Raw genomic sequence first — 56952 nt, 5'->3', positions numbered from 1 at the left:
CCCTTCGCGCGACAGCTGCCGCAAGCAGGAAAGCACACCTGGATATCGCCAGTCGCGGGGCAACCCGCCGGCGCAGACGAAGGCCGTTCCGAGCCCCGCGCCCCTGACGGGCAGAGGTTCGGCGGGGACGCTGACGCCCGAGGAGGAGAGCGCCGGTGCGCCATCCGGCGAGAAGATCTGCAGCCGATAGATCTCGCGTCCGGCCAGAAGATTTGCCGCCCGCAGCGGTTCGGTCGCCGAGGCATAGGACATCAGCGCAAATCCCGGGATAAGGATGAAGCCGATCGTCTGGACATTTCTGCTATCAAGCGAGGACATGTCTCTTTCTTAGCGATTTATGTCCCTAACGTGCAAGTCTGTCCGCTTCTTTCTGACATCATGCAGCTGTTCATTTCGGATTGACCCATGCGCTATTCCGCTCTTTCGATTTTCCTGAACGGCCTTCGCGGCAACAAAGGCTGGGCGCCGGCCTGGCGCGATCCGGCGCCGAAGCCACATTACGACGTCATCATCGTCGGTGGCGGCGGTCATGGTCTTGCCACCGCCTATTATCTTGCCAAGGAATTCGGCGTCACCAATGTCGCCGTCCTCGAAAAGGGTTATCTCGGCTCAGGCAATATCGGCAGGAACACGACGATCATCCGCTCGAACTACCTGCTGCCGGGCAACAATCCCTTCTACGAGTTGTCGATGAAGCTGTGGGAAGGGCTGGAGCAGGATTTCAACTTCAACGCCATGGTCTCGCAGCGCGGCGTGCTCAACCTCTTCCATTCCGACGCGCAGCGCGACGCCTATACGCGGCGCGGCAACGCCATGCGGCTGCACGGGGTCGACGCCGAGCTTCTCGACCGCCAGGCGGTGCGCCAGAAATTGCCCTTCCTCGATTTCGATAATGCCCGGTTCCCGATCCTGGGCGGGTTGTTCCAGCCGCGCGGCGGCACGGTGCGCCATGATGCGGTCGCCTGGGGTTATGCGCGCGGCGCAGATAGCCGCGGCGTCGACATCATCACCCAGTGCGAGGTGACCGGCATCCGCCGTGAAAACGGTGAGGTGACCGGCGTCGAGACCAGCAAGGGCTTCATCGGCTGCGGTAAGCTGGCGCTTGCCGCGGCCGGCAATTCCACCGTCGTCGCCGATATGGCCGGCCTTCGCCTGCCGATCGAAAGCCATGTGCTGCAGGCCTTCGTTTCGGAAGGGCTGAAACCGTTCATCGACACGGTCGTCACCTTCGGCGCCGGGCATTTCTACGCGTCCCAGTCGGATAAGGGCGGCCTCGTCTTCGGCGGCGATATCGATGGCTACAATTCCTATGCCCAGCGCGGCAATCTCGCTTGCGTCGAGCATGTCGCCGAAGCCGGGCTGGCGTTGATTCCGTCGCTGTCGCGCGTGCGGTATCTGCGCTCCTGGGGTGGCGTCATGGATATGAGCATGGACGGCTCGCCGATCATCGACCGCACCCATATCGACAATCTCTATCTCAACACTGGCTGGTGTTACGGCGGCTTCAAGGCCACGCCCGCCTCCGGCTTCTGCTACGCCCATCTGATCGCCCGCAACGCACCGCATCAGACCGCCCGCGCGTTCCGGCTCGACCGCTTCGCGCGCGGCTACCCGATCGACGAAAAGGGCGTCGGCGCCCAGCCCAACCTGCACTGAGGACATTTAAGATGGCGAGCCTGATTTCCTGTCCCCATTGCGGCGCCCGACCGAAGGAGGAATTTTCGATCCGCGGCGATGCCGGTCTTGTCAGGCCGGCGCCGGATGCCGGTGCGGATGCCTGGTTCGATTATGTCTATCTGCGCGACAATCCGCGGGGCCGGCACAGCGAATACTGGCACCATTCGTCAGGATGCCGCCGCTGGCTGATCGTCGAACGCGATACCGTCACCCATGCGGTCCATGGCGTCAGGGATGCTGCCCTCTCGAAGCTCGGCGGAGAACCGGCATGACGAGCTTCCGTCTTTCCTCCGGCGGCCGGATCGACCGCGCCACCTCGCTCGGCTTCACCTTCGACGGCAGGGCGCTCGAAGGCCATCCGGGCGACACACTCGCCTCGGCGCTGCTTGCGAACGGCCTCCAGCTCGTCGGCCGCAGCTTCAAATATCACCGCCCGCGCGGCATCCTGACGGCGGGGGCTGCCGAACCGAACGCACTGGTGACGACTGGCAGCGGCGGGCGCACCGAACCGAATACGCGCGCCACGATGATCGAGCTTTATCAGGGGCTGACGGCAAAGAGCCAGAACCGCTGGCCCTCGCTCGGATTCGATGTCGGCGCGGTCAACGGGCTGCTGTCGCCCTTTCTCAGCGCCGGCTTTTACTACAAGACCTTCATGTGGCCGGCTGGCCTCTGGGAAAAGCTCTACGAGCCGGTGATCCGCAAGGCGGCCGGCCTCGGCAGGGCCTCCTACGAAGCCGATCCCGATTCCTACGAGAAATGCTGGGCGCATTGCGACCTGCTGGTGATCGGCGCCGGCCCTGCCGGTCTTGCCGCAGCACTCACCGCCGGCCGCGCCGGCGCGCGCGTCATCCTTGCAGATGAGGGACCCGAACTCGGCGGCAGCCTGCTTTCCGAGACCGGCGCCGTCGACGGAAAACCGGCAAACACCCTTCTCGGCGAGCTGCTTGCCGAGCTGGAGGGCCTGGAGAACGTGCGCCGCCTGGCGCGCATGACGGTGTTCGGCTGGTATGACGACAATGTCTTCGGCGCGGTCGAACGGGTGCAGAAGCATGTGGCGATGCCCGATCCGGATCGTCCGGTCGAACGATTGTGGCGCATCGTCGCCGGCCAAGCGATCCTTGCGACGGGCGCCGAAGAGCGGCCGCTCGTCTTCGGCGGCAACGATATTCCCGGTGTGATGATGGCAGGCGCCATGCGCAGCTATCTCAACCGGCAGGCGGTCGCACCCGGCAGAAGCACCGTCATTTTCACCACCAACGATGCCGGTTACCGCACCGCCGCCGACCTTGAAGCGGCCGGCCTCGCCGTCGGGGCGATCGTCGACAGCCGCGCGGATGCGGCCGAGAGCTGGCAGGGCCGCGCCGACGTGCTGAAGGGCGCCCGGATCATCGATGCGTTTGGCGGCAAGCGCCTGCGCGGTGTCAGCGTCGAAACCGCAACCGGCACCCGTCGGATCGAAGCGGACGCACTTGCCATGTCCGGCGGCTGGAGTCCGATCATCCACCTTGCCTGCCATCGCGGTGCCAAACCGCAATGGTCGGACCAGGCCTCGGCGTTTCTGGCGCCTGTCCAGCAGGACGGTCTGACCGTTGCCGGCTCTGCTGCCGGCCTTGCGCAAACGACGACCTGCCTCGGTGATGGCGCCGCAAAGGCAGCGGCCGCGTTGAAGGCGATCGGGTTCGCAGCGGCGGAGCCGGCCTTTGCCCCGGCTTCCGAGACGGCTGCACGGGCCAAGCCGCTCTGGTCGGTCAAGGGCTCGAAGGGCAAGGCTTTCGTCGATTACCAGAACGACGTGCATCTCAAGGATCTGGGCCTCGCCGTTCGCGAGGGCTACGGCCATGTCGAACTCGCCAAGCGTTACACGACATCAGGCATGGCGACCGACCAGGGCAAGCTTTCCAACATCAACGCCATCGGCATTCTCGCCGAGGCGCGCGGTGTGTCGCCGGCCGAGGTGGGAACGACGACCTTCCGGCCCTTCTATACGCCGGTCTCCTTCGGCGCTTTGACCGGGGCATCGCGCGGCAAACATTTCCAGCCGGCGCGCAAATCGCCGCTGCATGGCTGGGCCGAGAAGAATGGGGCGGTCTTCGTCGAAACCGGCCTCTGGTACCGTTCCTCCTGGTTCCCGCGCGCCGGCGAGGCGACGTGGCGCGAAAGCGTCGACCGCGAGGTGCTGAACATCCGGAAGAATGCCGGCCTCTGCGACGTCTCGACCCTCGGCAAGATCGAAATATCAGGCAAGGATGCCGCGACCTTCCTCGATCGCATCTACTGCAACGGCTTCGCCAAGCTTGCCGTCGGCAAGGCGCGTTACGGCATCATGCTGCGCGAGGATGGTTTCATCTATGATGACGGCACCACCAGCCGGTTCAGCGACGATCATTTCTTCATGACGACGACGACGGCGCTCGCCGCCGGCGTGCTCACCCATCTCGAATTCTGCGCCCAGACGCTGTGGCCGGAACTCGACGTCTGCTTTGCCTCCTCGACCGATCAATGGGCGCAGATGACTGTCGCCGGGCCGAAGTCACGCGCCATTCTCCAGGAGATCGTCGACGAGGATCTGTCGGATGCGGCCTTCCCCTTCATGAGCGCCCGCAAGGTCTCTCTCTTCGGCGGCCGCCTCGAAGGCCGGCTCTTCCGGATTTCCTTCTCCGGTGAACTTGCCTACGAGCTCGCGGTGCCGGCCGGCTACGGCGAAGGTGTCGCCGATGCGGTCATGGCGGCGGGCGAGAAACATGGCATCTGCGCCTATGGCGCCGAAGCGCTCGGCGTCATGCGCATCGAAAAGGGCCATGTCACCCATGCCGAAATCAACGGCACGGTGACGCCTGGCGACCTCGGTTTCGGCCGCATGGTTTCATCAACCAAGCCGGATTTCATCGGCAAGGCAATGCTTGCCCGTGAAGGACTGCATGACCCCGAGCGGCCGCGCCTAGTCGGCGTCAAGCCGCTTAATCCGGCGACCGGCTTCCGCACCGGCTCGCATATTCTTGCCGACGGCGTTGCGGCGACGCTCGAAAACGACCAGGGTTACGTCACCTCAAGCGCCTTTTCGCCGGGGCTCGGCCATACGATCGGCCTGGCCCTCGTCAGGCGTGGGCCGGAGCGCATCGGTGAAAAGGTGACGGTCTGGAACGGCCTGCGCAACGAATTCACCGATGCGGTGCTCTGCCATCCCGTCTTCATCGATCCCGAAAACGAGAAGCTCCATGCGTGATCTTCCGCAACACAAACCGGTTCTGGCCGGCACGGCTTATAATGGCATCTCGGAGGCAGGCATCCGGCTCGAAGCCTTGCCGGAGGGCCATCTCCTGCATGTGCTCGGCGCAATCGAGCCAACCGCGCTCGCCGCGGAATTGGTGAAAGCAGGCTTTGTAAAAAGCTCGATCCGCAAGGCGGGCTTCCGCCAATGGTTCGTTGCCGGCGACGAGCCGCTTGTCCCCGCCGGCCTCGATGCCCTCGCAGCAGCGCTTGCGGGAAAAGCCTTCGTCATGGATCAGAGCCATGGGCGTGTGCGTATCGGCGTTTCCGGTCGTTCTTCGCGGGCGCTTCTCTCAAGGGGGACTGCCGTCGATCTCGATCCTTCCGTTTTTCCGGAAGGCCATTCGGCCATGACGATGGTCGGTCATCTCTCCGTGCAGTTCGTCCGCACCGGCGATGACAGCTTCGAACTCACGGTCCTGCGCAGCTTTGCCGAAAGCCTCTGGGACGATCTCGTGCACATGGCGGCGAGCGCCGAAAAGGACGGCGTCTGAGAGAGACGGTTTCGATCGTTCTTAAGCTGTATGCAGCGCGGCGGCACCGACCCATTCGGGGCGCTCGGCGCCTTGCAGCTCTTCCACCGCATCGGCGGCAAAGCTCGGCACGACACCGGTCCACAACAGTGCGCCATCGGGATTGGAATGGCCGTCGCCCTCGAGCTTGTAGATGCTTTCGACGATATACTGGCCGTCATTGTTCAGGCCCTTGATCTCGGAAATCTCGATCACCCGGCGCCGGCCGGTGCGCTTGAAGCGGGCGATCTGCACGACGACGTCGACCGCCGAGGCGATCTGGGCGCGCAGCGGCCGAAGCGGCATGTCGATATCCGACATCAGCGCCAACGTTTCCAGCCGGTGCAGGGAATCATAGGGCGTGTTCGCATGCACCGTCGAAAGGCTGCCGCTGTGACCCGAGGTCATCGCCTGGATCATATCGAGCGCCTCGCCGCCGCGGCACTCGCCGACGATGATCCGGTCGGGCCGCATGCGCAGCGACGAGCGGAACAGGTCGCGGATGCTGGCGCCGCCGCGGCCGAAACGGTCGGGCTTGGTCACTTCGAGATAGACCACGTGTTCCTTGCGGATTTGCAGTTCCGACGTGTCCTCGATGACGATGACGCGCTCGTGGTCGGCAAAGGCTTCCGACAGCGCGTTCAGCATCGTCGTCTTGCCGGTGCCGGTGCCGCCGGAGATGATGACGTTCTTCTGCAGCCCGACGGCCGCCTGCAGCAGTGACAGCGATTGCTCGGTCAGGCTGCCCTGGGTGACGAGATCGTGGATGCTGCGATGTTCTTTCAGAAAGCGGCGGATGGAGATGCAAAGCCCGGTGCGGGACGCGGGCGGCTGGATCATCTGCACGCGCGAACCATCCGGTAGCCGCGCCTCGACGCTCGGTTCCTCCGGCGTCAGCCGCTTGCCTGAGAACTGTGCGATGCTGCGCGCGGCCGATTCCAAATCCTCACGACTGGCGAAACGCGTATCGGCGCGTTCGAGCTTGCCTCGCCTTTCGACGAAGATGTCGGATGTGCCGTTGATCAGGATTTCGGACACGCTCGGATCATCGAGGAGAAAACGGATCGGCCCGAGCAGCTTGTCCAGCGCCCGGGTCAGGACCTGGAAGGTCGCCTGTTCGGCAGCGTCGTCGGAAACGGCCTTCATTAGAGCGGCATCCCGACCAGGACCGTGCTCATGCCGAACAGCGTCGCCATCATCTGAACCGCGGTCGGAAAGAACATCATCAATGGAATGAGGACCAATCCAAGTATTAAGATGCTGCTCATCGTTTCCATCGTTCTCTCTCCGGATCGACTGGCGGGCGATACCCACCATTTGACGAAAGCTTAATCCAGATCGCCAAATAACGCCATGGCCGGCCCCCGCGGAGGCAGTCATTATGATCGCCACGCGCCGTTTCTTCTATCGCTTTGAAAGAATTGACCAATTATGGAGCAGTAGACGAGGCCTCGCTGGGTCGTCAAAAACTTCGTATCCGCAGGTAAAAATGCAGCCGCTTCAAAAGCTTAGTTAAAATAATTGGGCGTCAACTGCGATTTTGCAGCCGATGCCTCCAAGACAATTGGAACCCTTCGTTTCGTTTGCTTGACGGAGGGCTGGCCTTAGGCGCACTCTTGGGTCTTAATGGTGTTGCTCAACAAACGTTGGCCGCCGGGGAAGAAAAGCTGAAGCAGAAAATATCATTGGATCGAGCAACATGCTCGTTCGGATCGATAGCGTATGCTTGGTTCATCTTCACCACGGCTTCGAACCGAAACAAACCTGGGAATGAGGAGTAATCACATGTTTGGTAAACTCAAGACTCTCGCAATTGCACTTCACAAGGACGAACGCGGCGACATGGCCCAGATCGTCCTGGCCGTCGCCCTGATCGTCATTCCGCTGATGCTGATCCTGCTCGCATTCGGCAAACAGATCGGCGAATGGTTCAACGAAAAGAACACGGCGCTCTCGGATGCCGAGAGAATTCCTGAGCCGGGTCAATAAGCGGGTCGGGATCATGGATACGACCTATGATCTGACCCTGATGCCTGCGGCGGCGGCTCTTGCCGTCGCCTGCGCCATGACCGCGGCGGTGCTCGACCATCGCCACGGTCATATCCCGAACGCCGTCACCTATCCCTGCCTGCTTGGCGGGTTCATGTTGGCGGCAGTCAGCGGCGGTCTCGCAGGGATAGGGCTTGCCTTCGCGGGCCTCCTTGCAGCCGGCCTGATCTTCATCATCGCCTTCGCAGCCGGAAGCTGCGGCGGCGGCGACGTCAAGCTGATGGCGGCGCTCGGCGCCATTCTTGGCCTCTGGCCCGCCATCGACGTCACACTTGCATCGCTGATGGCCGGCGGCGTGATCGCCGTTTTCTCCATGGCGCGGCGTGTTCAGTGGGGCGTGCTGGCCCGAACGGTCGGACTGTTTGCGCTTCTCCTGCCTGCCGGTTTCCGCGATGCCGCTTCGGTGCTGAAGCCGCGTGAAACCCATCATACCGTCCGCTTCGGCGTTGCGGCTGCTCTCGGACTTCTCTGGTGCCTTTTCATGCCCGATTTCACCCCTCTTTCACTCGTGAGGTAACGGCAATGCGCGCGGAACTCGAACGCCCCATCTTCGACGGTGCCTTCTGGAGTTCGATCCTGCACTCGCGGACCTTCTGGGTCCCTCAGGATCACGGCGCGCTCCTCGGTACCTTTACGATCGCCATGATGCTGCTTGCCTCGATGCTGCTACTGCCGCGGCTTTCCGCCCGCCGGCGCCGGATATCGGAGCTGCACGGCGATATCTCCGGCAGCACGACGATGATGGATTTCGTGCTTGTGACACCGGTCTTCGTCTTCTTCATGTTCGTGGTCTTCCAGTTCACGATCCTGGCCAAGAACCACCTCTTCACCCATTATGCCGCCTATGCGGCGGCCCGCAGCGCCCGCGTCTATTTCTGCCCGGCTTTTCCGATCACGCTTAGAAGCATCATCGACGTCAAGACCTGCGATGACGACGCTGCCGCCGGCAAGGCCGATCTTGCCGCCCGCCTGGCGCTGATCCCGGCTGCCCCTTACGACCAGCTGAGATGCGTCGGCGCCTGCCAGCCGCCCGAAGACGCGCTGAAGAGCCTTGCCGATGCCTCGGGCCTTTCGAAGAACTGGCGGGCGATGCGCAACCAGGCCCGCTACATGTTCGATCCGCAGAACGTCACGGTGACCGTCGACCGCGCGCCGATGGCGCTCTATGCCGCCATCAACCGCTCGCCGCATGTGCCGGTCACCGCCAAGGTGGAAGCGCGCTTCCTGCTGCTTGAATATGCCGGCTGGGTCTTTGCCCGCGGCCAGAGGAAGGACGGCCGCTACTACACGATCTCGACGGCGGAGGTGAACCTGCTATGACACCGACCCTTATCAAGCGCCTGCACCGCGACGAACGCGGCTTCCTGTCACCGATCATTCTCTACATGACGATCGCGCTCGCCCTGATGATCGTCTGGATCCTGAATACGGGACAGATGATCTACGACAAGCAGCGCACGCAAGACACGGCCGACGCTGCTGCTCTCGTCCATGCCGACTGGGAAGCCCGCTATCTCAACATCATGGCGATGAACAACGTCGCCTCGTCGCAGGCAACGGTCGTCATGGCGACGTCAGTGGCCTTCCAGCTGACGACGGCGGAGCTGGCCCTGCGCTCTACCGCCATTCTGGCAAAACTCGCCCAATATTCTTTCACCGAAGGCTTGGGCCCGGCGTCGCTGCTGCCGCCGATGCCGCCGATGCCCCATTGCCCGGGCTGGCAGAAGGTCCCGATCGTCGGCGGCATCATCTACGGTGCTTGCCTGGCGTTCCAGGGGGTCCGGGCGATAGGAGCCACCAAAGCGCTTGCGTATACGGTAAAAGCACAGCTCGATTATGATCCATGGGGCCTTATCGAAAAGTCCAGCGACATCATCGACGCGATGAACGACCTCAACGACTACCTTGTCGAGAGCTTTCCGCAGCGGGTCGGCAACGAAGCCCTGCATCTGGTGCGCCTGAACAAGTCGGATCATGTCGTCTTCCATCCGCCGTGCGAGTCCTGCAACAACGCCGGAGAGGGCGCCGGGGGCAACCTGCCGGTCGATCGCGACGGCATCAATCCCGCCTCGGCCTATGCTGAAATGTGCCTCGCCATGACCTATGGCACCCAGGGGCAGGACCCGTTCCTCATGCGCGGCGAGTTTGCCAATCGCGGCTTCCCCAACGGCAAAGGTCCGTTGACCGCAGGTGGGGTCGACGGCAGCCATATCCGCGACTGGGTCAATCACGAGAGCGGCATCGACGATGCTTTAGTGGACTTCTACATCTTTTATGAAGCCTTCGGCCCGGCCTATCTGAGCAAGATCCCGTTCAAGGCGATCATCGAGCAATTTGGCGATCTCAGCTGGTGGCAGGAACTGCTGCTCGATGGCAGCTTCTTTATCGCCGAGGAATTCTTCGGCATCGAATTCGGCATCGTGAACCCCTTTCAGCTGCCGATCGACAAGCCACCGCGCTATTCCGACAAGCAGACAAAGGACGAGAACGATTTCACCCGCAAGTTCGACACGATCTGGAATGGGGTCTGCAGCCCGGCGGGCGCTGCGATTTCGATGGCAGGCGCACTGCCCGTCGTGTCCTTCCCGAAGCCTTACTGGCTGAAGGGACGCACACCTTTCAACTTCACGCCCTTTGGTGGCGAGCAGCTCGACGATTACCAGACGCTGGCGATCGTTTCCCGCGCCCCGCGCGCCCGGCTGCAGATCCGCATCTTCAAGGATAAGACGCCGTCCGCCTATGCGCTCGCGCAGAGCTGGGTCCACAATTACACGGCCTTCGACCTCTACACCCAGGACTGGCTCGCATCGCTTGCGCCTGCCACGCTTGCCGACGATATCGGCGAGGTTTCGAACACCATCAAGCAGAGCCCGGCGGCCGATAGTTTCACCGGCCTGACCCGCGTCTTCGACCGAGGAGGAGCCAATGCCTGGGCTGCCGTCAACACACACTGAGCCAATGAGCGGTCCTCCCGGCCGCGGGCTGCTGATGCGGCTGCACCGCGACAGGCGCGGGCTCGCCTCGATTGAATTCGTGCTCGCCGCGCCGGTCATCCTGCTGATCGTGATTTTCGTCATCCACGCGAACAAGATTTCCACCAAGAAGGTCGGAACAATGGTGGCGATGCGCAACGCCGCCTTCGCCGAGGCGAATGGGCTGGACTGCACGTCGGATTTCTCGAACGCCTTCCCGATCCCGGCTTTGCCGGCACTGCCCGGACGCGACGCCATGAGCTGCTCGCGCACGCCATCGCATGAAGGCGGCGGCGACCCTCAGCGCAGCTTTGTCTGGGACGACGTGCAGAATACCCTCGAGAGCGATGGCCGCCAGTTCGGCGATATGGTCGGCGACCTCGCCAATGAAAAGCCGCAGCTCGTCACAGCGACGGCCGACCGGGTCTACAAGTTCAGGGATTCCGACGATCTCGATACGATCAGGAGCATCCGCTGGAAGGACGCGTTCACGGTCGACGATTCCACGCTGTTTGCCTCGCACAACAACGATACCACGCGCCGCGGCTACGATCCGACGCTGCGCCGGGAGATTCGCGGCGTGGCTAGCGATTCCGGCGATCTCTTCGATGGCGTCTTTCCGGGAGCGAAATAAGATGAGACAGGGTTCACGCATCTCCTTTCGTCTCGTCGGCCATCTCGCTGGTTTGGTGCTCGTCTTCGGGCTCGCCGCCGCCATGGCCACACCTGTTCGCGCCGAGATCTACAAGGATTTGAGGGTGACGCTAAATTCGATGCTGGCCAGTATCGTCGGCGCGCCGGAGCGGGCGCCGCGCGATCTCGTCATCAACGGCCAACCGCTGGAGTTCACGCCCTACCAGAGCGATCGCAGCATTTCCGATATTACCGACGAGTGGCTGCGGGTGCTGGCCGTCAATACAAGGCCTGCCCTGCCGAAAAGCAACGACAAGGAAGAGCTGACTGCCGTGATCGCCGCCAACATGCTGATCGTCCCGAAGACGAGCCGCATCCGCGACGATCTCGCCGTGGTGGTGCGGTTCTTCGATGGCGACGGCGAGGCAGCCCTCGACTATCTCCGCCGGCAGGACCCTGAAAATCCTTCGGCAAGAGCGCCGATCCCAGGCGTCTCGATCATGATCCGCCGTCCCGCCGATGCGCCGAGGACCGAGGTGCTGATGAGCCGCTTCGAGGATGTCGCCTCGACGTTGCCGGCCTTCGCGGCTCCGGCCGATATCAACAAGCTGCCGATGTCGCTGCGTCCGCCGGCCGGTGTCGAGGTGCTGAGCGATATCGGCGATCGCGACAAGGGCCACACGTCGCGCACGGTCGTGTCGAAAGGCACGCTGTCGGCCTCGCGCTGGTCCGATCAGCGCGCCGATCTGCTTGCCCGCGACGGCTTCACCATCGAGACGCCGCCGGCGCAGCGCGGCGGGGTCACTGCCCTTTATGGTCGGCGCGGCAGCGTCGAGGCCAATGTTCTCTACACGCGCAGCAAGACCGACGGCCGGACCGTCGAAGTCATTCAAATCAGGCAACCCTTCGTAGGGGGAATAACACCATGAACTGGAAGCTCATCGCGGCTGTCATCGTCGGGCTCATCACCGGCGTTCTGCTCTATTTCTGGACCGAGAGCGTCAAGAACGAGCAGACGGCCTATGCCTTCATGCGGCTCCAGCCCGACAGGAAGGTCACACGAGGACAGGCGATTACGCCCGACATGCTCGCCGAACCGGTGATGCTGCCGGAAAGCTTCGGGGCGCTCGCCAAGCTCGCGGTTCCCGCTGCCAGCGCCTATCAGGAATGGCTGAAGGACAGGACGGCTGCGAGCGACATTCCGGCCGGTTCGGTGCTGCTCTTCCAGTATTTCGACGATACCGACGGTGGACGCCTGACGACGATGATCGCGCCGGGTAAACGGGCGCTGACCCTCCCCGTCAACGCAGCCGCGGCCGTCGGCCATTTCGTCGAGCCGGGCAGCTATGTCGATATCCTCGGCACGGTCGACGAACCGGTCGAGCCCGTGGCGCCGGCCGCCTCGACCCAGCCGGGAGCGCCCGGCCAGCCCGCTGCCGTGCCAGGTCAGCCCGCCGTCCCGGGTCAGGCGCCGGCCACAGCCGGACAGCCGCAGGCTCCAGCCCAGCCGCAGTCGCCGGTCGAGCAGATGCTGAAGAACTATCTCACCCAATATCCAGGCGCCGACGAGAACGACGTCAACGCCTACCGCAAGCAGGCGCAGGACTACAAACTCGGCATAAGCTCGCGCACCCGTGTCGTCACCCGCACCTTCCTGCAGAATGTCAAGGTTCTGGCCGTCGGCGCGGCGACGACGGCGGAGGGCGCGGTCACCAAGGCCAACAGCACCTACAACAATGTGACCGTCGAAGTGACGCCGTCGGAAGCCGAAATGCTGATTTTTGCCATGGGCCAGTCGAACGGCAGCCTGAACCTCGTGCTGCGCAATCCGGCCGACAATACCGTCGAGGACCTGCCGAGCATCAACTGGACGCGCATGTGACCGCCGCGGGGGAATGAGCCATGCTGTTGAAGATTTCCTATGAGGACGGCAGCGGTCGGGAGGTCATCCCGCTCTCGGCGAACGAGACCTATTTCGTTGGCGAAAGCAGCACGCTGACGCTGCCCGCCGGAGCGGGTGTCGTGCGCCTGCGCGGCAGCCACGTCTCCTCGCCGCAATTCGTGCTGCGGAAGTCGGGCCAGGGTTGGTCGGTGCAGCATCACGGCCGCAACCCGACGCGCGTCGACGATCAGCCGCTTCGGGCCGGCATGCCGGTTGCGGTCTCGGCCGGCATGTCGATCTGGGTGCCGAACGTCACCATTGAGCTTGTTGAACCAGCCGCGGCCGCCGAAGTGGTCACGCAATTTCCCGATCAGGAACGTGTGCTCGCCCTGCAGATGGAAATTCACGAACGCCTGCTGAAGGACACGCAATATGACCGGCTGGTGAAATCCGCCGATTTCGGCCGCGAGGAGACGCGCGGCCGCATCCGCGAACGCCTCGACATGTTCATTAAGGAGGCGCTCGACGCTGCACCGCAGGATCTCGTCATCCTTGTCATCAAGAACGCCGTCTATCGATGGCTGGCCAAACGCATTGCCCGCACGGGGCGGCGCGACGCCTCGTCGAATGCCGCAAGCCTGTCGCGCGAGGAGCAGGACAATCGCCGCCTCTTCGACGTCGGCAAGGCGCTGATTTCGGCGCTGCAGCTCAAGCTGAACTTCGAATCCACCCGCTCGGACTTCGCCCAGCTCGACACCCGTTTCAGCGCCGCCTTCCAGTCCCGGCAGGCTCTTTTCAACGCCGGCGACCGCTATGAGATCGCCCATATGCACCTGCGCTCCAGCATCGAGGAGCTGATGTATCGCTGGGGGACGATCTCCGAGCTGATGGATCTCGACGTCATCTCGGAAATCATGGTGACGCGCTATGACGAGATCTACGTCGAAAAATTCGGCCTGCTGGAGCGTTATCCTTTTGCCTTCGCCAATGAACGGCAGCTGATGAAGGTGATCGAGCGCATCGCCGTCGATTCCAACCGCTCGATCAACGAGAGCGAGGCGATGGCCGACTTCCGCATGCCGGATGGTTCGCGCGTCAACGCCGTCATTCCGCCGCTGGCAGTCAAGGGCGCCTGCCTGACCATCCGCAAGTTCGGCGGCAAGTCGCGGCTCGACATCAGCAAGCTGGTGACCGCCGGCGCGCTCAGCGAGCCGATGCGCGCCTTCCTCGAGGCGGCCGTCCGCTCCCGCAAGAACATCGTCGTCTCCGGCGGCACCGGCTCCGGCAAGACGACGCTCTTGAACAGCCTGTCGCAATTCATCCCGATCGGCGAGCGCGTCGTTGCCGTCGAGGACACGTCGGAACTGCAGCTTGACGGCATCCATGTCGTCTATCTGCAATCGCGGCCGAAGACGGCGGAATCCGAGACCAGCGTCACCATCCGCGACCTCGTGCGCAACGCGCTGCGCATGCGTCCCGACCGCATCATCGTCGGCGAGTGCCGCGGCGCCGAGGCGATCGACATGCTGCAGGCGATGAACACCGGCCATGCCGGCTCGATGACGACGGCGCATGCCAACACGCCGCAGGACATGATGACCCGCCTGGAGGTGATGGTGCTGCAGGGCCAGAGTTCGCTGCCTGTCATGGCGATCCGCCAGCAGATCGTTGCCGCCGTCGAGCTCGTCGTGCAGTTGAACCGCCTGGCGAACGGGCGGCGCGCCGTGACCGAAATATCGGAGGTGATCGGCATCGATCCGGATACCGGCCTCATCATCGTCGAGCCGATCTTCAATCTCGTCGGCCGCGCCGGTGGCCAGGCCGTGCATGCCTTCACCGGCTACCTGCCGAGCTTCGTCGCCGAGCTCGTCGAGTTCAACGACGACGGCGAGATCGAGAAACTGGATATGTTCGTCTGAGGGGGAAGCGATGAATATCAGCATTCTGCAGATTTTTACGGTCGCCCTCGGCGCTGTGACGGCGGGACTGCTCGTCTGGGGCGCGCCGGTGCGCTGGCCGGCGCCGCTGCTGCGCGCCACGGAGCGTGACATTGCGCTCGCCAGCGAGGCGGCGCAGGTCTTCGGGCGCGATGCCGTTCCGCCCTATACGATGATCCTCGCCTACGGCATCACGGCGATCGTCGTCTTCATCGTGATCTCGCTGATCTTCGGGCCGATCTTCGGTTTCGTCGTCGCCATCCCGGTCGCCTTCTTCCTGCCCAAGGGCTTGATCCGTTATTTCCTGCAGCGGCGCTGGCTGCAGATCGAATCGCAGCTTCCCTATGCCGTCGACCAGATCGTCTCGGCGGTGCGCACCGGCAAGCCGCTTGCCGTCGCCGTCAATGCGGTGGCCGATACCGGCCAGATGCCCGCTTCGCGCGAATTCGAGCGCATCGCCCGCGAACAGAAGCTTGGCATCGGCCTGGTCGAGGCGCTCGACCGCCACGGCCGCACTGTGCCGAGCCTGCACTTCAAGATGGTGGATGCGGCCCTCGGTCTCTTTGCCCGCCAGGGCGGCGACATTTCCGAGCCGCTGACGGAAATGTCGAAATCCTTCAAGGAAATCTGGAAGCTCGATCAGAAGATCACCACCTCGTCGTCGCAGGCGCGGATGAATTTCCGCGTCGTCAATGGCGGCGCGCTGTTCATGATCCTGCTGATCTTCTTCGGCCAGCCGGAACTGATCGACAAGGTGTTCGGCAACGCCATCGGCATCGTCATCGCGATCGTCGGCGCCATCCTCTATGCCACCGGTTTCTTCTGGATGCGCTCGATGATGAAGGTGTCGGTATGATGTCTCAGATACCCCTCGCCCCGATCGCCGTCGTCTTTGCCGGGATCACCGCTGCGCTGCTCGTCTGGTGGATCGGCGATCTGCTCGGCAGCATTCAGGTGGTGCGCCGGTCCGCCGGCGGCGATGGTCCGCCCCCGAACATTGTCGACAGCATCGGCATGCGCACGCCGGTCGAATTCGTGCTGACGCATTTCGAGCCGCTGCTGGCCGATTACGGCGCGCAGCTCGAGCAGAAGCTGATCTATGCCGGCCGGCCCTTCGGCGGCGTGACGGGACGGGAATATATCGCCCTTCTCGTCGTTTTGAGCCTGTTCGGTTTCGTCGTGCTCGGCCTGCTGTTCGGCATTGCCAGCGGCAGCGTGATCGGCGGGCTCGTGGCCGGCCTGATCCTCGGCCTGATCCCCGCCATCTATTTCTGGGTCGTCGCCGACGACAAGGCGCAGGATCGCAAGGAACGCATTTCGCGCGAATTTCCCTACTTTCTCGATCTCGTCGTCATGACGCAGCAGGCGCAGGCGACCCTGCCGGAAAGCCTGAGGCTTTATGCCGAGGCGGCACCCGGCACTGTCATGAGCGAGGAGATCGAACAGACGCTGAAGGACGTGGCGCTCGGCACCGGCATGATCGAGGCGCTGCAGCGCCTGGAGCGCCGCATGACCGCCGAGGAGGTAATCCGCGTCATCCGCGCCGTGATCCAGGGCGAAGTCGAGGGCAGCAACCGTGTGGAGCTGTTGCGCGAACATGCGCGCGACCTGCGCTTCCGCCGCTGGGAAAAGGCCGATAGGGCCAGTGAAAAGTTGAAGGCCAAGATCGTCATGCCGGCGATGATGATCGTCGTATCGATCCTTCTTCTGGTGCTGGCGCCTGCAATTGTCGAGATGATGTCGAGTGGGATGTTCTGATCATGGTCTTTTCCTTCTTTCGCGGAAACAAGCCTAGCCTTCTGCAGACCGGTCCCGGCGGCCAGAGCCGCAGCCATGTGCTCGACCGGCCCGAAATGTCGATCGGCCGGGCTGGCAATGCCGATATCGTCGTCGACGATCCGTTCCTGGCGCCGATCCATGCGCGCATCGAGCGGCAGAGCGACGGCGGCTTCATCATCCGCCGCATGGGGCTGAACCCGATCATGCTGCGCGGCGAAGCCCTGTTGCAGACGGCGTCGCTGAAGGCCGGCGACAGCTTCCGTCTCGGCAAGGACGTCGAATTCCAATTCGTCGTCAAGGCCGCCGCCAAGGAAGCGCCGAAGAAGGAGGCATCCAAGGCAAGTGACGACAAGCCGAAGAAGTCGCTCCTCAAGCAGCCGGCCTTCCTCGCCGGCATGGGGGTCGTCTATCTCGCCATCGTCGGCATCATCGGCTACGTGATCCTGTCCGACAGCGGCAGCTCCGACGGTGGCCCGACGGCAGAACGCATCAATGCGGAAGCCGCCCGCATTCCGACATGCATCAAGAACGCCCGGCGCATGCGCCAGGTTTCGGAAGCAAGCTTCAACGGGGCCGTCGGCGGCCGTGTCGGCAGGGACGGCGACGCAACCTATGCCGCCCTTTCGCTGGCGACCGAACCATCGGACGATGCCGCGCTGGCAAAGGCCGCCGAGCCGATCGTCGAGGCCTACAAGCGCACGGCGCTCGCAGCCCTTGCCTCGGAGAACCGCGGCAACAATACGCTGGCCCAGAGCCTCTACCAGCAGACCTACGATCTCGTTCCCGACGTCAACTGCTCAGCCGCGCGTTTTGCGCTGCAGCGGCGGGCTGCGGTGAAGCCGCCGGCGCGGCGTTGATCGCCGGTTTGATGGGCATTTGACCGGAAGGAGTGCTTCGAACCTAATGAGACGCTCTCTCGCCAAACAATAAGCCCAGCAATAGAAGGGAGCCGAAGGATAAAGCGCAACCTGTCTGGGCGATGGCGGCTGCCTTGCGCAATGAACGAAACTCTTCAGCGACGTAGTACCTGTCGAAGCGGTTGCGCTTGCGTGCTTGCCGTTCCCGCCAGCTGAGGCCCTGATCTTCCGGCTTATCTACCAGGCAGTCGGTCTTACAGAGCACCCTGATTATCACCCAGAAAGCGACGGCGAAGCTCACGGCAAATGCAACGAAGCAGGTAAAAGATATTAACTTCACGACGAGCGGTTGAACGACCATTCCCAGCACACCCCATGCATATAAGTGCGTACACCTCGAGGATCAGCCATCAGAACAAACCTGTCAATTTTCGCTCGCCACGCACTGCGACTTTTAACCTTGGCTAATCTACAGTCTTAGAGCTCAAGGCTAAACCGCACAGCGATGTCGGTCTCGGCGGGGTTTAGCCAAACCGATCCACCAGGAAATCGATCACTGTCCGCAACATCGCTGTCGGCCGACGGTTCGGCGCATAGATGAGGTACATCGGTACAGGCTTGTAGGACCATTCCGGCAGCACCTGCTCAAGCCGTCCTTCGGCGATATCGGCGGCGAGCAGCAGTTCCGGTTGAAGCGCAATTCCCGCGCCGTGGAGCGCAGCGATGCGCAGCGCCGCCCCCTGGTTGGTCGAGAATTTTCCGGAAATCAATACATCGCGCATTTCGCCTCTCGGTCCGACCAGGTGCCAGCGATCCTGCATGCGCCAATAGGAGTGGCCGAGGCAGAGATGGTTCGTCAGAGCCTCGGGCGAGGCCGGTCGGCCATGGCGGGCAAGATAGTCCGGCGAGGCAGCGAGAATCCGCCGGTAGGGCGTGAGCGGGCGGGCGACCATGCTGCTGTCCGAGAGCGGACCGATGTGGATGCCGAGCTCGAACCCCTCGCCGACGAGGTCATGGACATTGTTGTCGAGCGATAGCTCGATGCTGACGTCGGGATAGGCGTTCTGGTAATCGATCAGCGTCGGCACCAGGACCTGCGTCCCGAAGCTGACGGGTGCCACCAACCGAAGCCGGCCGCGCGGCGCCGATTGCAGCTCGCTCGCCGAAGCCTCGGCCAGCGCCACTTCGGAAAGGGCGCGCTTGCAACGCTCGTAATAGAGCTGGCCGACCTCTGTCAGCTGATGGCGTCGCGTGGTGCGATGGATCAGCTTCGCCCCGAGCCGGGTCTCAATGGTCTTGATGTGCTTGGCAACCATGGCAGGCGACACTTGCGCGATCTCCGCGGCGGCCGCGAAACTGCCATTGTCGATGACCCTGACGAACATCGCCATGCCGGCCAGCTTGTCCACGATTGCCTACCTGTTGGTTTCGAATGACGATACCAACAGCTTATTTATCAACCGGAGAATTTACAACATGGTCATCATGCCCGCGTCAAGACGACGGACATCGCCAACCTGACCAAGGAGACACCATGCCCATTCTTCACCTGCAGATGCATCCCGGCCGCACCGACGATCAGAAGCGCGCCTTCGCGCGCGAAGTGACCAAGGCCGCAGTCGAAACCCTGGCGTGCCCGCCGGAATCGCTGGAAATCCTGATAACGGAGATCGCCAAGGATTCCTGGGCGGTCGGTGGCAAGCTGAAATCTGAAGCCTGAGAGACGACCCGCAGTGTCGAAGGCTCGAGCTGCGGGACGACGCCGCCATGGTATCGGACAGGGAGCCGGCACGCGGCTCCCGTGCTGACCGGCGCGGACGATTGGTTGACTTTACTGGCTGCTGCAACTCCACCGCCCGCAAGCCTATGGCAGCCGACTTCGCCGGGGAATTTGCCTTTTGGTGCATCTGAGCCATGGCGGAGTTCGGCCCTGAACGGTCGTTGGTGAGGAGTTTAGTTGCTTCGCTCGGGGCTGAGATTAGGTGGAATACAAAGTACGCTTACTCCATTGCTAGCTCGAAAACTCAACGATTTTTCCACCAAGCTGATTTCGATCCTCGACGCCTTGTCTAGGATGAGCGTCTCGGGGGCGCCGTCACTCCCGGAACACGCCCTGCGGACGACCTTGATGACAGGGCCGTAGACGACCAGATAGCGGCCAAGGTCGACGCAATTGGGCTCTCCTGTAGTAATCGGATTACCGCTAGCATCACATCTCTCAGCATAAGGGAAATTTTTTGCTGTCATCGAAAGCCGAATGAGGGCTGCGCTCTGGCTGAACATTTCCCAGAAAATATATACGACGATAACGACAGAGGCGAAGAGGCCACTGAGTCTGAATAGACCAAGGGACAAACTAGGACCGGCTTCATCATCCTGCATTTTGTGCTTTTCTAGCTTTGGGACTAATGTCCGCGGCTTCTGGCGCAAACATGATGTCGAAAGCCGAGTAGCCCCTCGACATTCGGACTATCTTTGCGCGCTTGAGGGAAGGTCCGGTCGACGCTCTCCCATTCCCTGCCGGACGAGTGATAGAGTGGCGATACCCGCCTCATCGGCCGCACGCAGAAGTGCTTCCCGGAATTGTTCCGGGGCAATCTTCCCGCTCAATGCGTCGACGCAGGCTTTGACGGCAGCCACATATTCCTCGCCGTCATCGCAGGGCCAGTCGTTGATCAGGAGACGCGCCGCGTCGCCCAGCGTCCATACGATCTTGCGAGATGCCGGGCCTCGCAAAGCAAACCCAACCGGCGTGAATGCTGATGATGTGTTCCAGCACATTGTCCTCGACCCCTCAAGGCACGGATACCGCAGTCCCCACGTTCAATATACGCGCGTATTCTGAAATTTGGAATTGAAAAGTGTAGAGGTGTACGGCTTGAGCGCGAGCTGCCGGATGAAGAAGAAAGGGCGCTCTAGAACCTTATGTCGGAGCGCCCTGCGCTGCGTCGACAAGTGTTGCACTGATGTACGCATTCCGGGTTCACTTGCAGATTACCCCGCCCAAGTGTAAGCACGGTTGGTCAGAGAGTGGCAGGCCCAAGACCTTTTCCACTTTCTAGGCCACCTCCTCATCGCGTTCCCTGATTGGCAAGGCATCATAGTAAAACAGGCGATTGTAGCCCGAGACATCCGCTTGAGGTCGAATTCGAACTTTTGATCGGCGAAAAATCGGCGCGAGATATTCTTGATGTAGACACTCAGGGACGCCGCATCGACGAACATGTAGTTTATAGCTGAAGGGCCCGTGGATCCTGTGCTCCGTACATGCTTTCTCACGAATGGTTGTCGCCAGCCAGCTATCGGCGAGCGGAGAAATGGGTCAAACGCGAGGCTTAATCCGTTCCGGTACATTGTAACCTTGAACGGTGATGGTGATCTCCCTGTTCGCATCATCCTTGTGCCCGAACAGATAGGTCCAACTACTTTCCGATCGCTTCCTGACCAGCTTTTTGAAGTTCGGGTGGCTCCGGCTAGCCTCGTCAATTTTCGCAAGAACGCCGCTAAAATCTTTGTTTCTATTGAAAACGAGAACGGCTGCCTTCGTGTCTCGCCAGCTTAGATAGGAAAGCACCTGATCCAAAGTTTCAAGGTAGCCCTTTTCACCAGTCCAAAACTTGCACTCGCCAATGAAAATGTTTTTTCCATCAACTTTGATGAGAATGTCGGATTTTCCCTCGTAGTTGAAAGTCTCGCCAGTCGCGTTGCCTGCAAAATGCCCGTTGAGTTGCACCAGAAAGTGGGTCCTCAAGCTTTCCTCATCGATTTCTCTGAAGGCGCCCGGACTCTGCTCCATCACACCGACCATGTTTTCCATAACCGACAGGATATGCTCGTAGTCTTCGCCGGCAAGGATTGGCTCGGGCTTATAAGGTTCGCGAGAAGCGAGAGGTTTGGCGGTGGTAGGTCGAATGTTCCTGCGAACTGACGGAGCCGCGAACGTCGGACTTGCGCCGGGACGCTCCTTCATTTTGAACCCTAATCCTGCGACCAGAGATTTGTCCTTAAGCAGTTTCTCTTTTCGACGCTCAATCGCCTGCATAGCCAAGCTTTCCAGGCTGGCATTGTAGGACTTTGCGTCGTTCGCGAGCCAACCAAGGTGCTCGTTTGACCTTGCCCCGTTGAAATAATCCATTTTGAAGTAAGCTCTGGCCCATTGAGAGGACCAGAGGATGAAGCGCAATCGTTTCACAGACGAACAGATCATCGGCATATTGAAGGAGCACGAGGCAGGCACGCCGGTCTCGGAGCTTTGCCGCAAGCATGGCGTCAGCGATGCTAGCATCTATAAATGGAAGGCCAAGTTCGGCGGCATGGAGGTGTCCGAGGCCAAGCGGCTGAAGACGCTTGAGGACGAGAACACGAAGCTGAAACGGCTTCTGGCGGATGCGATGCTCGACAATGCTGCCTTGAAAGACCTTTTGGGAAAGAAGTGGTGACGCCCGCGGCCAAGCGGAAAGCTGTTGCGCATCTGATGAGCCATCATGGGATGAGCGAACGGCGGGCGTGTAAAGCCATTGGTTTTTGCCGAATGACGGTCCGTTATGAGACCAGGCGCGACGATGATCATGAGCTTCGCGAGCGAATGAAGGCGTTGGCGCATGAACGTCGCCGCTTCGGATATCGACGCATTCATGTGCTGCTCCGGCGGGAGGGTCACCTCGTGAACCACAAGAGGCTCTTCCGGCTCTATCGGGAGGAGAAACTGACGGTGCGCAAGCGCGGCGGTCGCAAGCGAGCGATAGGCACGCGAGCGCCGATGCTGGTGCCGATGGTGGCCAATGATCGCTGGTCGCTAGACTTCGTGTCGGATCAGTTCACCGATGGGCGCAGGTTGCGGATTCTGACCGTCGTCGATGATTGCACGAGGGAGTGCCTGGCGCTCGTCGCCGATACATCGCTTTCCGGTCTTCGCGTCGCACGGGAGCTTGACCGGATTATCGAGGTGCGCGGCAAGCCGAGGATGATCGTCAGCGACAACGGCAGCGAGTTCACCAGCAACGCGATCCTGCAATGGGCGGACCGGACCAAGGTTGACTGGCATTACATCGCGCCTGGAAAACCGATCCAGAACGCTTTTATCGAAAGCTTCAACGGGCGGCTGCGAGACGAGTTCTTGAATGAAACTCTGTTCTCGTCGCTTGCTCATGCCCGGTCTGCGCTTTCAAACTGGCGTAGCGATTATAACGATCAACGCCCGCATTCAGGCCTTGGCTGGCTGACACCGGCCGAATTCGCTCAGACACTCAACCCGCGACGTGATGCGGTGCTGCGCAGCCGAAATGGCTCCGCACCGCAACCCGCCGCTACCGAACCAACAACAGCAACCAAAAACCGCTGGAGCGAACTCAAAACTGGATAAAACTTGGGGGCAAGGTCACTCTCAGAGAAGAGGTGCTCGATAAACTTCTCTTGCCTGCTTAGCAGTCCACCAATTCGGCCGCGCTAAGCCGAAGACGAATTTGCTTATTCTATGTCAGTGATATCGCTGAGTGTTTGAAGCAGCGGAAGGAAGTTCGAGCAATCGACCTTGCCCCGGTTCGCTCGGATGACTTTGGTAGCAAACTCGCCCTTACCATATTCGTCCGGACCGAGCTTCTCCCCCTTCTTCTGCATTATTTTGAAAGATTTTGTGCCCAGCTTCTCCTTCATCCATTTAGGCGGAAAGAGTTTTTCGATGTAGAAGTCTTTCTTTCCGGCACTTGGAATGGGCACAACGTAGAGGTTCTTTCCAACGTGGTAATATGGTTGAGATCCGTCGATGACCCCTTTGGATCCGATCGCCTCCTTGATATACGACCACATGCCCGCGCTCTGGTTGTCGTTATCAACGATGATGATGACCGGCTTTGTCGCCTCCACCTTGTGAAGTTTTTCAAAGCGATCTAGGTGATAAGCGGCAAACTTCGGTAGATCGCCTCCACCACCGGCGAGATCAAGCAGATCGCCTGCCATGTCAGTGTGGCGGAGGAAATCAACGTGCCAGTGGTCGCCCTTCGAGGTCTTGGTAAGCGGCGAAACATTAAGAAGTTTAGCGACCTTGGGATCCGTGATGTTCCATCGGATTGCTTCCTTCAGATATATATAATCCGTCTTTCCTTCGCAGATCACGAGGGGCTTCGGATTGGTGTGAATGCGGTGGTAATGAAAGAAGTCCCGCATTAGCCTAAGATAGTGAGGAGCCGGATGGCTCTTCGTGAAGCTTCGTATAGCCGCATGATCGGACTGGCGGCCTTTGATATCGTGAACATGACAGAGCATGCCCCATATCTGATGCGAACTAAGCTCCTTCTCCGGAAGCTTCAAAATTGCTGGCGCCTCAGCCTTGCCGGCGGTCATCATTGCGTGCGCACAGAACCGAACACCCTTGTAGTAGTGTCGGCCGACGTTGACCTTCCGGTTCACAGTCAGCCCCGTTGTCGACTGCCGCTGATCTCCGAACTGCATTCGAACTTTCTTGGCATTGAGCTTAAAGCCGCTAGACGTGACGGCTTTTTCAAGCGAGGAACCCGCAATCCAGCCACCTGCATCCGCTAATCCGATTTGTTCGGGAAACTCCGGAAGATTGGTGGAGAACGTTATGTCATCTGCATACCGCGAATAGGTGCAACGATGCTTTCTGGCGATTGCCTGAAGGCGGTAGTCCAGCGCTTGGCTTATAAGCTCCGAAATGATGGGGGAAGACGGGGCACCTTGCGGCAAAGCGTTATCAAAGCACGCGGTCTGAGCCAAAACGGTGGCCACGGTGTCGTTTAATGCGAAGTGCTTGTTCTTAACGAAATACCCTCGAACCCTGCCGAAATTGAAACTCGGAAAAAAGTCCTCCAAGTCGGCATTAAAAACATGCCGTTTCCCCGTATGACGGAAAGCATTCGTGTAAATGGATAGGTCGCGTTTTTTTTGAAACCCATGGGAAATCGCGCGTGCCGGAAACTCAGGCTTCCCGTGTATATCAAAATAGCATTGATAGAGAAGTCGGCTTAGGCGGGACTGAATAAATTTCAGGTTCTTATTGGGAGCATTGATCAAGCGGCTTGAGCCGTCTTTCTTTGGGACCTGGAAAATATGGTATTTAACGCCAGGGTCAGTTTTATAAATCTGTTTGGAAAGAAATTTCGGCTCCACATCTAAAAGAAATGCGACACCTGAAAGATCGATGCAGGATTTTAGCTCCTTCAAGCCGTAACGATAGATTTTCTTTGTCATAGATTGGCGATCCGCAAGCACTCTTTCGTCGTCACACGGTTATTAACCGTCAGTCTTAAGGTGCGTAGGGAAAATCCCTCTGTACGCTCTTTATAGCCGCCACAATGCATGGCGGAAAAATCTGCCTGCGGATCTAAGCCTTGCGTAACGAGCGTGTTCGCGATTCGCAAGTGGCTTCACAACCAGCGCGATAAAACCAAAAATAGTTACAAGGTTTCCGCACAGCAATCATCGAGAGCTGTTATAGCGGCTATGCCAATGGAAGCCTCGACAATTGGAATCTCCGAGCTTTAAAGGTAGATGACCCCGCCGAACCTAGCTTTGCGAGGGAGCCGTTAACTTTCCCTTTTCGGTTGCGACGCTTCTGTCGCTCACCGCAATTCGGCGGTGACACGGAAGATGCCGCCGGCCGAGGCGTCGGAGCAGACGACGAAGGTCGAGCCCTCCTGCGCCATGAAGGCGACATTGCCGCCGGCCTCGCAGGGGGTGGCGCTCCATTGCAGGATGATATCGCCGTTATCGGGCAACTTTTCCGGCATGATCTTCGCCGCACTTGCCATCCATTCCGTCGCCGACGGCAGGTGGACGGGCGCGTTCAGCTGCTTCGACAGCCAGGCGGTATAGTTTTGCGCCACGGCAAGCGGCACGTCGTCGGCCGGCTGCTGCGGATTGTCGGCATAGGCCTGTGCTGCGGCGGGATCGGAATTGGCGGTGTAATATTCCGCCATCTCCGCACGCGTGACCGCCTTCGTCTGCATGCAGAAGGACTTGTCGATCTTCACGGCGCCATTGGCAACGCCGAGCATGCCGCCGAGCTCCTTCATCGACGAGGTCATCAGCCGGACATTGTCCAGCGAATAACTTCCCGCCGGGACGGTCTCGAAGGCAAGGGTCTGCGAAACCGGGCAGAAGCCGCGCGCCGACAGCGCCTCGAGATCGGCCAGGATCGGCTGGTAGGCAACGACCGCGAGCTTATAGGCCTCGGCGGTGTAACGGCCGTCGGCCTCGCCGATCTTCGGAGCGAGTGCAGCAAGCGTCGGCTCGGCGGCACCGGCACGGGTTGCAATGGAGGCGCTGAGATCGGTGACTTTCTGCTTCAGCGCCGTCGCCTCATCCTTCGCCGCCATGACATCGGCGATGACGGCGTCGAACAGTTTGGCGGCGTCGCCATAGCCTGTGGTCGCGGCCGGCATCTGCCATTGTTCGGCCTTGGCCTTGGCCTCGGTCATCAGGCCGCTCGCTTTGGCGACGTCGGGGCTATCGCCGGCGCCGATGCGATTGACGGTTTCGCGCTTTGCCGCCGCGTCCTTCTCGGCGGCCGTCAGCGCGGTCAGCGCCTTGGCGAGATCGTCAAACGTCGCTTTCGACTCGTCGTAGGCGCCGACCGCAGCATGCATCTGCTTTGCGGTGGCGGCATCGGCAGCAGTCTTCATCTTGGCGTCGGCCTCGGCAAAACCTGGCGCCTTGTCGCCGCCGGCGGCCGAAGCGGCAGCCTTCGCCTTCTCGGCATTCTCCTTCGAGATGCCGATTAGCGCATTGCCGAGATTGATGGCGGCCGTCTGGAAGCCCGGAAGCGCCTTTTCGTAATCTTCATCCTTGAGCAGGGCATCGGCCGATGTGAGCGCCGAGGCGCCGGTGTCGTAGGAGAGCTTTGCCTGGTCGCTAGCCGGGCGTTCCGGCGCCTTGGCGGCGATCGCCTTCTGCTTGCGGCTTTCGGCCTCCTTCTTCCATGTGCCGACATCGGCGACGAGTTTCGGATCCGGGCGGAGCAGCTTCGGGATGGTAACGGCACCGACGCCGATGCAGATCAGCAGCAGTGCTGCGATCATCGAGATTTTGACCGGCGTCCATTTTTTCGGCTTCGGGGCGTCCTGCTGCTGCGGCATGCCGCCGCGCGGGTCCCACGACATCGGCTGGATGCCCGTCGTCACCCGGGCGAATTCGCCCAGCGCGTCGGCGCCCGTGCGCGGTCGCGCGCTCGGGTCGCGGCTCAGCATCCTTTCCACCAGGCTTGCAAGACCTTCTGTAAAGCCGGGGATCAGCACGTCGAGGCGGGGAAAGATGTTGGAAGGGTCGAGATGGATGTTCTTCCAGCTCTGCTCGCGCTGGTGCTCGTCTTCCCAGACCATGACGCTGTCAAAGACACTGGCATAGGTCTGTCGCGGCAGGAAAAGCTTGTAGGCGATCATGCCCATGGCGTAGATGTCGAGCGCAGCGGAGGCGGAAAAAGTACCGCTGGCATAGATCTCCGGCGCGCCGAATTCCGGCACATAGGGCGGGATGATGTGCTCGCCGATCTTCGAGATCAGGTGCAGGTTGCCGATCCGCACCGACAGGCCGGAATAATCCTCGGAGACGTAGATGCACTGGTCCGTCAGGGCATTGTGAGCGTAACCGGCGCCGTGCAGCGTCGCCAGGCCCTCGAGGATGTGGCGGCCGATCTCGACGGCGCGCTCGTAAGCCACCATTTCGGTTTCGTCGAGATATTGGTGCAGCGTTTTCGACGGGCGCTTCTCGACGATATAGAAATTGTCGTCTTCCGGCGATGGCGGGATGAGGTCCTCGATTTCGACGAAGCGCCGGGCCGTCAGCGATTTGGCCTCGTTGATGGAGGTCCAGACCCGCTCGAAACGAGCCTTGTCCAGTTTCAGCGCCATATCGGGCGCGACGATGAAGACCGCATGGTCCATCCGCTTGTCCTGGGCCGGATAGACGATGAACTCGTTCTCATAGACCGGCTCGCCGATCGTGTAGCGGGCGATCAGATCACTTCTCATGCACTTGTCCCCCTGCATTCATTGTATTCAGGAAACCGAATTCTATTCGCCTGCCAGTAATGGATCGCCGATCAGGCCTGCGGCGAGCAGCAGGCCAGTTCTTGTATCGCGAAGCGCGAAGGCAAAACGGGCATCGGCCACGACGCGAATAAGCTTCGGATCGATGCTGCGTTCCGTGATGACAGCCGTGGCTGCTGCCGCCTCCGTGCCGTTTTCGTCAACCTTGATCATCGTCTTCTGAAGGACGCGCGACAAGCGGATGTTTTCCTTGGTGAAACCGGGGAAACCCGCATCCTTGGCCTTCTCGGGCGCCACTCCCATCGCATTGAGTATCGGCATCAAATCACGCCCGTCGTTCAGGGAAAAGCGGGGCAGGAAGATTTCGCCCTTGGCGGCTTCGAATTTTTCCCCTTGCAGCCAGGAAGCGAGCGCCTTCAGGTCCGCGCCGGCCACACCCTTGCCGGAGCGCGCCGCCACCACGACCATGCTGTAGCTCTCGCTGGCATAGGCAAGGTCGACGGCGGTGAATTTCTCGTCGGAGCGGAATTTCTGGCCATCGCCGGCAAGATGCATCATCGGCACCGAAACCGTCGAGCCATCCGGGCGCTGAAAGGGGCTTGCCGGGCTCTCCTTGTCGAAGGATGTCTTCCAGCGCGCCTTGAAGGAAAGTGCGCCGAGGCTGACGAAGCCGCCGCCGGGCGGTGCGTCCAGGATGACAGGAATGGCGCCTCGCGTTGCCTGTTTGACCCAGCCGTTGATGTGCTCGACCGATTTCGGCCCGTCGAGATCCTCGATCGAGGGCTTGATCCGGTGGCCGGCGAGCATGGAGAGCGCATCGGGGACGAGCACCAGCCTGTCGTCGAAGACGATCGCGACCGCCGTCGCCAAAGGCGCATCCGCCGCTGCGGGCTTCTCGGGGGTCATGGCGTCGAGCACCGTCTCCAGTCCCTTCACTTCGCCGCCGAAGCCGAGGCTTTTGGCGATCGACGCCTTGCCCTCTTCGGAGGCGCCGAGGCCTGCGAGACCGAGGGCGGCGGCAAGGCTTGCCGGCGACACCATGATATTGGCGGCACCCTCCTTTGCCAGCGTACGGTCGATAAGTTCGGCGGCAAGCCCGGCTTGTGCTGCAAGCATCGCCTTGCTGTCGCCGGAGCTGCCGGCATGGGCGGCCGGGGCAAGCGCCATCAGGGAAGCGGCAAGGCCCGCCAGCAGAGTGGATTTCGGCATGGTTCGCTCCTGTTCAGCGGATGCGATAGAATTTGGAATCGAACGACCATTTGCCTTGGGCGCCGGTCTCGTCGTCGCCGACGATCCTGAGGCTTCGGGCGAGATCGTAGACATAGTTGAAGGCGGCGCGCTGGCCGACGAGCGGCGTCGGCACGTCCGGCAGGTCGAGCACTTCGATCGGCTTGTCGCTGAGGATGGCAACGACCATGCCGACACCGGCCGGTCCCTCCACCACATATTCGAAACCGGTATAGGGATTGCGCGCATCGGGCACGACCACCGGCCGGGCCGGATCGAGCCGGTTGTCGCCGCTTTTGGCAGTCGGCTTCAGGCCCATCGAGCGCTTGTTCGGGTAAAGCTGCGTCAGCTTGCCGGAGGCGTCGATATCGACCAGGATCAGGTAACCGGACTTCTTGGTGGAGACACGCATCGCGACCTTGTCGCCGATTCTGACCGCGGTGCCGGGCAGCACGTCGACGGCGACGCCGGCCTCATTGTCGCTCTTCAGCGTGTTCTCGACGGCGGCGAGCGGCGTCTTCGCCTCCTCGCCGGTGATGACATCCCGGCCGAGCGCATCCGGCTGGCCATAAAATTGCGGCACCGGCGTGAAGCGGCAGTCTCCCGCATGCGTCCGGCAATATTCGTCGGATTTGCGCCGGACGTAATCGAGCAAAGCGGCATTGCTGACATTCGGTTTGTCGGCTGCGCGCGCCACGCCATCCTGCACGCCTTCGATGAAGCGGCGGGTGAAGACGCCGAGCGGCGGCTTGGCCTCGCTATCGACGAGTGCCCACTGCCCTGCGTTGACGGCCGACCAGACCATGGCGTTTTCGCCTCCGAAGGAGAATTTCGCCTCCTTGCCCGATTTGTTCGGCGGTTCGAGCGCTGCCAGCGCCGGGCCGAGGCAACGCACGGTGCCGGATGGTGCGGCCACCGCGCTGCGGCTGCCGGGCCCGACATGGCAGGCATCGATCAGCAGCGTGACGCGGCGGTCCTTGAGGCTGTTCAGCCGGGCGGCGATCTCCGTTTCGCGGATCTGGTTGGTGACGGTCACCTTGCCGCCCTCGCGCACCAGCTTGGCATCGACTGCCACCAGCGTCGGGCTGGTCGTCGCCTCGGCGCCCATTTCTTCCGAGCCTTGGCCGCTGAAATAGAGAAAGACGCGGCTTCCGGGCGTCGACTGGCGCACCAGCCAGTCGTCGATCTCGGCAAGGATTGCCTCGCGGGTCGCCTTGCGGTTGGTCAGCGTGTGGATCTGCTCCGGGCGGTAGGCGAGCGTCTTGGCGAGGAAGACCTGCATCGCTTTCACATCGGTGGCGGAACCGGTCAGCTTCGCCTCGCGCATCTCGTAATCGTCGATGCCGATCAGCAGCGCGCGGTCGCCGGGCGAGCTTTCGATCACCGGCGTCTGGACGACGGGCGGTTGAACGGCTGGTTCGTCAGCGACGGGCTTGTCAGCCGGCGAGGTATCGCCGGCGGGCGTGTCGGCAGCAGGTGTTTCGGTCGTGCCGGCCGGCGCGGTATCGCCGGCGGGCGGAGTGGTGATGACGAGATTGGCCTCTTCCTGTCCGGACTTCCTCTGCTTCGTCCCGCCACTGGTGGTGGTGGACGCGACCTGATCGCCGGCAGCAGGCCCTTCAACATTCGGCACGTCGCCGTCGGTCTTTGCAGCGATCCAGTCGCGGAAGGCGGCCACACGGGTATAGACGCCGTAATGTTCGGCCTCGGCGCAGCCGGCGCCCCAGCTGACGACGCCGAGCTGGATCCAGCGCTTGTCGGGACGCTGGGCGACGAGCGGTCCGCCGCTGTCGCCCTGGCAGGCATCCTTGCCGCCTTCGGCATAACCGGCGCAGACATTGCGCTCGTCGATCGGGTTCATGCGCATCGAGCTGTCGCGATAGGCGGCGCGGCAGTCCTCGCGCGGCACGATCGGCAGTTCCACTTCCTGCAGCTCGGTCGGCAGATATTTGTCGTCCCAGCCGTGATCGGCCTTGGTGTAACCCCAGCCGGTGACGACGGCCGGGTGGCCCGCGGCCTCTACCTCATCATCCGAGGCCGAGGCGAGGATCGCCGGCTTCGATTTAGCGGGCTCGCTCAGCTTGATGAGGGCGATGTCGTTGGCAAAGACCTTGCGGTCGAAATCCTCGTGGATGATCACCTCTTCCACGGCAAGGCCCGGCTTGTCGGGCCCGTCCACCGCGATCACCTTGTCGATCTTCGACTTGCCCTCGACGATCAGTAGGTCGCGGGCGAAGAGATCCTGCTTGCCGGAGCGGCCGCTGGTGACGCAATGGGCGGCCGTCAATATCCAGCGCGGCGAAATCAGCGAGCCGCCGCAATGGCCGCCGAAGCGGCCGCGTTGTTCGGGGTCGGGCGCCAGGATCTTCACCTGCCAGGGCCATTCACCCTTCTTGGCTGCCTGGCCGCCGATGACACGTCCGCCATCCTCGCCGGCGAAATCGGTATCCTGCTGCGCCAGCACGGGAGTAGCCAGAAGCAGCATGACGGACGCAATATTGAGGACCTTGCTGATCGACGTACTCATAGCTTGGCTCCGGCGGAGGTATAGAGGACCGTAAATCCGACGCGCGCGCCCTCGGGCAGGAAATCGCCGAGGCGCTTGGCGATATTGCCGGCAGCGCGGCGCCTGTCGTTCTGCTTCAGGAATTCGATAAGTTCGGGCATCGGGGCCTCAGAAGTGACGGCGACGAGCAGGTCGGTGCCGAAAGGTGCGACGACGGAAAGGTCGAGATCGAAGGTCTGAGACATCTCAGCATCGACCTCCTTCTCGCCCGGATAGAGGAACTGTACGGTTCCATCGCCGGTGACGTCGAAGAGTGCGAGCTTGCGGCCCGATATATCCGACACCGTGACGCCGACGCGCTCACCTTCGCGATGGACGGTGTCGGAAGGCGTCACGCGCACGGTCTGCGGGTTGGTCTCGGAGAGCCGCTTCAGCGCATCGAGCGCGGCCATCCGGTCGACAACGAAAGGCATGTCGCCGGCGCCGACACCGGAGGCGACGACATCGCCGCCGGCAATCGCCTCGCGCTTTTCCGGATCGAAGACAAGTTCGGCATCAGCACCCCCCGTCAGCTTGAACGGCGTGACGGCGGGATCGATCCCCTGCAGCACCGGCTCGGAGCCGAGAACGGCAATGCTGATCGGCGCGGGCTCGGCGGGCAGCGGAGTGTTTGATTTCTCCGCCGCCGCCTGGGCCCCCGCCCCTTCGTAATGATAGACGACGGCGCGATCGAGATCGGTTCCAGGCGGGCTTTCGGTAAAGATGTTCTGCCGCTGGTTGGTGAACTGATAGACCGCCTGGCGCACATATTCGAACAGTTCGCGGCGGCTGACGGCGCCGTCGCCGTTCCGGTCCGCGGCCCCTTCGAAGGCGCGGGCGGTGGCATAGCTCAACGCACCGCGTTTCTGCGGAATGCCGGGAATTGATATCTCGGGCGACTTGGTGTTGTCGTCGACGGCGGCGAGAAAGGTCAGCCGCTTGAAATCAAAGCCGGTGGACAGCGCATCCGCCGTGGTCGAAATCGGTGCGAGGTCGTCCTCCTCGATCGTATAGGAAGGCGCCTGGCGCCAGGTGATTTCGGCGCCGCGCGGATCGACGTCGCGGGTCATGCCGCCGGCATGGCAGGTATCGGCGATGAAGACCACATCGGCGCCCTTGGCCTCGAGCTTGCGGATCAGCGTCTTGAATTCGTCGCCGAAGATACGCTCGCGCGATCCCGGCAGCCGGGTGTCGAAGCCTGCAAGAATATAGACCTCGTCGCGGCCGCTCGGTTTCGAGCCCTTGACGCGTTCCGGCTCGCTCGACCCATGACCGGCGATGCCGAGCACGACGAGGTCGCCAGGCCCTGCCCGTTCCGTCACGGCCTCGATCGCATGGAAGATCCCCTCGCGGTCGGCAGCGCCATTCTTCAAGAGCGTCATGTCCTCGACGCCGACCGAGCGCAGCGAAAGCGAAAGGTCGTCGGCGTCGGCGACGGCGCCGTGCAGCGGCGGAACGTTGCGGTAGAGGTCGATGCCGATCAGCACGGCCCTGACCGCACCACGCTCGGGCGCCTCGATCACCTTTGCCAGGCTGTCGGTGGCCGCCATGGTGAGGAGGGCAAGTGCTGCGGCCATGGAAACGAATGCGGTCATGGCCAGTTCCCCCTCGCCCGGCCTATTCGCGGCGCCATTCGACGCGGCGGTTCAGTGCATCGACATCGTCTTCGGTGAGGTTTGCGGTTGCCGTGACGTCCACCGGCTCGGAAGCTCCGCGGCCTTCGGCGTCGATTGTCGCGTCGAGGCCATTGCTCTTCAGGAAGTCGGCGACGGCCTGGGCGCGGCGTTCGGAAAGCTTCTGATTATAGTCGTCGCCGCCGCGCCGGTCGGTATGGCCGACGAGTATGATGCGGCCGGGCTTCTGTTCCTTCAGCGCCTCCAGCAATTCCTGGGCGGCTTCGGTGCCGATCGAGGTGAAGCTCGACTTGTTGAAGTCGAAGGTGATCGGAACCGGAATGGAGACCGGCACGATGCCGCGCACATTCTCCGAATAGATGCCGCCGAGCACGCCGCTGCGGTGGTCCTTCTCGGCCGGCACGAAGCTGCCTTCAGGATTGTCGCTCGTCGGGTTGGCGGCAAGGATGCGGGCCTGGGCGGCGCGCTGGATGAGATCGGAGATCGTCTCGGCGGGCGGTGCCTTCGGCGTGCGGGTCTCGTTCTTGATGATCTCGATCGCCTGCTGGTAATCGGCGGCGGCATCGGCGAAGCGGCGTGCGGAGAAATAGATCTCGCCGAGCGTGGCGGATGCCTGCCAGAGCACCTGCGGGCTGTCGGCGGCGACAAGCAGCGGCTCGTAATCGGCGACCGGCTGGTTGGCGGCCATCATCTCCTGGGCAGCGGAAAGCCTGAGGGCCGCGACGCGGCGCTGGGCATTCACCTGGAACTGGCCGCAATCGGCGCTGACGGCGATCGCATCGGCCTCGGCCGCGGCAGCACCGATATCCTTGGCGGCGACGGCCGTGTTCAGCTTGTCGAGAAGGGCGGTGCAAACAGGCGTATCGGCGTTCGCTACCTCGATCTCCTCGCCGGCCTGGGCAGGTTCGGCCGAACGGCCGAGGTTTAGCTGCGGCATCTTGATGCTGAAACCGCCGGGAAGCTTGAACTGCGGCATCTTGATCTGCGGCATCGGCAGTTTCGGCATCTTCGTCTGCGAAGACTGGCTCGGCTGCTTGTACTGCGTGGGCTGCTTATATTGGGTCGGCCGGGTGGATGAGGTGGTGTCGGCCGGACCGATCAGCTCCAGTTCGTCGGCGGCAAGCTCCTGACCGGGCGCCAGGTTGGTGACGATCTTGTATTTCTTCGGCGGCTGCTGTGTTGCCTGCTCGACAGGCTTCGGCGCGACCTTTTTCGGGGCAGCCGGCTTCGGTTTATCCACCACCGTTTCCGGCTTCTTGGCGACTTCCTGTTTCGTTACCGGCTTCGGCTTCGGAGCGGCCGCAGGTTTCGGCGCAACGGGCGGCTTTGCAGCCTGCTCGACCGGTTTGGCTGCGGGGGCGGCTGCGACGGGCGGGATGGCAGCCGGACTATCGACCGTCGTCAGCATCAGCGTCTTGCTGCTGATCTTGGTGCCGAGGCTGCGGGCTTCTTCAAGGCTGCGGGAAACGGCATCCATGCCGCCGTCGATCGAGCGGAACATACCGCTGCCGCTGCCGCCGAGATCGGCGAAGATGGTCAGCGGCTTGGAGGAATAGAAGACTTTGATCTGTTCCTGGCCGACCGGGCCTGAAACCTGCAGCTTGGCGCCGCTTGTCGGATCCGGCACCTGCACGCGCTTGCCGGCGCCGACAAGGGCGTCGGTCTGGTACTTGTTTGGGAAAAGCTTCACGACCGCGCCGTTCGGCGAGACGTTCAGCACCGTGACATAGGCGTTCTCGGTCGACTGGATGAAGAGGCCGACAACTTCGCCGATGGCGTATTTGGCTTCAGCGCGATCGAAGGTGATGCTGACAGGCCCGGTCTGCGCTGGCGCTTCGGTCAATGTGCGTTCGTTCTGCGCCTCGACGGCGGGAACCACCGAAAAGAACGAAAGAAAGGTGGCTGCAGCCAGGATGGCTTTGCGGTTCGGCATTGAAAAACCTCCTCTTCGAACATCTCACACTGTGTTGAAGATGAGAATAGCACTGACTGGCGAAATTGGGATGGTTTCGCCTGTCTTGCTTGAGGGAGGGTTACAAATTATTTGGAGCCTGGAAGAATCCGCCAAGGCAAAGACGTGAGCAAGACTCACGCTTCGGAATAACCGGGGCCTGTTATAGTCCGTTCAACTGCGAGGAGGCGGTTAGTTCTTGGGTTTTTGCCCGGCTGATTTCAAAATCGAGATCAGGTCGCTCATTCCCTCGGGCGAGGAATTGTAGAGCCAGAGAATATCCGGATTGTCGACCGTGAATTCCTTGCCGGGACCCGAGCCCATGTCGCGGCCGGGCGAGGTCGCATCGGGCAGCTTGTCCTCGCCGGGTGCAAGCCCCTTGGCGCGTTCGTGTTCGGCGATGATCGCGGTCGCCGCGGCAAAGGCCTTTTCGTCATGCTGGCGCAGTGCCGCAAGCGAGGGGTTTCGCGCCGCTAGCGCGTCCTCAGCCGGGCCGGAATGCGCGAGCTCAGGTACCTGCAGCGCCAGCAGCAGGCCGATCGACAAGGTTATGAGCCAGGATTTCGTCATCGTCGTCACATCCGTCTTATTGGCGCCACTGCGCGACAAAAGCACGTCGCATTAAAATTGATTCATGCGACGTGCTTTCGCTCTTTGTTTTTATGCATGTCGTTGCCCCGGAACTGCTGCACCCTTCCGGGCGACATGCATAAGCGCCCCGAGAATAGGGAGAGGCCGGAAGGAAGGCAACGGCGCTCGGTGCCAATCGATTGGGAGGGTTGAAATCGGCTGGCAGCGGCGCTTTCGCTCTTTGTTTCATGCATGTCGTTGACCCCGGCCGCACACTTCCGGGCGACATGCATCAGAGGATCTTCAATTGCTGCAGGCTAAGGCGCAGATCGCGCAGCATCTCGCCGAAGATCTCCTCGATCATTCCGGTCGACCAGACGACCATGGTGCCGTAGGGCGAGCGCTTGCGCTGCATGAAGCCTGCCGTCTCGAAATCGATCAACGTCTTGCGGCAAGTCTCGCTCGACATCACCGCGACAAGGAAACGGGCGAGGTTGGACTGGTCGATCGCGCCTGATTTATCAGCCCAGTTCTGGATCAGCCGCGGCTTGGTGTCGGCGGTGAACATCGAGGCGAGCGCACGATCCTGCGAGAGCCCCAGACGCTGCAGCTTGGCCGGATCGCGGGTGAGCGAAACCACGTAATCATTGTGCAGATCGGCGAAGCGTTCGATATCCTCGGCGGTGTTGATGCCGAAGACCTTCATCGAATAGAGGAACTCGGCCATCAGATAGGTCGGCTCCGAGCGCAGCTGCGCCAGATGCTTGTCGTCCTTGCTTGCCGAGGCGGCGCAGACGCGGTCTGAGAAACCTATTCTCGCCGCGCGAACCTGCTCCAGCAAGCTTATGTCGAGCGCCAGTTCGTCACCGTTCCATTCCAGCATAAGCATTTCCTGCCGATAAATCTTCGAGACGATGATCTTGTACTATCGCCGGCGCAGATCTCCAAATCGTTTGGAAAGCAACGGCTTGCTGAGAAGTCATATCTAGCCTACCATTTTTGAAAGACGTGACGGTCTTTGGGGGTCGAGGCAATGCGTAGTTTTGGGTCGCATATCTTGTTTGCCGCGGCACTTGCGGTCGCCTCGCCGGTTTTCGCGAAAGATACGACGATCATCGAGCTTCGCGGCGGCGACGGCGCGCGTTCGGTCGGCATCATCTCTTCCAACGAGGAAGCGGAGGCGTCCGGGCCGGCGGCGATCACCGTTGGCGACGACGGCACCATCTACATCCTCGACCAGAACAACGGCCGCGTGCTTGCCGTCGACGCCGAACGTTCGCAGGCCGATCCCGAGATCCTGCCGCTGCCGGAAAATGCCACGCCGGAGGATCTCGCCGTCGTTCACAACGAACTCTACCTCTGGTCCGACGGCGTCGTGCCGCTCGAGCGCTCCACCGATGCCGACGGCCGATCGCAGACGCTGCGCGCCGTCGACGGCGGCGCTGACGCCGACGACTACACCCGCTCGGTCTTCGCCTCCATGGGCTCGGTATCGCCGGGACCGCTGAACAGCATCATCGACGAGATCGGCCGCAGCACCAACCGGCCCGAGGCCCGCCCGCCGGTCATTCAATATGTGCCGAGCCGCGGGCTCGGCGATATCGTCGCCGAGGTTTCGGCGGCCGCAAACGACAAGGCGGAGATCCTGCTGCGGCGCAGCAGTTCGGAGGAGAATTTCCTTTCGCTGCAGCTGACTTCGGAAGGGCGGATCGGCACCGTCGAACTTCTCGACATCGACACGACAGGCAGGCCCTATGCGCTGGTCGAGCTCGTGCCCGCCGACCGGCCCGAGCGCACCGGCATGCTGGTGGTGCGCTTCACGCCGAACGGGGCGATGGACCGGGTTTACGATCTGCCGATCGAACCGGGCACGGTATTTTCCAGGCGCTTTGTGGCGATCGGCCCGCGCGGCGACGTGCTTTATCTGCGCTCGCAGGAAAGCCGGGCGCAGGTGCTGCGGCTCGACGGTCGGGAGCCCGGCCGCAAGCTCGCCGTCGCCCGCCCGGCCAAGCAGCCGGCGGCCGGCAAGCCCGGCAAGACGCCGAAGGTAGCGATCGTGCCGAAATCGCGCAGCGACGTCATCGAGCGGGCAATCGGCTTCGAGACGCTGAATTGGCTGGTGACATCAACCGCCTATGGCAGGGATCCCGGCCCGGGCTGCGTCAACATGAACCGGCTGCGCCGCCCGATCTACCTGATCGGCAAGCGCGGCCAGACGGTCAAGGGTGTTCCCTACTGCTGGGGCTGCAAGACGCCGCTCGAGAATTTCGTCGGCGGCGTGGAAAAGGGCCAGACCGCCGGCAATGTCTGCACCAAGAGCGCGCCGCAATCCAACATTCTCGGCGTCGACTGCTCCGGTTTCGTCAGCGACGCCTGGGGCCTGAAGATGCACGTTTCGACGCGCGCCATCCCCGGGATCACCAAGCGCCTCTCAGACCCCTGGTCGATGCGGCCGGGCGACGCGCTGAACAAGCCGGGCTCGCATGTGCTGTTGTTCATGCGCTTCACGGCCGATAAGAAGGTGGAGGTGATGGAGGCCTCGCCGAATGCCTGCAAAGGCCGTGTCTGCCGCAATACCTATTCGCTCGGCAGCCTGTTGATGCGCGGCTACCAGCCGGTGCGCTTCAAGGGTCTCGACGGCTGAACGGTGGGAGTCACGCCGCCAGCAATTCAAAGTGTTACAGCGTCCTTTGCGCGTCTTTTCAGACGCGCGGCGCTGTAGGCGCCAGCCGCCGCTTCGCCATTGCTAAAAGCCCATGCGCCGCGACGTGCTCGGCATAGTCCCGATAGGCGGGATCCCGGCTCAGCATGCGTTCTTCGGCGCGGGCGCGCATGACGTAGATAAGACTGACGATCGCCAGCATCCCTGCCCGGACAAGCCCTTCCGCAAGGCCACTGGCGATGAAGCTAGGAGCCGCAAACAGCCACCAGGCGATGTTCTTCGAGACATAGGCCGGATGTTTGATGAAGCGGTAAGGGCCTGATGTGATGATGCCGCGATGCGTGAGGTTTGAGAATCTCGGCCCGAAGGCAACGGTCGCCCAGACATAGATGACGGTGCAGAACAGCGTCGCGACGCTCCAGAGGATGAAGACGGCCGAGCCTTCCCGGATCACGGTCTCCCAGCCCGGCCCCTCGCCATAGGGCACGAAGGCATGCGAGATCGCAGGGAAGAACGGCTCATAACAGATGAGGCAGACGAGCCAGCCGAGTGCCGTCGTCTCCGTTGCCCTGACATGCCATCCGAAAAGCTTGAAAGTCGCGACATAGCCGCCGGCGGCAAGCACGATGTCGAGAAGAAAGGCAAGCTGCAACAGGCCTTCGAACCAGGCCGCCGAGAGCGGTGGAAACGCCCAGGCCGGCTTCTCGGCAAGATCGGAAAGAGCCGCCATGCCGCCCGAGAACATCAGCACGAGAAAGAAGCATTTGATCGCGAGCAGGCGCAATGCGAACAGCACGTCCTCCTCGCGAAAATCCTGCATCAACACCGCGCGCCCGACCTGATTGAGATAATCGTCGGGCTCCTCCGCGACCAGATCGGTGACCGCGACGTAGAGAATGGTGACGCCGGCAAGTGCGATGGAAAGGGGAATAGTGGTGTGCCCAGCCTCGATGATCCATCGGACCGCCGACGACTGCGTGAAAAACGGAAAGATCGAACAGGCGATGACGACCACGCCAAGGAGCGCGGCGAGGCCCACAAGCTTCGTTCCGATGCGACGCCAGAAGATGGCGGGAGCCTCGTTTCGTCTCTTTCGCGATACCCAGGTCGAACGAGCAGCGAATGTGCCGTCGACGGCGATCCACGCCAGGAGAAGGCAGAACACGGCAAGCGCCATTGCCTTGCCGGGCTCAAGCTGCAGATAGGTCGAGAGCGCGATGCCCGTTGCTGCTCCGATGAACGTCACAGCTTGGATCATGACGGACCCTACCTTACCAGGAAGGACCGCCGCTCGAAGAGTTGCCGGAGCTCGACGACCCGCTAGAGCTAGAGCCACCGCCCATGCCGCCGCCAGAGCCACCGCCGCCGGAATTCCCACTGGAACTGTTCTCTGAGCGGACGAAAGCCGGTTGATTGTTCTGTGCGGCCACTCTTCTAATAGTGGGCGTGGTTCTCCTGGTGGGCGTGGCGCTCCTGGCCGCCGGCTCTTCGCTGGCAAACAGCGTCCTGGCGCCAGGATCGAAGATGCAGCTCTGCAGGATTGCGCCGGAACCTGTGATGAATGTCGAGCACAATAGGATGCGGATGATTAGCTTGCTGTTCATGTAGGGCGCCCCCGGACCGCCGTTTCAGAAGAGATCGTACCTCGGATTTCGCTTTACCCATGTCGCTTTTGCAAGCTTGACGAGCCTGTCATCGAGCGACTTGGTCTTCGGAATTGCCTTTTTTTCCTGAGCGGTCAGCTCGGCGGCAAAGGCGGCCTCCGCTTTCTTCTTCGCGGCGCCAGGCATTCTCTTTAATTCCGCCAGCGCCTGGTTCTTGGGATCGCCGCTGCCCGGCATGTTGATGGCGGTCGCCAGCGCGAAATAACGCGCCGCGATTGCAAGGCTGTCGTCGTCCGCGCCCTCTTCCTTCGCGAGCATCGCGCGGTCGAGTGCACCCCAGTAGTCGCCGCGTTCTGCGCCCATCTCCAGCCACTTCACCGCTTCCGCCTTGTCCGCGGTAACCCCGATCCCGTCGCGGTACATGCGTCCGAGATTTGTCGGAGCATGGGGCTGACCGCCCTCCGCCGCCCGCGTGAAAAGATCGAGCGCTTTCGGGAGATCCTCCGGAGCGCCCTTTCCGAAACGGTAGACGAGCGCAAGATTGTTCAGCGAATAGATGTCGTTGCGCTGGACGCCGGCTTCGTAGAAGCGGATACCACGATCTGGGTCGGCCGGAACGTTGACGCCGTTCAGGAAGATATAGCCGAGTTCGTTCATCGCATAGGTATGGCCAAGATCGGCGGCCTGCAGCATCAGGCGCAACCCGAGCTGCTGATCGGCCTTGGTGCCGCGGCCGTGATAGAGGGCTTTGCCGTAGCTGTGCAGGGCGAAGGGATCGCCCTTGGCCGCGCCATCCTTGGCGATCTGGCTTGCCTTGGCCGCATCGCGCGGGACGGAGGCGCCGAACTCATAAAGCCTTGATAGTTCCTGGATCGCCCGGACATGCCCGGCATCCATTGCCTTCCTGATCGTGGCGAACGCCGTTTTGGTATCGCGGTTGGCAAGCTGGGCACGGCCGAGCTGATAGATGAAGCGCGCCACCTCGGGATAGGCCTTCACCGCGTCCATGCAAGCGGGCAGTGCTTCATCGGCGACGATCTCGTTCGGCAGCTTGCCTGCCGTCACGCCCTGCAGGTCGAGCGGAGCCGCGGCCGATGTGTCGCAGGCGTTGAGCGTCGGCTTGAAAGTGATAGTCGCCGGCGGCAAGTCTTCGTTGGCGGCTTGCAGCGTCAGGGCGAAGGGCTGGTTCTCAGTGCCGATCTGCGGCTCGTAGGCAAGCGCCGGGATATCGGCGGCTTCAAGCACATGGCCGAGCCCGATCACCCGGTCGCCGGCGCGCAACGTGCCCTTGTCGGGCAGGGCCGCGATATTGAAGGTCATTTCCGCAGCCGTTTCAGGTGCTTCAGGCAGGCCCGCCTTGACGGGGCCGACGCCGATCGTCGTGTCCACGTCGCGTGGCAGTGTCTTCAAATAGGCATCGGCATCGGCCAGCCGCACTTGCTTTTCCTGTTCGAGCTGGGCGATCTTGGCGCCTGCATCCGCCGAGACGGTGATCGCGACGACACCTTGCGTCGCCTGGCCATAGGGGTCACTCACGGTATAGCCGATCAGGCCAACGGTTCCGGCGGCAACGCCTGATGAATCATAGGTCAACGCAGTTAGTGCCGCGGCTGGCATTTTCGCGCCCTGCTCGACCGGCTTGCCGTCGAAGCTGAGTTTGCCGATCTTGGGAAGCTGGTTGAGGGTGACGAGCAGCGCGGAGCCGGTTTCGTCATGCGGCGGGGCGATCGGCAATTTGGTCGTGGCCGCACCCTCCGGCACGCTCACCTGCTGCATCGGTTCAACGCTTGGCGGCGGCGGCGCCGGAATGAAATAGAAGCTGTCCATCAGCGAGGAGTTTTCCCAGGGGACCTGCTTGCCGCCCGTCATGGCGATCACGTCGCGGCGCACATCGGTTAGGACCTGGCGGATTTCCTTGTTGGGTTCGCTCGCCCGCTTGATGAAGGATTCGGAATAGGGGCTGAGCGCGCCGGTGCCATCGAGCGCCACCTGGCCGGGTTCGGTCGAAAAGGCGATCAGGCTGCCGAGATCGCTGTCGATACGCGCAAGTCCGCGTGTGGCGCCGACCGGCTCCAGTTTTTCCGCCATCCAGAACTTCTGGGCGTTGAAGGGATTGTTGCGGCAGGCGTCGAGGAAGATCAGCTGCACCCGCGAATTCTGCTTGAGATGGTTCAAGATGAGGTCGAGAGGCATGGTCTGCGTCTCGACGTCATAGGGCGTCTCCAGCGTCGCATCGACCGGCACGATGAAATTCTGGCCGCCCACCTGGATGCCGTGGCCCGAATAGTAGATCAGGCCGGCCTCGGCATTGTTGGTCGAACGCAGGAAGCGGCGCACCGTATCTTCGAGCCCGATGCGGTCGACATTGACGCCGATCGTCACATCGAAACCGGCGGCGCGCAACGTGGTCGCGACCTCTTCGACATCATTGGCAGGATTGGGAAGCGAGGGCAGCGTCTTGTAGACCGAGTTGCCGATGACGAGGGCGACGCGGCGCCCGCTCTCCTCGGTGATGGCTGCATGTACCGTGCCTATCGATAGCAGCATTGCTGCGATGATCAGCAGATAAGCGCACAGTCTCTTGACGCAGTGAAACTTGGGCATGGCTCGATCGCAAACATTCTATTGTCTAAGTTCAATAAAATTTGCTGGCCTGCTGGTGCTGGGCCCCCTCCGCATTCACATTTCAAAACTATTCCCCGGCGCTCTAAAAAGCAAGCTTCGCCGCCTCCAAGTGAATTGGAGCAGTCCCGTCAGATTGGAAGCCCGTCGTCGACAAGAAAGACTGTAAAAATCAGGAATTTAACATGCGGCCGGTGAAGGTTCCTTAGCCTCGAAACGTATAGTTGCTGATCGAGGCCGGTTTCATCTCGATGGAGAAGCCCGGCAGGGTGGGCGGCATGTAGGCGGCGTTCTCGATCAGGCAGGGGTCGAGGAAGTGTTCGTGCAGGTGATCGACATATTCGATGACGCGGCCTTCCTTGGTGCCCGACACTGCGACGTAATCGATCATCGACAGATGCTGCACATATTCGCAAAGGCCGACGCCGCCCGCATGCGGCCAGACCGGCAGATCGAACTTGGCGGCAATCAGCAGCACGGAGAGGACCTCGTTCAGCCCGCCCATGCGGCAGGAATCGATCTGCACGATGTCGATCGCGCCCTCGGCGATGAACTGCTTGAACATGATGCGGTTCTGGCACATCTCGCCGGTCGCGACCTTCACCGGGCCGATCGCCTGGCGGATCTTGCGGTGGCCGGCGACGTCGTCGGGGCTTGTGGGTTCCTCGATGAAGAAGGGCTTGGCGAAGGAAAGCGCCTTCACCCAGTCGATCGCCTGCCCGACGTCCCAGACCTGGTTGGCGTCGATCATCAGGTAGCGGTCGGGGCCGATCACCTCGCGGGCGATCCTGAGACGGCGGATATCGTCTTCCAGGTCGCGGCCGACCTTCATCTTGATATGGTTGAAGCCGGCACCGATCGCCTCCTGGCAGAGGCGGCGCAGCTTTTCGTCGCCGTAGCCGAGCCAGCCGGCCGAGGTCGTGTAGCAGGCGTAACCCTCCTTTTCGAGGATGGCGATGCGTTCCGCCTTGCCCGCCTCGGCGCGCTTCAGGATCTCGACCGCCTCGGCGCGCGTCAGCACGTCGGTCAGGTAGCGGTAGTCGACGATATCGGCGATCTCTTCCGGCGACATTTCGGCGACGAGCCGCCAGACAGGCTTGCCGGCCTGTTTGGCGAGAAGATCCCAGACGGCATTGACGACCGCGCCGGTCGCCAGATGAATGGCGCCCTTTTCCGGGCCGATCCAGCGCAGCTGGCTATCGCTGGTCAGATGCCGCCAGAAGGCGCCGGGATGGGCGAGAACTTCTGTGAGGTCGGCGCCGACGACAAGGTGACGCATCGCTTCGATCGCCATGCAGCAAATGTCGTTGCCGCGGCCGATGGTGAAGGTCAGACCGTGGCCGGCAAGATCAGGCGCATCCGTATCGAGAATGACGTAGGCGGCCGAATAATCCGGATCGGGGTTCATCGCATCGGATCCATCCAGGCTTTGCGACGTGGGAAAGCGGAGATCGAAGACACGAAGGTCGGTGATGCGGGTCATGGTGTTTCTCCCGATTATAATGAGCCGATTATAGAGAGCCGATTGCAGTGGCCGGGCCGGCCGGCAAGACTGCCGGGCCGGCCGCATCCGCTGAAATCAGATTGTCCAGCCACCGTCGATGGCGATCGCCTGGCCCGACGTGTAGGTCGCGCCGGCGAGATAGACGGCGAGATCGGCGATCTCTTCCGGCGAGCCGAGCCGGCCCATCGGCTGGCGGGCGATGAAGGCAGCGCGCGCTGCATCGTAATCGCCCTGCGCCCGCATGCGATCCTGCAGCGACGGGCTTTCCACCGTGCCGGGGCAGATGGCGTTGCAGCGGATGCCCTGACCGACGTAATCGGCGGCGACGGCTTTGGTGAGTCCGATCACCGCCGCCTTGGTGACGCCATAGGCGAAGCGGTTCGGCACGCCCTTGATGCTGGAGGCGACGGAGGCCATGTTGATGATCGCCCCGTCCTTGCGCTCGATCATGCCGGGCAGCACGGCGCGGATGGTGCGGATCATCGCCTTGACGTTGAGGTCGAAAGCGAATTCGAGATCGGAATCCGTCATCTCGAGGATTGAGCCGGCATGGACGAAACCGGCGCAGTTGAACAGCACGTCGACGGCTCCGATCTCGGCGACCAGAGCCTTGACCGCATCCTCTTCGAGCACGTTCAGCTTATGGGTGGAGACGCCGGTTTGCGCAGCAAGCGTCGCCAGCGCCTCGGTGTTGATATCAGTCGCGTGAACCTTGGCGCCGATTGCGGCAAAGGCTGCCGCCGTCGCCCGGCCGATGCCCTGGCCGGCGGCGGTGATGAGAACGGTCTTGCCGGAAAGTCTGTTTGTCATATCACGGGCCTTTTCTGGGATGTCTACGCTGGACGATGGAGTGCGGTTGATGTCTTGGCGAAGCTCGGTCGTGATAGAACGCATCATCGTCCGCCATTCGCTCTCTTTGCGCGTTTCGACCGGGTTCTGGCAAGATGCGCGCGGCTCTCTCCATTAAATGGAGGAGTTGCCACGGTTGCAAAGGCGGGCCGGCGCCGGATCCCACCGATCGGCTGCATTTTAGTCGACCTTCGCCGGCTCCAGGGCCGATGACCATTCCCATGCGCTGCATGGTCTTCCTCCCTGTCGCCGCCCTGTTCTTCAGTGATGATTTGTCTGTTTATAGACAAACAGACGATTGGCCAAGGGTCAAGTGCGAAGTTTTCCTTTTCCGGCTGCGGTTCTGCGTATATGCAGGGTGATATTCACAGGGGGAAGGAATGGAGACCGACGAGTCCGACCGCTACCGCGCTCCTGCCCTCGACAAGGGCCTCGATATCCTGGAACTGCTCGCCGGCGTTGACAGCGGTCTCACCCAGGCCGAAATCGCCAAGCGGCTCGACCGCAGCCCCAACGAATTCTACCGCATGCTCGATCGCTTGGTACGCCGCGGTTACGTCACCCGGCTGGATGGCGACCGCTACTCGTTGACGCTGAAGCTCTTCGGCCTTGCGCAGCTGCACGCGCCGGTGCGTCGGCTCGCCTCTTACGCCACCCCGCTGATGCGCGATCTTGCCCAGCGCACGCGCCAGGCCAATCACCTTGCCGTCTTCGATAGGGGTGCTGCCGTCGTCATCGCCCAGCAGGAGGCGCCGGACTATTGGGGGTTTTCGATCCGCATCGGCGCCCATATCAGCCTCTTCGACACCGGGTCTGGGCACGTGCTGCTGGCCTTCCGCAGCGAGGAGGAGCGGGAGATGATGGTCTCCGAACATGTGCGCAGCCGCGCGGGCGTCGAACTCGGGCCCGAATTCTACGACCGTCTCGACCAGATCCGCGAGCGCGGCTACGAGATGATGGCGAGCGCCCAGACATCCGGCGTCTACAATCTCTCCGCTCCCGTTCTCGGGCCGGACCGCCGCTGCATTGCCGCCCTCACCTGCCCCTTTATCGCACTCGTCAATGCGCCGTCCGCTCCCGATATCACTCAGGCGATCACATTGGTGCAGAAGGCGGCGGCCCAGCTTTCGCTGCTTGCCGGCGCCGATGTCGTCAATTCCGGCTGACGGCTGGGAATTTCTATTTGAATAATCCATTCACCAGGGATAGTTTCACGACACCATTCTGGGAGGAAGAGCGTGTTCATCGACACCCATCTGCATATCATCGATCGCTCGGCGCTGCCCTATCCCTGGCTCTCCGGCGCGCCTGATCTCGATCATGATTTCCTCTACGAGACCTATGCGACCGAGGCCCGGCGCTGCGGCATCACCACGGTGCTGCATATGGAGGTCGATGTCGATCCCGCCGCCATGCAGGCCGAGACCGATCACATCGCCAGGATCGCCAAACGGGAAGGCAGTCTGATTGCCGGCGCCATTGTCTCCTGCCGGCCGGAAGAGCAAGGCTTTGCCGCCTATCTCGAGCGGCAAAAGGCCGATCCCTTCGTCAAGGGGTTCCGCCGCGTGCTGCATGTCGTGCCCGATGATGTCTCCGAAGGCGCCCTGTTTCGCGAAAACATCAGGCGCATCAGCGGCAGCGGCCTGACCTTCGACCTTTGCACCTTGCCGCATCAAGCGGACCGTGTGACCGCCCTCGTCGATCTTGCGCCCGACGTGCAGTTCGTACTCGACCATTGCGGCGTGCCGGATATCCGCTCGGATGCCTTTGAGCCGTGGAGGGCCGGCATATCGGAGATCGCCCGGCGGCCGAACGTCGTCTGCAAGATTTCCGGCGTTATCGCCTATGCCGATGCGAAGACATGGACGGCGCAAACGCTGCAGCCCTATATCGAACATGTGACCGCAAGTTTCGGCTGGCACCGCGTCGTCTGGGGCAGCGACTGGCCGGTCTGCACGCTCGGTGGCGGCCTCTCTACCTGGGTCGCGGCGACCCATGCGATGCTTTCCGGCGTGAGCGAGGCGGAGCGTTCCAAGTTGCTTTTCGCTAACGCACAGCGCCTCTGGTCGCTCTGACGTCACAAAATAAAGCGACCGGTCTCCTGGACGTGCCATTTCGGCATGTTTTTTGTACCATTCCGGGACAAAAAGGGCCCGATTTTCGGGTTTAACTCTATCTACATGCAAGCAATTGCTAGCCTTATTTATCTCGGCTAAAAGTTGTTGACACGGATATGGCGAATAACCCCTTGTCCGCTGCCTTCAGAAGGGAAATGAGATGAAAGAAGAACCGCATTCCGTCGATGTTCACGTCGGAAAGACGATCCGCATCCAGCGTCTATTAAGGAAAGTTTCTCAGACGGAACTGGGCGATCGTGTGGGCGTAACGTTCCAGCAGATCCAGAAATACGAAAAGGGTTCCAACCGCGTTTCCGCCAGCATGCTGGTCGAAATCGCCGGCGCGCTCAAGGTCGATGTCAGGACGTTTTTCGACGATCTGTCGACCCCTGATACGGCCAACGACAACGCCGCTCCCAGCGAGGAATTCGTTATTTCGCGCGAAGGCGTGCTTCTCAATGCGGCGTTCTTTTCGATCAAGAACGAAGCGCTTCGCAAGAAGATCCTGAAGCTCGTCCAGGCGATTGCCAACACCGGACAGCTGGATACTGAAGCGGCCGAATAGACCGGTTATCCTTCACGCGCTCCGAACGGACCGCATGAGGATCAATGGCGGTTGATCGAGATCAATAGCAATCGATCGGGCTCAATGGCGATCGATCAGGATCAGATTCTCGCTGGCATCCTTCATTGCGATCTTGGCTTTGCTGCCGAGCAGCTTCTCGAGATTGACGTCAAGCTCCCTGTCGGGGTCTATGCCGTCCCAATCGATGACGACCTGCAGCAGCGCCATGTTCGTCAGATGCGTCAGATTGCGCAGCTGAAGCTTTTCAGCCTCATCCTTGGCCGCCGACAGCAGCCGGAAGATCCTTGCATATTCGCTGCCGGTACCTTCGTTGTGTTGTTCAAACATCGTTCCCGCCCTCTTTGGTCGTGGAACCCTACGATTCCATCATTACTGCATCTTCCGCCGCGACCGTTATTCAAGCGTTACAGGAACCGCATTGCGCGTGACTTCGGCGTGCAGGAGCTCCCAGTGCGAGGTCGCAGCAAAGCGCCAGTCACGGTTGGCAGGGCGGAATTTGTCCCGGCGCAGCCATTCCAGCACCAGTAACGCGTCGTTGCGCTTGCGCTCGACACGGCTGCCGCGGATGGCGGCGAGGATATGGTCGCGACGCGGCTTGCGGAAATGGCACTCGTCGGCCACCTTCGCATAGGTGCGCTCGGAGAAATGCAGGAAGCGGCCGGCCAGCAACAGCTTCTTGCGCTCGCCGGGCGAAATCTCGCCTTTGGCGTGAAGCGCATCGATGGTCGGCTCGAAATCGACCCAGGGAACGGAAAGCGGCAGCCAGCCGAGCTCCTGCGGCGCATGCACCAGCGCGACGGCCTCGTCGTCGAGCAGCCGTCCGGACTCGTAATCTTCGAAGATCGAGCCCAGCCCGACCATGCCGAAGGGCTCGCATTCGGCTGCCCGCAACGCGCCCATGCTGGCGCCGCCGGCAACGGCGACATCGTGTTCGAGTGCGTAAAGTATTTCCTTGTGCCAGACCGAAGGCAGATCGCCGAAATAGCCGTCGACGAGACCGATCGCGGTGGCGCCGTCCTGAACGGCCTTCAGGATGTCGCCGGCGGCGGCCGGCGGCCGGAAATTGATGCGAGGAGACATGGCCCTTGCCGCGGCAAGATCGCTGCCAAGGCTCGGGCCGACGAACAACACCTTCATGATTCGGCTCCTCTCATAGTGTTGACGGCGCGCAGGCCGAGCTGGACGTATTGGCCTGAGATATCGACCTCCAGTCCCGGCACGATCACCCTGACGACCGAGATCGGCAGGCCCGGGTGCGGAAATGGCACGACGACGATCTGCTTGATGCCGGTCGCCACCAGCCGGTCGGCAATATGGCCGATGGTTTCCTGGATTGTCGCCGGGCGGCGATCGCGGGCCTGGAACGAGCGCGTCCGGCCGTCGCCCTCGCAGAGTTCGACCACCTGCTGCATCGCCGCACTCCTGTCGAGCCGCTGATAGATGCGCGGCGAAAAATCGTCGCGGCTGCCGGCAATCGCGGTCAGCCGGCTCTGCGCCGCTTCGGTGATGGCGCGCAGCGCGGCGCGCACGGGATCGGGGTGGCAGCCACAGCCACCGCAGACATGCGACCAGCGCGCGTCGACACGGTCGGAAAGGTTGCCTGGCATGATGACGGCCAGAAAAGCAGGCACGCCGATATCCGTCGTCATGTCGAGCAACAGCAGTTTCATGCCGGCGCGGGTGATCCGGTCGGTCATGACGTCGATGACCGCATCGCCGAAGGAGGCGGGGTCGATGCGGCTCTCCTTCAGGCGCTCGGGCGATTTCAGCTGGGTCAAGGCCCAGGCGTCGCGCTCCACCAGCTCGCAAAGCCCATGCAGGACCGCTTCAGACGGCGTGTTGCCGGAGGCAAGCCCATCGCTCGACTGCTCGAAGCCCGGCGGCCTCTCGCCGCGATGGTCGAGACCGACGAGCCACCAGGGCACGAAGACGCTGCTGCCGGAAAGAATGTCGAGCCCGGAGCACCAGGGAATGGGACCTCTGCCGATTTCGTCGGGCGCGCAGCGTGCGACATTGTCGAGATCGATCATCGCGGCACGCTCCGCCCGCATGCTCTCGACCGTCGCCTGCGTCAGGTCGGTGGGGGCAATTTCGGCGATCCGCGTCTCGACTGCTTCCATCGCCGCCGAGGCCATGGCGGCATCGTTGTCGATACCCTTGCCCTGAAAGACCGACAGCGTATGGCTGTTCGGCCTCGTTGCGAAGGCGACGGGGATGTTCACAACGTCGAGTGCGGTCAGCAGACCGACGCGCGTAATGCCGAATTCGCGCATATGCGGCCTGATGGCCGCCAATGTCTGAGCCGGCGTGACGGCGCGGTCATGATAGTCGCTGACGCCGGCCGATGATCGTTTGAGGTCACCGGCAAGCGCTTCAAGGTCGGTGAAAGCAGACATACCGATTTGTTCCTTAGCGGAACCTCAGCGCATGTGTCAGGCTCTCGAGCGCATTGGCGGAAACGGTGAGCTCGTCCTGCTTCATGGCTGCCTTGGCGGCTGCAGAGAAGCGCAGTGACTGTGTCTGAGCTGCGGTGGTGTCAGCATTCGTCTTCATGTTTCATCTCCGATTGGTTAGGCAGCGCCTTGCTGCCGTTAACCTTCGGAGGGAAACATTGCCTGCGTCATTTAAGCGTTACAGGCTTCATTAAAAGGCGGTGCATCAGGGAAGTCCGGCAAGTTGCAGGCCCTGTATCAGCGGTTCCGTATAGGCGGGATCGCGATCTGGGACGAAATGACGGATGTCCTCACTGCGGAAATCGGGGAAGTTTTCCAACACTATCCTGGCGTAATTCCCAGCCTTGCCCCTATCGCCTGCCATGGCATGCGAGGCGGCGAGCAGACGGGCCGTTGCCTGCTTCGCCTTCACCGGTTCCAGCGCCTCGATCGCCATTTCATATTCTTCGCGCATGAAGTGGATGCCGCCGAGGTTCCAGTAATAATAGTCCGGCGGCAGCGGATTGAGTTTGAAGGCAGCGCGGCTGAGCTCCAGAGCTCGATCGAAATCGCCATCATGGGAAAGCGCGTCGGCATAGTCGGCCAGGATGTCGGCATCGTTGGGATTGAGATCCTGGGCTTGCTGAAAATATTCCAGGCTTTCGTCGAAGCGGCGCCGATAAAGCGCCACGAAGCCGAGCTCGCGATAGGCCCGGCCGCTGTTCGGGTCGGACTGCTGTGCCTGCCGGGCAGCGCCGTTCGCTTCGTCGAGCAGTTCCTTGTCCCGCATGCCGCGGATCAGCCATTCCATGCCGAGCGCGCGTGACATGCCGGCATGGGCGGCGGAGAAATGTTCATAACGATTGAGCGAGGATTTGAACCATTTGCGCGCCTGGCGCAGATGCTGCAAGTCGGTCTGGGCGATCAGCCGCTTGCCTTCCAGGTAGAGACGGTAGGCGGACGGCGGCACGTCGCCGATCGGCATCGCCAGTTCGTGACGCTCGATCGTGTCGGCAAGCGAGGATACGATCCGTCGCGTCAGATGCGCGAAGGATTCGCTGATCTTCTGCATGACCAGCGGCAGTTCGATGGCCCAGATCACCTCCGATGTCGTCGTCCGCGTCAGCCGGCAGGTCGCATAGACATCCTCGTCGCGGCCCTGGATGGTGACGTAGACCGCATAGTCGAAGCTGAGGTCGAGCGGACCGGGCACGGCACGGGACGGATCGATCGAACGGCTGAGGATTTCCAGGCTCGTATGCGCCGCGATCACCTTGAAGCCGCGCTGCTGGCTGAGGCCGATGGTGACGTCTTCGAGAAGCGCCCTGCCGACGCGCTCCATCAGCGGATCGGTGAAGATGCTTTCCGGCGGCAGGATGATGATACGCGGCTGACCAAGCGGACCGACGGAAAGGTTAGGCGCCGACTGAGGATGTCCCGACGTTGCCTGTGCTGCCGGCACCAGGTTAAGTTCGCGGGCAAGAGCGGTGGTGCTTTCTTCCGGCTCGGTGTCGAAGTCGTCCTTCAGCTGGCTCTTGCACTTCAGATAGGCCTGACGCGCCGCTGCCGGATCGTTCATCCTGACATAGGTGCGCATCAAGGCGCGATAGGCCGTCTCGCTGGCAGGGTCGAGTTCCAGCAGGCGCCTGGCAAGCGTGACCTGCTCTTCATCCGATCTGTCTTCTGATGTCTCGACCAGCCGGGCGAGATGGGCGGAGCGCAACTCGTCGACCCGCTGGCGCTCAAAGGTCAGCCAGTCCTCGGCGCCCTGCGTCGGCGATTTGACGCCTTCGAGCAAGTCGCCGTTCAGCAGGTCGCCGTCTTCGGGTGCGAGCGGCCTTTTCTGTTTCAGGATATGAACGTCGACCTCCCAGCCATCGGCAAGGCCGATATGTGTTCGGGTCGCGGCAAGCAGCGGTGGAAGGCCGGCGGGAATGCTTTGTTCGATGCGCGCCAGCAGTTGGCGAAGGCTGCCCGCCCGCTTTTCCGGCAGCTCCGATTGCCAGAGTTGTCGCCTGACGGTTTCGCGGTCGAGTTCGAAATTGGGTTCGGCGGCGAGCATGGCGAGGAGAAAATAAGACTTCTCCGGCAAGGGGAGTTCCTTCCCCGCCGCCATCAATCGCGGTCTTCCGAGCAGGCACAGCCTGTTCGTCAGCATCTGCCGGATGTCCATCGCATCTCGGTTCTCACCCCTGAAAGCCAAGGCGCACAAGCGCACCGGCGGTCAAGAAATCATGTTAAAGCTATAAAGCCGCCGCGCATAGCGGCTTTGCTATAAAAAGAAGAAATTTCAGCGACTATTTGCATTTTCGCGTGTCGCTCGCCGAGAAGATGCTTTGCCGATATTTTAGATGGCAGACGTTTTGCGCTCCCTGGCGGCAGGTTATTAAGCTGTCGACGGTCCTTGTCACCCGCTATTCCCAACCAAGTCGCGGCCGCGCTACAGGCCGAGCGCCTTGATGTGCTCGATCGAACGCCGGGCGAAGCGGCGCCAGTCGGCCGGATTGTCATGCTCGGTGACGATATGCTCAGCTTTTGTCTCGCGGAAGAGTGGTACGAATTTTTCCCAGTCGATGATACCGTCGCCGGTCGCAGCCCAACCGTCTTCCGTGGTGGTGCCCTTCGGCGCCATGTCCTTCATCTGGATAGCGATAATGCGGTCGGCGAACCTCTTCAGTTCGGCGGCCGGATCGGCGCCGGCGCGGGTGATCCAGCCGCAATCGATCTCGAACCCGACAGTGTCGCCACCACCAGCGAAGATATGGTCGATCGGCCGCGAACCGTCGGCCAGCGCAAGGAATTCGAAATCGTGATTGTGCCAGGCAACCTTGAGCCCGTGTTCCTCCGCCTGCTCAGCGCCTTCAGCCAATTGCGCGCCGAGGTTCTTCCAATAATTCGCCGTCGTGCCGCGCTTTTCCGGCGCGACATAGGGCGGGATCATGATGGTGGCGCCCATCGTCAGCGCGATGTCGATGAAGCGCTGCGGCTCCTCGACCAGCCCTTTCAGCGGCATGTGAAAGCAGTGGCATTTCAGCCCGGCGTCGTCGAGCGCCGTGCGGAAAGCCTTGGCATCGGCCTCGTAGGCCGGAAGCCAGGGTTCGATCGCGTCGTAGCCGAAAGCCTTCAGCTCGGGAAACTGGGCAAAAAGCGGCGGAAAATTGCGCGAAGAGTAAAGCTGGTAGGAGATCGGATAGGTCAAGTCTTTGCTCCCATTCGTGCCGGCCTCAGCTTCGGCCGGTGGTGCTTTCCCGGATGACGAGATCCGGCTCGATCATGGTGACACGCGGATCGGGCAGCGCGTCCTTGGCGGCGACGAGCCGCATCAGTCGCTCGACGGCAAGTTCGGTGACGATATCGACGGCGTAGTTGACGCTCGAAATCGGCGTCGCCGCATGTTCGGCGAATTCGATATTGTCGAAGCCGATGATGGCGACATCTTTCGGCACGTTCACGCCGTTCTTCTGGCACCAGCGCAAGGCGCCGATCGCAAGGGAATCATTGGCGGCGAAGACGCCGGTCGGCCGGTTGGCGGTGCTCATCAGCTGGTCCATCGCCCAATAGCCCTTCATCACCGAATGGCCCTGCGGGTCGGCCGTCAGCACCGGCTCAAAGGTGATGCCGGCTTCCGAAAGCGCCTGTAGGTAACCTTCGCTCTTTTCCAGATTGCCGAGCGGATTGGCGCTGTCGATGATGCCGATCCTGCGATGGCCGGTATCGATCAGATGCCGCGTCGCCTTATAGGCGCCGCGCCTCTCATCGACGCAGACCGCGTCAATGCCGGAATCCGGGTCGCCGACGAGCAGCACGATCGGATAGTTCGACTGGCGGATCTTGCGGATATGATCGAGCTTGCGATGGCTGCGGGGATAGATGAGCATGCCGTCGACCTGGCGCGAGCGGAACATCTCCAGCGCCCTGATCTCCTCCTCCGGATCGTTGTTGGAGGTGGCAAACAGTGTACCGTAGCCCCTGTCGGCGAGCTCCAGCTCGATCGCCTGCGCGGTGCGCATCAGCGTCGGATTGGTGATGTCGGTGAGGATAAGGCCGATCGTCTTCGTCTCGCGGCTGACCAGCGACTGGGCGATATGGTTCGGCAGGTAATTCAGCGCCTCGGCGATGGCGCGGATCAGCTGGCGCGTTTCCTCCGGGATGCGCGGACTGCCGCGAAGCGCCAGCGAGACCGTGTTCACGGAAAATCCGGTCTTATCGGCAATGTCTTTGAGGCGGACGCTCGATCTGGTCATCGTGAGGGCGGCTATATGTCCTGATGCTTAATCTTCCTTCCATAACCTTCCCCAGTGGAAAGTAAAAGTTTCCACTGGGGAAAGCGGAAGCTTCCACGGGGACAGCCACGGGATACCACCCCATGGCTTTCCTCGATCCCCATTATTTTCCTTCGGCATGCAGCCGTTTGATGCCCTGATACTGCAGGCAGTCAGGATGCATCTCCATCAGCTCGATGCGGTTGCCGTCGGGATCCTCGATCCAGGCCTGGCGATTGCCGTCGAGCCCCGGCTTGATCTCGGCGGTGAGCTTGATGCCGCCCGCCTGGATCCTCTCGGCCGTCGCATCCAGATCATCGATGGTGAAGCACATATGGTTGACGCCGTTGGCGTTCCAGCCGGGCGCCCGGTCGTTTTCAGCACCAGGGAAAATTTCGAGATAGTGGTCGTCGGTGATGCGGAGATAGACGAGCCAGGTCGAGCCGTCCTCGTTCTTCAGGCGCAGCATCTCGGGAAAACCAAGGCGTTCGCGGTAGAAGTCGAGCGAGGCGTCGAGGTCCTTGACCTTGATGGCGACATGGCCGTAGCCGGTTATTCCAAGCATGTTTCCTCCTCACGGGCGGCGTCGGTCGCCGCCGTCAACGGTGTTTCGATCAACAGAAGCCAATTTTGAATTAACGATAATACAAGATCACAATTGTACGCACCGCGCGCAATTGTCAACCGCCGGCGGATTCAATCCCAATCAGGCCCCCAGTCGGGATGGATGGTGCGCTGGTTGCGGTCGAGCGTCTCTATGAGGGTGATCTCCTCCTGTTTCAGCTGCAGTTCGCCGGCTGCGAAATTCGAACGGATGCGTTCGGCCCGGCTCGACGTCGGAATTGCGCAATAGCCCTTGGCGAGTTCGAAGGCGATGATTACCTGCTCGACCGTGGCAGCGTGATTGTCGGCGATCGAGCCGAGCACCGGATCACCCGAAAGCGTGCCGCGGGCTATCGGCAGATAGCAGGTGACGAGGATGTCGTTCCGCTGGCAGTATTCCGCAAGTTTCTTGTTCTGGATCAGTGGGTTGAGTTCGAACTGATTGTTGACGATCCGCCCCTTTCCGCCGATCGCTTTTGCCTGTTGCAGCAGTGCGATGGTGAAGTTGGAGACGCCGATCAGCCGTGTCAGGCCCCTCTCCTGCGCCTCGACGATCTGTGAGAGATAGACCTCCAGGGGAATGGCGCCGTTGGGCGCTGGCCAATGAATGAGCGTCAGGTCGACCTGGTCGATCCGCATCGCTTCCAGGCTCTTTTCGAGCGAAGGGATGAGCTTGCCTTCGCCGAAATGGTCGGTCGAGATCTTCGTCGTCATGAAGACCTCGCGTCGCGCAATGCCGGACCGGCGCAGCGCTTCGCCGGTCTCGAATTCGGTGTCATAGGTCTGCGCGGTATCGAGATGCCGGTAGCCCGTTTCCAGCGCGCAGAGGATGGCACCTATGCCATCCTTGCCGTTGCGGCCATAGGTGCCGAAACCCAGTTTCGGTATAAGTTTCTGATTTTGCATATGATATCCCTTTCATTTCGGTCGTGTCCGGTCCGCTTTGTAGAGCTTATCGCCAGTTTCGAGCGATAGCAGGCAAAAATCGCCTGTTGACGCATGGGTATTTTTGATCTTAGTTTAACGATAATACAAGCGTGCTTCAGGTTTGGTCCGATGTGGGAGCGTTGGGTCTGGGAGGAAGAGATGCAACTACGCTGGAGCCGGATGATGCCCCAGCTGGCTCTCGCGCCGGCTGTCGCCGTCACCTTCGTCGCATTCATCGGCGCAATCGGCTGGACGGCATGGCTATCGCTGACGCGCAGCCGCCGCGTCCCGGAATATGAGATCAATTGGAGTGAGTGGACGCGCCAGTATGAGCGGCTCTTCAACGATGCCGGCTGGGCGATCTCGCTGCACAATCTGGTCATTCTTGGCATCGGCAGCGCCCTTGCCATCGTCTTCGGCTTCATCCTCGCGGCGATGATCGATCGCGAATGGCGCGGCGAGAGCTTCTTCCGCACGGTCTTCCTCTATCCGCTCGCCGTCTCGCTGATCGTCACGGGCGCTGCCTGGCGCTGGATCTTCAATCCGCAGCTCGGGCTTCAGAATTTCCTGCACGACCTCGGCTTCACCTCCGTCAGCTTCAACTGGCTGGCGAGCCCCGAGACCGCGATGTACGCGATCATTCTCGCCTCGATCTGGCAGAGTTCCGGCTTCTACATGGCCCTGATGCTATCAGGCCTGAAATCGATCAACACCGAAATCTGGAGCGCCGCGCGCCTCGACGGCGTCAGCTTCTGGCGGCTCTATCTGGAAATCATCATCCCGATGATGAAGTTCACCTTCATCACCTGCGCCATCCTGCTCTCGCTCGGTGTCATCAAGGCCTATGACGTGATCGTGGCGATGACCAATGGTGGGCCTGGCAATTCGACCTGGGTTCCGGCCTATTTCACCATCAACGCACTCTCGGCCAAGAGCAATATCGGCTATGCCTCGGCCGCCGCGATCACCATGCTCGTCATAACCGCGCTGATCTTCCTGCCGCTGGTGCTGATCACCACCTGGCAACAGCGCCGGGCGAACGGGGGTTCGCGATGACCATGGTGACGCAAGCAGCAGTGCTGGAAGATGCGATGAACACTTCACCCGGCCCACGCCAGCCTTTCTTCCCCCGCAAGAAGAAACGCATTCCCGGGCGCTCGATCGTCATATTGCTGTTTCTGACGATGTGCGCACTGTTCTTCTGCGTGCCCCTCTATGTCGTCGTCGTCACCTCGTTCAAGACGATGGACCAGATCCGCGAGGGCGCGATCTTCTCGCTGCCGCATGT

General features: G+C 61.7%; 51 protein-coding genes (2 of these 51 only partly in view). 23 read left to right on the top strand and 28 right to left on the bottom strand.

Annotated elements, in window-relative coordinates; all coding sequences use genetic code 11:
* Positions 1-318 carry the 5' portion of a GlxA family transcriptional regulator gene (locus G9X67_RS04540; RefSeq protein ID WP_171598228.1) on the bottom strand. It extends 642 nt beyond the left edge of the window, so the window shows 318 of its 960 coding nt (coding positions 1-318); the start codon lies at positions 316-318; the stop codon falls past the left edge of the window.
* An 87-nt stretch (positions 319-405) separates the two neighbouring features.
* Between G9X67_RS04540 and G9X67_RS04535 the strand changes: the two genes are divergently transcribed.
* The 4 genes from G9X67_RS04535 to G9X67_RS04520 are packed head-to-tail and all read left to right on the top strand — an operon-like array spanning position 406 to position 5441.
* On the top strand, positions 406-1656 hold the full coding sequence (locus G9X67_RS04535) for a sarcosine oxidase subunit beta family protein (RefSeq protein WP_171598227.1): 1251 nt from the start codon (positions 406-408) through the stop codon (positions 1654-1656).
* A gap of 11 nt (positions 1657-1667) precedes the next feature.
* On the top strand, positions 1668-1949 hold the full coding sequence (locus G9X67_RS04530) for a sarcosine oxidase subunit delta (RefSeq protein ID WP_171598226.1): 282 nt from the start codon (positions 1668-1670) through the stop codon (positions 1947-1949).
* Positions 1946-4903: a sarcosine oxidase subunit alpha family protein gene (locus G9X67_RS04525; protein WP_171598225.1), complete on the top strand. Its 2958-nt coding sequence runs from the start codon at positions 1946-1948 to the stop codon at positions 4901-4903. The genes G9X67_RS04530 and G9X67_RS04525 overlap by 4 nt, the downstream gene beginning before the upstream one ends.
* The gene (locus G9X67_RS04520) at positions 4896-5441 is read left to right on the top strand and encodes a sarcosine oxidase subunit gamma family protein (protein ID WP_171598224.1); all 546 of its coding nucleotides are present in this window, start codon (positions 4896-4898) and stop codon (positions 5439-5441) included. The genes G9X67_RS04525 and G9X67_RS04520 overlap by 8 nt, the downstream gene beginning before the upstream one ends.
* A gap of 21 nt (positions 5442-5462) precedes the next feature.
* Here the strand turns inward: G9X67_RS04520 and G9X67_RS04515 are convergent, their stop codons facing one another.
* Together G9X67_RS04515 and G9X67_RS35265 are read right to left on the bottom strand one after the other, a co-directional pair.
* The gene (locus G9X67_RS04515; RefSeq protein WP_246705360.1) at positions 5463-6605 is read right to left on the bottom strand and encodes an ATPase, T2SS/T4P/T4SS family; all 1143 of its coding nucleotides are present in this window, start codon (positions 6603-6605) and stop codon (positions 5463-5465) included.
* Positions 6605-6727, bottom strand: coding sequence for a hypothetical protein (locus G9X67_RS35265; RefSeq protein WP_260060310.1), 123 nt, complete (start codon positions 6725-6727; stop codon positions 6605-6607). Before G9X67_RS35265 ends, G9X67_RS04515 begins: the two co-directional genes overlap by 1 nt.
* Before the next feature lie 517 nt (positions 6728-7244).
* Here G9X67_RS35265 and G9X67_RS04510 point away from each other — a divergent pair.
* Genes G9X67_RS04510 through G9X67_RS04460 form a run of 11 tightly spaced genes read left to right on the top strand, consistent with a single transcriptional unit; the run spans position 7245 to position 17568 of the window.
* Positions 7245-7448 carry a hypothetical protein gene (locus tag G9X67_RS04510; protein ID WP_003548168.1) on the top strand — a complete coding sequence of 68 codons (204 nt, stop codon included), beginning with the start codon at positions 7245-7247 and terminating at the stop codon, positions 7446-7448.
* 13 nt (positions 7449-7461) lie between these two features.
* Positions 7462-8025 (top strand): A24 family peptidase, encoded by a 564-nt coding sequence (locus tag G9X67_RS04505; RefSeq protein ID WP_171598222.1) that lies wholly within the window; start codon positions 7462-7464, stop codon positions 8023-8025.
* A gap of 5 nt (positions 8026-8030) precedes the next feature.
* Entirely contained in the window at positions 8031-8828 is a 798-nt protein-coding gene (locus G9X67_RS04500; protein WP_171598221.1) for a TadE/TadG family type IV pilus assembly protein, read from the top strand.
* The gene (locus G9X67_RS04495) at positions 8825-10462 is read left to right on the top strand and encodes a Tad domain-containing protein (protein ID WP_171598219.1); all 1638 of its coding nucleotides are present in this window, start codon (positions 8825-8827) and stop codon (positions 10460-10462) included. The genes G9X67_RS04500 and G9X67_RS04495 overlap by 4 nt, the downstream gene beginning before the upstream one ends.
* On the top strand, positions 10434-11114 hold the full coding sequence (locus tag G9X67_RS04490) for a pilus assembly protein (protein WP_171598217.1): 681 nt from the start codon (positions 10434-10436) through the stop codon (positions 11112-11114). The genes G9X67_RS04495 and G9X67_RS04490 overlap by 29 nt, the downstream gene beginning before the upstream one ends.
* 1 nt (position 11115) lies before the next feature.
* Entirely contained in the window at positions 11116-12042 is a 927-nt protein-coding gene (locus tag G9X67_RS04485) for a hypothetical protein (protein ID WP_171598215.1), read from the top strand.
* A complete protein-coding gene (locus G9X67_RS04480; protein ID WP_171598213.1) occupies positions 12039-12995 on the top strand; it encodes an RcpC/CpaB family pilus assembly protein in 957 nt (318 codons plus the stop codon). Before G9X67_RS04485 ends, G9X67_RS04480 begins: the two co-directional genes overlap by 4 nt.
* A gap of 20 nt (positions 12996-13015) precedes the next feature.
* Complete coding sequence (locus G9X67_RS04475; RefSeq protein ID WP_171598211.1) at positions 13016-14914, top strand: ATPase, T2SS/T4P/T4SS family; 1899 nt, start codon at positions 13016-13018, stop codon at positions 14912-14914.
* A gap of 10 nt (positions 14915-14924) precedes the next feature.
* Entirely contained in the window at positions 14925-15788 is an 864-nt protein-coding gene (locus tag G9X67_RS04470) for a type II secretion system F family protein (RefSeq protein WP_171598210.1), read from the top strand.
* Entirely contained in the window at positions 15785-16690 is a 906-nt protein-coding gene (locus G9X67_RS04465) for a type II secretion system F family protein (RefSeq protein ID WP_029872055.1), read from the top strand. The genes G9X67_RS04470 and G9X67_RS04465 overlap by 4 nt, the downstream gene beginning before the upstream one ends.
* Before the next feature lie 2 nt (positions 16691-16692).
* Positions 16693-17568 carry an FHA domain-containing protein gene (locus tag G9X67_RS04460; protein ID WP_171598208.1) on the top strand — a complete coding sequence of 292 codons (876 nt, stop codon included), beginning with the start codon at positions 16693-16695 and terminating at the stop codon, positions 17566-17568.
* 43 nt (positions 17569-17611) lie between these two features.
* On the opposite strand, the gene G9X67_RS04455 is transcribed toward G9X67_RS04460, so the two are convergent.
* On the bottom strand, positions 17612-17929 hold the full coding sequence (locus G9X67_RS04455) for a hypothetical protein (RefSeq protein ID WP_171598207.1): 318 nt from the start codon (positions 17927-17929) through the stop codon (positions 17612-17614).
* Positions 17930-18092: 163 nt separating this feature from the next.
* The gene (locus tag G9X67_RS04450) at positions 18093-18977 is read right to left on the bottom strand and encodes a LysR substrate-binding domain-containing protein (RefSeq protein ID WP_171598206.1); all 885 of its coding nucleotides are present in this window, start codon (positions 18975-18977) and stop codon (positions 18093-18095) included.
* Between the two features lie 23 nt (positions 18978-19000).
* On the opposite strand from G9X67_RS04450, the gene G9X67_RS35260 reads away from it, so the two are divergent.
* Entirely contained in the window at positions 19001-19288 is a 288-nt protein-coding gene (locus G9X67_RS35260) for a 4-oxalocrotonate tautomerase (protein ID WP_281412502.1), read from the top strand.
* Between the two features lie 749 nt (positions 19289-20037).
* Here G9X67_RS35260 and G9X67_RS04440 read toward each other — a convergent pair.
* Both G9X67_RS04440 and G9X67_RS04435 read right to left on the bottom strand, forming a co-directional pair.
* Positions 20038-20349, bottom strand: a complete 312-nt coding sequence (locus G9X67_RS04440) for a DUF982 domain-containing protein (protein ID WP_112908772.1) — start codon at positions 20347-20349, stop codon at positions 20038-20040.
* Between the two features lie 541 nt (positions 20350-20890).
* Positions 20891-21703: a hypothetical protein gene (locus G9X67_RS04435; protein ID WP_246705359.1), complete on the bottom strand. Its 813-nt coding sequence runs from the start codon at positions 21701-21703 to the stop codon at positions 20891-20893.
* 37 nt (positions 21704-21740) lie between these two features.
* On the opposite strand from G9X67_RS04435, the gene G9X67_RS04430 reads away from it, so the two are divergent.
* Positions 21741-22930, top strand: a protein-coding gene (locus G9X67_RS04430; RefSeq protein ID WP_127431705.1) for an IS3-like element ISRle4 family transposase whose coding sequence is annotated in 2 segments (ribosomal slippage) — positions 21741-21990 and positions 21990-22930 — 1191 coding nt in all. Because the reading frame shifts where the segments join, the coding sequence is not laid out codon by codon here.
* Between the two features lie 104 nt (positions 22931-23034).
* On the opposite strand, the gene G9X67_RS04425 is transcribed toward G9X67_RS04430, so the two are convergent.
* From G9X67_RS04425 to G9X67_RS04390, 8 genes are all read right to left on the bottom strand, one after another.
* Positions 23035-24774 carry a retron Ec67 family RNA-directed DNA polymerase/endonuclease gene (locus tag G9X67_RS04425; RefSeq protein WP_171598205.1) on the bottom strand — a complete coding sequence of 580 codons (1740 nt, stop codon included), beginning with the start codon at positions 24772-24774 and terminating at the stop codon, positions 23035-23037.
* A gap of 371 nt (positions 24775-25145) precedes the next feature.
* On the bottom strand, positions 25146-27551 hold the full coding sequence (locus G9X67_RS04420) for a serine/threonine protein kinase (protein WP_171598204.1): 2406 nt from the start codon (positions 27549-27551) through the stop codon (positions 25146-25148).
* Between the two features lie 42 nt (positions 27552-27593).
* Positions 27594-28778: a serpin family protein gene (locus G9X67_RS04415; protein ID WP_171598203.1), complete on the bottom strand. Its 1185-nt coding sequence runs from the start codon at positions 28776-28778 to the stop codon at positions 27594-27596.
* 13 nt (positions 28779-28791) lie between these two features.
* A complete protein-coding gene (locus G9X67_RS04410) occupies positions 28792-31323 on the bottom strand; it encodes a trypsin-like serine protease (RefSeq protein ID WP_171598202.1) in 2532 nt (843 codons plus the stop codon).
* The gene (locus tag G9X67_RS04405; RefSeq protein WP_171598201.1) at positions 31320-32936 is read right to left on the bottom strand and encodes a caspase family protein; all 1617 of its coding nucleotides are present in this window, start codon (positions 32934-32936) and stop codon (positions 31320-31322) included. The genes G9X67_RS04410 and G9X67_RS04405 overlap by 4 nt, the downstream gene beginning before the upstream one ends.
* A gap of 22 nt (positions 32937-32958) precedes the next feature.
* Complete coding sequence (locus tag G9X67_RS04400; protein ID WP_171598200.1) at positions 32959-34908, bottom strand: DUF4384 domain-containing protein; 1950 nt, start codon at positions 34906-34908, stop codon at positions 32959-32961.
* Positions 34909-35118: 210 nt separating this feature from the next.
* Positions 35119-35496: a hypothetical protein gene (locus tag G9X67_RS04395; protein ID WP_072642054.1), complete on the bottom strand. Its 378-nt coding sequence runs from the start codon at positions 35494-35496 to the stop codon at positions 35119-35121.
* Positions 35497-35788: 292 nt separating this feature from the next.
* On the bottom strand, positions 35789-36379 hold the full coding sequence (locus G9X67_RS04390; protein ID WP_130750858.1) for a hypothetical protein: 591 nt from the start codon (positions 36377-36379) through the stop codon (positions 35789-35791).
* Between the two features lie 150 nt (positions 36380-36529).
* Here G9X67_RS04390 and G9X67_RS04385 point away from each other — a divergent pair, with 150 nt between their 5' ends.
* Positions 36530-38140 (top strand): hypothetical protein, encoded by a 1611-nt coding sequence (locus tag G9X67_RS04385; protein ID WP_171598199.1) that lies wholly within the window; start codon positions 36530-36532, stop codon positions 38138-38140.
* Between the two features lie 58 nt (positions 38141-38198).
* On the opposite strand, the gene G9X67_RS04380 is transcribed toward G9X67_RS04385, so the two are convergent.
* From G9X67_RS04380 to G9X67_RS04365, 4 genes are all read right to left on the bottom strand, one after another.
* Positions 38199-39416 carry an isoprenylcysteine carboxylmethyltransferase family protein gene (locus G9X67_RS04380; protein WP_171598198.1) on the bottom strand — a complete coding sequence of 406 codons (1218 nt, stop codon included), beginning with the start codon at positions 39414-39416 and terminating at the stop codon, positions 38199-38201.
* Positions 39417-39786: 370 nt separating this feature from the next.
* On the bottom strand, positions 39787-42366 hold the full coding sequence (locus G9X67_RS04375; protein WP_171598197.1) for a caspase family protein: 2580 nt from the start codon (positions 42364-42366) through the stop codon (positions 39787-39789).
* A 223-nt stretch (positions 42367-42589) separates the two neighbouring features.
* Positions 42590-43867: an L-fuconate dehydratase gene (locus G9X67_RS04370; RefSeq protein ID WP_171598196.1), complete on the bottom strand. Its 1278-nt coding sequence runs from the start codon at positions 43865-43867 to the stop codon at positions 42590-42592.
* Between the two features lie 96 nt (positions 43868-43963).
* A complete protein-coding gene (locus G9X67_RS04365; protein WP_138389844.1) occupies positions 43964-44698 on the bottom strand; it encodes an SDR family oxidoreductase in 735 nt (244 codons plus the stop codon).
* Between the two features lie 419 nt (positions 44699-45117).
* Between G9X67_RS04365 and G9X67_RS04360 the strand changes: the two genes are divergently transcribed.
* The 3 genes from G9X67_RS04360 (at position 45118) to G9X67_RS04350 (ending at position 47419) form a co-directional block, all read left to right on the top strand.
* Positions 45118-45903: an IclR family transcriptional regulator gene (locus tag G9X67_RS04360; RefSeq protein WP_171598195.1), complete on the top strand. Its 786-nt coding sequence runs from the start codon at positions 45118-45120 to the stop codon at positions 45901-45903.
* A gap of 72 nt (positions 45904-45975) precedes the next feature.
* The gene (locus G9X67_RS04355) at positions 45976-46812 is read left to right on the top strand and encodes an amidohydrolase family protein (RefSeq protein WP_171598194.1); all 837 of its coding nucleotides are present in this window, start codon (positions 45976-45978) and stop codon (positions 46810-46812) included.
* Positions 46813-47014: 202 nt separating this feature from the next.
* Positions 47015-47419 (top strand): helix-turn-helix transcriptional regulator, encoded by a 405-nt coding sequence (locus G9X67_RS04350; RefSeq protein ID WP_025397650.1) that lies wholly within the window; start codon positions 47015-47017, stop codon positions 47417-47419.
* Positions 47420-47500: 81 nt separating this feature from the next.
* Here the strand turns inward: G9X67_RS04350 and G9X67_RS04345 are convergent, their stop codons facing one another.
* The 9 genes from G9X67_RS04345 to G9X67_RS04305 form a co-directional block, all read right to left on the bottom strand.
* Positions 47501-47767, bottom strand: a complete 267-nt coding sequence (locus G9X67_RS04345; protein ID WP_138331511.1) for a hypothetical protein — start codon at positions 47765-47767, stop codon at positions 47501-47503.
* 66 nt (positions 47768-47833) lie between these two features.
* Positions 47834-48577, bottom strand: coding sequence for a TfuA-like protein (locus G9X67_RS04340; protein ID WP_171598193.1), 744 nt, complete (start codon positions 48575-48577; stop codon positions 47834-47836).
* A complete protein-coding gene (locus tag G9X67_RS04335; RefSeq protein WP_171598192.1) occupies positions 48574-49836 on the bottom strand; it encodes a YcaO-like family protein in 1263 nt (420 codons plus the stop codon). The genes G9X67_RS04340 and G9X67_RS04335 overlap by 4 nt, the downstream gene beginning before the upstream one ends.
* Positions 49837-49849: 13 nt before the next feature.
* A complete protein-coding gene (locus G9X67_RS04330; protein WP_171598191.1) occupies positions 49850-49993 on the bottom strand; it encodes a hypothetical protein in 144 nt (47 codons plus the stop codon).
* A 105-nt stretch (positions 49994-50098) separates the two neighbouring features.
* Positions 50099-52045, bottom strand: a complete 1947-nt coding sequence (locus G9X67_RS04325; RefSeq protein ID WP_171598190.1) for a BTAD domain-containing putative transcriptional regulator — start codon at positions 52043-52045, stop codon at positions 50099-50101.
* 267 nt (positions 52046-52312) lie between these two features.
* Positions 52313-53071, bottom strand: coding sequence for a sugar phosphate isomerase/epimerase (locus tag G9X67_RS04320; RefSeq protein ID WP_138331515.1), 759 nt, complete (start codon positions 53069-53071; stop codon positions 52313-52315).
* Positions 53072-53096: 25 nt separating this feature from the next.
* Entirely contained in the window at positions 53097-54116 is a 1020-nt protein-coding gene (locus G9X67_RS04315) for a LacI family DNA-binding transcriptional regulator (RefSeq protein ID WP_171598189.1), read from the bottom strand.
* Between the two features lie 142 nt (positions 54117-54258).
* The gene (locus tag G9X67_RS04310) at positions 54259-54699 is read right to left on the bottom strand and encodes a VOC family protein (protein ID WP_138331517.1); all 441 of its coding nucleotides are present in this window, start codon (positions 54697-54699) and stop codon (positions 54259-54261) included.
* Positions 54700-54830: 131 nt separating this feature from the next.
* The gene (locus tag G9X67_RS04305; protein ID WP_171598188.1) at positions 54831-55643 is read right to left on the bottom strand and encodes an aldo/keto reductase; all 813 of its coding nucleotides are present in this window, start codon (positions 55641-55643) and stop codon (positions 54831-54833) included.
* 180 nt (positions 55644-55823) lie between these two features.
* Between G9X67_RS04305 and G9X67_RS04300 the strand changes: the two genes are divergently transcribed.
* Both G9X67_RS04300 and G9X67_RS04295 read left to right on the top strand, forming a co-directional pair.
* The gene (locus G9X67_RS04300) at positions 55824-56720 is read left to right on the top strand and encodes a sugar ABC transporter permease (protein WP_171598187.1); all 897 of its coding nucleotides are present in this window, start codon (positions 55824-55826) and stop codon (positions 56718-56720) included.
* A protein-coding gene (locus tag G9X67_RS04295) for a carbohydrate ABC transporter permease (protein WP_171598186.1) crosses the window boundary here: on the top strand, positions 56717-56952 show its 5' portion. Its footprint extends 703 nt past the window's final position; only the first 236 of its 939 coding nucleotides appear in the window; its start codon is at positions 56717-56719; the stop codon falls past the right edge of the window. Before G9X67_RS04300 ends, G9X67_RS04295 begins: the two co-directional genes overlap by 4 nt.

The organism is Rhizobium sp. WYCCWR 11152 (genome assembly GCF_013087615.1).
Classification (GTDB): domain Bacteria; phylum Pseudomonadota; class Alphaproteobacteria; order Rhizobiales; family Rhizobiaceae; genus Rhizobium; species Rhizobium indicum.
Note: the sequence above shows the minus strand (reverse complement) of the source record. Positions and strands in the feature narration are given on the sequence as shown.

Excerpts from the sequence above, each read along its gene's own strand:
- G9X67_RS04535 (WP_171598227.1), top strand. The coding sequence starts at position 406 with ATGCGCTATTCCGCTCTTTCGATTTTCCTGAACGGCCTTCGCGGCAAC.
- G9X67_RS04530 (WP_171598226.1), top strand. The coding sequence starts at position 1,668 with ATGGCGAGCCTGATTTCCTGTCCCCATTGCGGCGCCCGACCGAAGGAG.
- G9X67_RS04525 (WP_171598225.1), top strand. The coding sequence starts at position 1,946 with ATGACGAGCTTCCGTCTTTCCTCCGGCGGCCGGATCGACCGCGCCACC.
- G9X67_RS04520 (WP_171598224.1), top strand. The coding sequence starts at position 4,896 with ATGCGTGATCTTCCGCAACACAAACCGGTTCTGGCCGGCACGGCTTAT.
- G9X67_RS04515 (WP_246705360.1), bottom strand. The coding sequence starts at position 6,605 with ATGAAGGCCGTTTCCGACGACGCTGCCGAACAGGCGACCTTCCAGGTC.
- G9X67_RS35265 (WP_260060310.1), bottom strand. The coding sequence starts at position 6,727 with ATGAGCAGCATCTTAATACTTGGATTGGTCCTCATTCCATTGATGATG.
- G9X67_RS04510 (WP_003548168.1), top strand. The coding sequence starts at position 7,245 with ATGTTTGGTAAACTCAAGACTCTCGCAATTGCACTTCACAAGGACGAA.
- G9X67_RS04505 (WP_171598222.1), top strand. The coding sequence starts at position 7,462 with ATGGATACGACCTATGATCTGACCCTGATGCCTGCGGCGGCGGCTCTT.
- G9X67_RS04500 (WP_171598221.1), top strand. The coding sequence starts at position 8,031 with ATGCGCGCGGAACTCGAACGCCCCATCTTCGACGGTGCCTTCTGGAGT.
- G9X67_RS04495 (WP_171598219.1), top strand. The coding sequence starts at position 8,825 with ATGACACCGACCCTTATCAAGCGCCTGCACCGCGACGAACGCGGCTTC.
- G9X67_RS04490 (WP_171598217.1), top strand. The coding sequence starts at position 10,434 with ATGCCTGGGCTGCCGTCAACACACACTGAGCCAATGAGCGGTCCTCCC.
- G9X67_RS04485 (WP_171598215.1), top strand. The coding sequence starts at position 11,116 with ATGAGACAGGGTTCACGCATCTCCTTTCGTCTCGTCGGCCATCTCGCT.
- G9X67_RS04480 (WP_171598213.1), top strand. The coding sequence starts at position 12,039 with ATGAACTGGAAGCTCATCGCGGCTGTCATCGTCGGGCTCATCACCGGC.
- G9X67_RS04475 (WP_171598211.1), top strand. The coding sequence starts at position 13,016 with ATGCTGTTGAAGATTTCCTATGAGGACGGCAGCGGTCGGGAGGTCATC.
- G9X67_RS04470 (WP_171598210.1), top strand. The coding sequence starts at position 14,925 with ATGAATATCAGCATTCTGCAGATTTTTACGGTCGCCCTCGGCGCTGTG.
- G9X67_RS04465 (WP_029872055.1), top strand. The coding sequence starts at position 15,785 with ATGATGTCTCAGATACCCCTCGCCCCGATCGCCGTCGTCTTTGCCGGG.
- G9X67_RS04460 (WP_171598208.1), top strand. The coding sequence starts at position 16,693 with ATGGTCTTTTCCTTCTTTCGCGGAAACAAGCCTAGCCTTCTGCAGACC.
- G9X67_RS04455 (WP_171598207.1), bottom strand. The coding sequence starts at position 17,929 with ATGGTCGTTCAACCGCTCGTCGTGAAGTTAATATCTTTTACCTGCTTC.
- G9X67_RS35260 (WP_281412502.1), top strand. The coding sequence starts at position 19,001 with ATGACGATACCAACAGCTTATTTATCAACCGGAGAATTTACAACATGG.
- G9X67_RS04440 (WP_112908772.1), bottom strand. The coding sequence starts at position 20,349 with ATGTGCTGGAACACATCATCAGCATTCACGCCGGTTGGGTTTGCTTTG.
- G9X67_RS04435 (WP_246705359.1), bottom strand. The coding sequence starts at position 21,703 with ATGGATTATTTCAACGGGGCAAGGTCAAACGAGCACCTTGGTTGGCTC.
- G9X67_RS04425 (WP_171598205.1), bottom strand. The coding sequence starts at position 24,774 with ATGACAAAGAAAATCTATCGTTACGGCTTGAAGGAGCTAAAATCCTGC.
- G9X67_RS04420 (WP_171598204.1), bottom strand. The coding sequence starts at position 27,551 with ATGAGAAGTGATCTGATCGCCCGCTACACGATCGGCGAGCCGGTCTAT.
- G9X67_RS04415 (WP_171598203.1), bottom strand. The coding sequence starts at position 28,778 with ATGCCGAAATCCACTCTGCTGGCGGGCCTTGCCGCTTCCCTGATGGCG.
- G9X67_RS04410 (WP_171598202.1), bottom strand. The coding sequence starts at position 31,323 with ATGAGTACGTCGATCAGCAAGGTCCTCAATATTGCGTCCGTCATGCTG.
- G9X67_RS04405 (WP_171598201.1), bottom strand. The coding sequence starts at position 32,936 with ATGACCGCATTCGTTTCCATGGCCGCAGCACTTGCCCTCCTCACCATG.
- G9X67_RS04400 (WP_171598200.1), bottom strand. The coding sequence starts at position 34,908 with ATGCCGAACCGCAAAGCCATCCTGGCTGCAGCCACCTTTCTTTCGTTC.
- G9X67_RS04395 (WP_072642054.1), bottom strand. The coding sequence starts at position 35,496 with ATGACGAAATCCTGGCTCATAACCTTGTCGATCGGCCTGCTGCTGGCG.
- G9X67_RS04390 (WP_130750858.1), bottom strand. The coding sequence starts at position 36,379 with ATGCTGGAATGGAACGGTGACGAACTGGCGCTCGACATAAGCTTGCTG.
- G9X67_RS04385 (WP_171598199.1), top strand. The coding sequence starts at position 36,530 with ATGCGTAGTTTTGGGTCGCATATCTTGTTTGCCGCGGCACTTGCGGTC.
- G9X67_RS04380 (WP_171598198.1), bottom strand. The coding sequence starts at position 39,416 with ATGATCCAAGCTGTGACGTTCATCGGAGCAGCAACGGGCATCGCGCTC.
- G9X67_RS04375 (WP_171598197.1), bottom strand. The coding sequence starts at position 42,366 with ATGCCCAAGTTTCACTGCGTCAAGAGACTGTGCGCTTATCTGCTGATC.
- G9X67_RS04370 (WP_171598196.1), bottom strand. The coding sequence starts at position 43,867 with ATGACCCGCATCACCGACCTTCGTGTCTTCGATCTCCGCTTTCCCACG.
- G9X67_RS04365 (WP_138389844.1), bottom strand. The coding sequence starts at position 44,698 with ATGACAAACAGACTTTCCGGCAAGACCGTTCTCATCACCGCCGCCGGC.
- G9X67_RS04360 (WP_171598195.1), top strand. The coding sequence starts at position 45,118 with ATGGAGACCGACGAGTCCGACCGCTACCGCGCTCCTGCCCTCGACAAG.
- G9X67_RS04350 (WP_025397650.1), top strand. The coding sequence starts at position 47,015 with ATGAAAGAAGAACCGCATTCCGTCGATGTTCACGTCGGAAAGACGATC.
- G9X67_RS04345 (WP_138331511.1), bottom strand. The coding sequence starts at position 47,767 with ATGTTTGAACAACACAACGAAGGTACCGGCAGCGAATATGCAAGGATC.
- G9X67_RS04340 (WP_171598193.1), bottom strand. The coding sequence starts at position 48,577 with ATGAAGGTGTTGTTCGTCGGCCCGAGCCTTGGCAGCGATCTTGCCGCG.
- G9X67_RS04335 (WP_171598192.1), bottom strand. The coding sequence starts at position 49,836 with ATGTCTGCTTTCACCGACCTTGAAGCGCTTGCCGGTGACCTCAAACGA.
- G9X67_RS04330 (WP_171598191.1), bottom strand. The coding sequence starts at position 49,993 with ATGAAGACGAATGCTGACACCACCGCAGCTCAGACACAGTCACTGCGC.
- G9X67_RS04325 (WP_171598190.1), bottom strand. The coding sequence starts at position 52,045 with ATGGACATCCGGCAGATGCTGACGAACAGGCTGTGCCTGCTCGGAAGA.
- G9X67_RS04315 (WP_171598189.1), bottom strand. The coding sequence starts at position 54,116 with ATGACCAGATCGAGCGTCCGCCTCAAAGACATTGCCGATAAGACCGGA.
- G9X67_RS04310 (WP_138331517.1), bottom strand. The coding sequence starts at position 54,699 with ATGCTTGGAATAACCGGCTACGGCCATGTCGCCATCAAGGTCAAGGAC.
- G9X67_RS04305 (WP_171598188.1), bottom strand. The coding sequence starts at position 55,643 with ATGCAAAATCAGAAACTTATACCGAAACTGGGTTTCGGCACCTATGGC.
- G9X67_RS04300 (WP_171598187.1), top strand. The coding sequence starts at position 55,824 with ATGCAACTACGCTGGAGCCGGATGATGCCCCAGCTGGCTCTCGCGCCG.